Below are 57,671 nucleotides of genomic sequence, written 5' to 3'. Positions count from 1 at the left end.
GATGGAGCTGGTTCCCGGCGACTGTGCCGAGCGCTATCTGGCCTACAAGAACACCCAAGGGTCAGCCATCACGCTGGCCGATATCGCGGCCGAGCGTGCCCGGCTGGGACTGGATCAACCCTTCCTGACCCGATGGACAAGCTGGCTGGCTGGCGCGTTCCAAGGCGATTTCGGCGATAGCTGCATCCTGCGCGTCGATATTGCGCAACTCTTGGGCGACAAGTTCTGGATTTCTCTCTGGATCTGTCTGGGCGCGCTGTTCGTGGCCTATATGATCGCCATTCCGGTCGGCATCATCTCGGCCGCATCGCGCAATCCGTACCTGAACAACTCGCTGCGTGTGGTCAGCTATCTGGGGCTGGCGATGCCGAACTTCCTGCTGGCGCTGATGGTGATGCTGATCTCGACCGTCTATTTCGGCGAAACGCTGACGGGCCTGTTTTCGCCCGAATACAAGGAGGCACCCTGGTCGGTCGACCGGGTGCTGGACCTGCTGAAACATGCCTGGCTGCCGGTGTTTATCCTGGGTTGGTCGGCCACCGCCTTTGCCCTGCAAACCGTGCGCGCGCTGATGTCGGACGAGATTGGCAAGCTATACGTCACCGCCGCCGCCGCGCGCGGGCTCTATGGCCGTCGCCTGCTGTGGCGCTATCCGGCACGGCATGCGCTGGGGCCGATCGTCAATTCGTTGGGATTTGACCTCAACCGTATCTTCAACGAACTTCCCATCGTGGCGCTGATCCTGACCCTGACCGAGGCCGGATCGCTGCTGCTCGAAGCCCTGGCGCGCTCGAACGACCAGCAACTGGCGGGCGCCATCATTTTCCTTCTGACCGCCTCGATCGTGACGTTGAACTTTGCCACCGACATCCTGCTGGCGGTGATCGACCCGCGCGTGCGCAAGAGCATCCTGAGGTGATCCGATGACAGCCCCAAGCCAGACCGCCAAGGAAGCCTATTTCACCGCCTCGCAGCGGCAGTTGATCTGGGCACGGTTCAAGAAACAGCGCGCCGCCATGGTGGCGGCCACCGTGCTGGTGGTGCTGATCCTGTCGGGCCTCTTTGCCCCCTTCCTGTCGCCCTATGACCCCACGGTCGCGGGGCGGGACAAGGATTACCTGAACGGCGCGCCGCAAATTCCCAAGTTCTGCGACAAGAACGGCTGTTCCCTGCGCCCCTTCCTGCACACGGTCACCCGCGAACGCTCGCTTGCCACCAATTTCCGCTGGGTGGAAAAGGTGAACGAGGATGAACGGCGCTATGTGCAGTTCTTCGTTCAGGGCGACAGTTACAAGCTGTTTGGCTTCATCCCCGGCAACATCCACCTGTTCGGCATGGATCAGGGTTATGTCCACCTGTTCGGCACCGACAGCGCGGGCAAGGATATCTTCAGCCGCACCCTGCACGCGGTCTGGACCTCGCTTCAGGTCGGCACCTTGGGGGTTCTGATCTCGTTCGTGCTGGCGCTCGCCATCGGCGGGATCGCGGGCTATTACGGCGGCATGATCGACAGCGTGATCCAGATGGTAACGGATGCGGTGCGAACCATACCCTCGATCCCGCTCTTCATGGCCATCGCCGCTTTCATCCCGCCGGAATGGTCGGCCGAGACGCGGTTCTTTGTCATTACCCTGATCCTTGGGCTGGTGGGCTGGCCGACGCTGGCGCGGCGGGTACGCACTCATCTCTTGACCGAGCGCAATCAGGAATACGTGCTGGCAGCCCAGCTATGCGGCGCCTCGCCCAGCCATATCATCCGGCGCCATCTGCTGCCCAGTTTCACCAGCTATATCATCGTCGATCTGGTGATCTCGTTTCCTTACGTGGTGCTCAGCGAAACCGCACTCAGCTTCATCGGGCTCGGGCTAAAGGACCCGGTCAACAGCCTGGGCGTGATGTTGCAAAACGTGACCAAGGCCGACGTGCTGCTGAACTATCAGTGGTACTTCATCCCGGTCTTGTTCTTCATCGCGCTGGTCATGGCCTTTGTCTTTGTCGGCGATGGTCTGCGCGACGCGGCCGATCCCTATTCGGAGAGCCGCAAATGAGCCTGATCGACGTCGAGAACCTGACGCTGCAATTCCGCACCGACGAGGGGCTTATCACCGCGGTCGAGGATGTGTCGTTCTCGCTCGCCCCAGGCGAGGTGATGGGGCTGGTGGGCGAAAGCGGTTCAGGCAAGTCGGTGACCGCCAAGGCGCTGATGAAGCTGAACGCCGCCAATGCCGTTTACGACCCCGCTACCCGGATCACCCTGCACCTGGACGGCGGGCCGATGGATGTGATGTCGCTGAAACGCCCGCGCGACATGGAGATCGTGCGCGGCGGCGCTGTCAGCATGATTTTTCAGGAACCGATGGCCAGTTTCGCGCCCGCGATGACCATCGGCAGCCAGATGGTGGAACAGCTGCTGATCCACACCGATCTGAGCAAACGCGCCGCGCGCGACCTGTCTATCGAGATGCTCGACCGGGTCGGCATCTCTGATGCGGCCAGCCGGTTCAACCAATACGCGTTCGAACTGTCCGGCGGCATGCGCCAGCGCGCGATGATCGCCATGGCACTGTCGACGCGGCCCAAGCTCCTGATCGCCGACGAGCCGACCACGGCGCTGGATGTGACCATCCAGGCGCAGGTGATCGACCTGATGAAGGATCTGGTGGCCGAGTTCGGCATGGGCATCATCTTTATCACCCATGACCTGGGCGTGGTGGCACAGACCGCCGACAAGGTGGCGGTGATGTATCTGGGCCGCATGGTCGAGCAGGGCCCGGTGCGCGAGGTGATCCGCAACCCGCGCCACCCCTATACCCGGGGCCTGATCGACGCGCTGCCGCAACTGGACGATCTGGACAAGCCTTTGCAACCGGTACCGGGCGACATCCCCTCGCCGCTGGAACGGCCCGACGGCTGCGTGTTCCACACCCGTTGCACCCGGATCATCGGCGATATCTGCCGTACAGCGGTGCCCGGCTGGGCCGATACCGGCCCGGATCACCGCACCGCCTGCCATCTCTGCCATCAGGACACCGCCGCATGACCGAGGAACTGCTGATCGAGACCCGCGACCTGACGGTGGGCTTTCCCGTCGGCGGGCGCCTCTTCAACAAGAAGACGCTCAAGGCGGTGGACGGGATTTCCATCGGTATCCCGCGCGGATCGTTCTTCGGCGTGGTGGGCGAAAGCGGCTCGGGCAAGACCACGCTGGGCCGGGCGCTGCTCAATGCGGTGCCGATCACCGGCGGCCATGCAACCTATGACGATGGCGAGGTGCGCTATGACCTCGCCACCCTGTCGGGTGGCGAGCTGAAGGATTATCGCAAGCGCGCGCAGCTGATCTTTCAGGATCCTTATGCCGCGCTCAGCCCGCGCATGACCGTGCGCGACATCATCGCCGAACCGCTCGAGGTGATGGGGCTGACCGCCTCGCGTGAGGAAACCGATGCCCGCGTGCGCGAGATCGCGGCGAAATGCCGGTTGAACCTGGAACATCTGCGCCGCTTTCCGCATGCCTTCTCGGGCGGGCAGCGGCAGCGGATCTCGATCGCGCGCGCGCTGGTATCGGGGCCGCGTTTCGTGGTGGCCGACGAATCCGTCGCCGCGCTGGATGTGTCGATCCAGGCCGATATCCTGAACCTGCTGAAGAACCTCCAGTCCGAGCTGGGCCTGACCTATATGTTCATCAGCCACGACCTGAGCGTGGTGGCCCATAGCTGTGACCATGTGGCGGTGATGTATCTGGGCCGGATCGTGGAAAGCGCGCCGACCCGCAAGCTGTTCGCAGCACCGCGCCACCCCTATACCAAGGCGCTGTTTTCAGCGATCCCGTCGCTCGACCCCGATGACCGGGACCGTGCGCAAAGGCTTGAGGGTGAGATCCCCTCTCCCACCAACCAGCCCCCTGGGTGCAAGTTCCACACCCGCTGCCCGCATGCGACGGACCTGTGCAAAACACGCGAACCCGTGTTGCAAACAGAGGGCGGCCACGCGGTTGCCTGCCACCGCTGGCAAGAGCTTCTTTAGACTGCGGTTTTTACGAGGGTTGCGCTGCAGGATCGCCTGAACGGGTCAGGCGCCTCCTTCACCTGTCCCAGAAAGCGATTGCTTTTTTAATTTGTTAGCGCTAACAGATTCTCAACTGAGCCAACCGGGCACATCGATGGAGGAAGGCATGACACTGAAAGTGGCAATCAACGGCTTTGGCCGCATCGGTCGCGGGGTGCTGCGGGCGCTGGTCGAAAGCGGCGCCGATGATATCGAGGTGGTGGCGATCAACGATCTGGCCAGCCCCGAAACCCTGGCGCATCTGCTGAAATACGACAGCGTGCATGGCCGTCTGCGGGCGCGGGTACTGGTCGAGGGCGACCGCATGATCGTGGGCCGCAACAGCATCCGCCTGACAGCGATCCGCAACCCCGAGGATCTGCCCTGGTCCGATGTGGATATCGCTTATGAATGCACCGGGCTGTTCACTGCGCGCGAACAGGCCGCGCGGCATCTGGAGAACGGGTCGAAACGGGTGCTGATCTCGGCCCCCGGCAAGGAAGCGGACCGTACCGTGGTCTTTGGCGTCAACGACAATACGCTGACCGCTGACGATCTGATCGTGTCCAATGCCTCGTGCACCACCAATTGCCTGGCACCGGTGGCGATGGTGCTGGACCGCGCCTTTGGCATCAAGACCGGCTACATGACCACGATCCACGCCTATACCGGCGACCAGCCGACCCATGACACCGCGCATCGCGATCTCTATCGCGCGCGGGCGGCCTCGGTCTCGATGATCCCCACCTCGACCGGCGCGGCGCGCGCCATTTCCGAGGTGCTGCCGCATCTCAAGGGCCGGCTCGAAGGCTCGGCGATCCGGGTGCCTACGCCGAATGTCTCGCTGGTCGATCTGAGCTTCGTTCCCGAACGCCCGGCCACCCGCGAGGCGGTGAACGACGCCATCCGTACCGCTGCCCAAGGGCCGCTGGCCGGTATCCTCGCTTATGAAGAGGATCCGCTGGTCTCGGTCGATTTCAACCATGACAGCCATTCCTCGTGCTTTGCCGCCGCCCAGACCAGCGTCACTGCGGACGGGCTGGTGCGCGTGGTCAGCTGGTATGACAACGAATGGGGCTTTTCAAACCGGATGTTGGATACCGGGCGCCGGATCGGCACATTGCTGGTCGCCCCCCAACGGCTGGCGGGTTGAGCCATCTGGCCGGGCCCCTTTCCCTCTCCTCTGGGCCCGGCCTCTCTTGCCCCCGCGCACATGACGCGCCAGACTCGGGCCATGAGCGACACGCGCCCGCCCCCCGTCTACAAACTGCGCCTCGTTTTTGGCGAAACCGGCATGATTGGTCCGGGCAAGGCGGCGTTGCTGGACCATATCGCGCAAACCGGTTCGATCGCGGCGGCTGGGCGCGCGATGGGAATGAGTTACAAGCGGGCCTGGCAATTGGTCGAGACGATGAACGCCATGTTCCGTGACCCGGTGGTGACGCGTGCTCGAGGCGGTGCCCAAGGTGGCAGCGCCACCCTGACCCCGACCGGGCAAGAGGTTCTGGCCGCCTACCGCCGGTTCGAAACCGCCTGCCACAGCGCGGGCGCCCCACATGCGGAACATCTGCAATCCCTGCTACGAAAGGACGAGACCGGCAGTTAGCCCTTGCACCTGCCCGCGCCCATAGCGATATTTCCATCCAGACATATCGCTTGCCGGAGCCGTCGTTGACCCTTTCCCTGTTCCTTCGTGCGCTCACTTGCGCCCTGCTGCTGGCCGGACCTGCGCACGCGGAACAGATCACCGTCTTTGCCGCGGCCAGCCTGAAAACCGCGCTGGACGAGATCGCCACCGGGTTCGAGGCAGCGACAGGAAACAGCGTTGCTCTATCTTTTGCCGGATCCTCGGTTCTGGCGCGTCAGATCGGGCTGGGCGCACCAGCTCAGGTATTTGTCTCGGCCAATCCCGGCTGGATGGACTGGCTGGCTGATCAGGGCCGAATCGACCCTGCCAGCCGGCGCGACCTGGTGTCAAACCGGCTGGTTCTGATCGCCCCGGCGGGACACGCGCCTAACGGAACCCCGGCCGATCTGACCTCCAGCACCGGACGGATCGCCATGGCGCTCGTCGAAGCGGTGCCAGCGGGAATTTATGGCAAGGCAGCGCTGACTCATCTGAGCCTGTGGGACCAACTCGCACCGCGCGTCGTCCAGACCGACAATGCCCGCGCCGCGCTGGCGCTGGTGGCCACCGGCGCCGTGCCCTTTGGCATCGTCTATGCCACCGATGCGCGCGCCGACCCGCGCGTCACTCAGCTGATGACCTTTGCCACCGACAGCCATCCGCCGATCCTGTATCCAGCCGCATTGGTCGCGGGACAAGAGAATGCCGCGGCGCGTTCCTTCCTTGTGCATCTGTTTGGCACCGAGGCGCAGGCGGTCTTTGTCCGGCATGGTTTCCTGCCGGTGGAGGATTGACCCATGGCGTGGCTCGGCCCTGATGAATGGCAGGCGGTGGCCCTGTCGCTGAAGGTCTCGGCCTGGGCGACGGCGCTGTCGCTGCCGCTTGCGCTTCTCGTGGCGCATGCGCTGGCACGCGGGCGGTTTCCTGGCAAGACGCTGCTCAACGGGCTGGTGCACCTACCGCTGATCCTGCCCCCGGTGGTCACCGGCTATCTGCTGCTGCTCAGTTTCGGCCCCACCGGCACGCTGGGTCAGGCGCTGGCCTCGCTTGGTCTGACACTGGCCTTTCACTGGACCGGGGCGGCGCTGGCGGCTGCGGTGATGGGTTTTCCGCTGATGGTCCGCGCCATCCGCCTGTCTATCGAGGCGGTTGACCCGAAACTGGAACAGGCCGCCGCCACGCTGGGTGCCTCGCGCATCTGGGTATTTGCCACCGTCACCCTGCCCTTGATCCTGCCTGGCCTGATCGCCGGGGCGATCCTTGGCTTTGCCAAGGCGATGGGAGAGTTCGGGGCGACGATCACCTTTGTTTCGAACATACCCGGCCAGACGCAAACTGTGCCCTCGGCCATCTATGCCTTCTTGCAGGTGCCGGGCGGGGAGAGCGCCGCGGCGCGGCTGGTGTTGATCTCAGTCGTGCTGGCGCTGGGGGCGCTTCTGGCCTCAGAGGTACTGGCCCGGCGCGCTGCCAGACGGGTGGCGGGCATATGAAGCTTGAAGTTGAACTGCGCCATCCGATGCAGGGTTTCACACTGGACGTGGCCTTTGCAGCGCCGCCTGGTCTGACCGTACTGTTCGGGCGCTCGGGCAGCGGCAAGACCACGGTGATCAACGCGGTGGCCGGTCTCTTGCGCCCCGAACGGGGGCGTGTCGCGCTGGGGGACCAGTTTCTACAGGATAGCGCCAGTCGAATCTGGCTGCCGCCGCATCGTCGGCGCATGGGTTATGTGTTTCAGGACGCGCGCCTGTTCCCGCATCTGACCGTGCGGCAAAATCTGGGCTATGGTCGCTGGTTCTCAGGCCGGGCCGGCCCTACCTCGCCTGCACAGGTGATCGAGATGCTGGGGATAGGCTCTTTGCTAGACCGCCGCCCCGGTGCCCTGTCGGGAGGTGAGCGTCAGCGGGTCGCGATCGGCCGCGCGCTCCTGTCCAATCCGCGTACGATCCTGGCGGACGAACCGCTCGCCGCCCTGGACGAGGCGCGCAAGGCCGAGATCCTGCCCTATCTGGAAAGGCTGCGTGACGAGACCCGGATCCCGATCCTCTATGTCAGCCATTCCGCCGCCGAGGTCGCCCGGCTGGCCACGACCGTCATCGTGCTACAGGACGGTCGCGTGATCCGGCAGGGCAGCGCCGCCGAGGTGTTGGCCGACCCCGCCGTCACTCCGCTGGGCGCCCGCGCCGCGGGCGCGATCCTGACAGCGCGGGTGATTGCCCATCACACCGACGGCCTGACCGAACTTGAGGCCGGAGGCGAACGCCTGTTCCTGCCGCGCATAGCACAGCCCGAGGGCACGGCGCTGCGCCTGCGCATCCCCGCGCAAGAGGTGATCCTGTCACGCCAGCGCCCCGAGGGGCTTTCGGCGCTTAATATCCTGTCCGGTCATGTAGCGCAGATCCGCAGCGGTGACGGGCCGGGTGCCTTGGTCTCGGTATCCACCCGCGCGGGCACCGTGCTGGCCCGCATCACGCGCCGATCGGCCGCTGCTCTGGAACTGACCACGGGCGCGCCCTGCCACGCTGTCATCAAGTCGGTCGCCATCGCACCCGAGGATATCGGACGCTAACATCACGCGAACGACGAATGCCCCTTGCGCATGTTCCGCCGCTTGGCTAAACCCGCGCGGCACGGGTGATTAGCTCAGTTGGTAGAGCGCTTCGTTTACACCGAAGATGTCGGGAGTTCGAGTCTCTCATCACCCACCACCCTATCCCGTTGAAATCAAATAATAGCCTTGCACCCCGGGGCATTTTCCCATTCTGTGGTTACAGTTTTGGTTACAACAGGTGTCATCATGACAGGCAGAGTTCGTCACCTGATCAACCGCTCCGGGCGCTATCATGCTAGGCTTGTCGTGCCGAAAGATCTGCGCGAGATCATTGGCAAGACCGAGCTACGACTCCCTCTGGGGGGCGACTACCGACAGGCGCTGAAGCTGCTGCCAGGTGCAGTGACCCAACTTCAACACCAGATCGCCCAAGCTGAGCAGAAGGTCGGTTCAGGAAAGGCACAATCCAGCCCTGTAAGGTATCCGCTGGCACCTGATCAGATCGGTTACAGCCATTACATGCAACGCTTGGCCTTCGATGATCAACTGCGGAACGACCCACGCTATGCCGAAGTCGCAATTGATGATGTGCTGGTCGCGCGGCTGCGCAGCGCGGTGGCAGGCCGCGCCAATGACGCTGAACTTAACGCGTTGGTGGGAGCTCAGATCGAACGATTTCGGGCCGCAGGAAACCTGGAGGCTGAACCAGGAAGCGTGAAATGGCGCGAGATCGCCCGTGCCCTTTGCCATGCCGAGCTAGAGGCGTTGGCAAGGGCCGCTGAGCGTGATGAAGGCGATTTCAGCGGCACCCCTAGCGCCCCGATCATCAGGGACGCCCAACCTCCCGAAAATGCACCAGAGCCGGTCAGCATCAAGCGGTTGTGGGGGGACTATGTTGCCGGACGCAGGCGGGCGGGGTTCATGCGCGACGGAGGAAAGCGGCAGGGGGTTGCAATAGAAAGCCTCCGCAAGTTTGTGAAGCACGACGATGCCCGGCGGATAACGAAGAAAGACATGCTGGCCTGGCGCGATTTCTTGCTGTTGAACCTATCGGCTCGGACGGTGAGCGACATTTACCTTTCGACTGCGAGAACCCTGTTTCGGTGGGCTGTGGACAACGACAGGCTGCCTGAGAACCCTGCTGACACGGTGAAACAGCCAAAGCCGCGCAGCGTAAGGACACGAGAAGCAGGTTATACTTACGCGGAAGCCGTGAAGCTGCTCAAGGCATCTCGCGCGTATGTTCCCCATGCGGATGACCTGGGCCGGATCCGAGAAATGCCAGAACTGACCGCCGCGAAGAGGTGGGTACCGATTATCTGCGCCTTCACGGGTGCGCGTGTTTCCGAGATCACCCAGCTTCGAAAGGAAGACATTCAAGAGATCGACGGACATTGGGTGGTGCGGATCACACCTGAAGCAGGAACGGTGAAGACGGGTGCATTTCGAGATGTTCCGCTGCATCCACAGATCATCAACGAGGGTTTCGAGCCATTTGTGAGCACCTCTAAAACTGGCCCTTTGTTCCACAATGGCAATGACCCCGTGAAATATGAGGCCAAGGCCAAGCGATACTCAAACAGGCTCGCCGAGTGGCTCACTGCAAGCGGGCTGACACCGGAAGGAGTCCAACCCAACCACGCTTGGCGGCACCGGCTGAAGACGCAGTGTCGTGAGCTGGGTATCTCTGACCGCGTAGTTGATGCCATCCAAGGTCATGCTGGAAAGACCGCAGGCGACAGCTACGGCGACGTAACGCTCAAGGCCAAGATAGACGCAATCGGTCGGTTACCGCATTATGATTTGAGTTAGCCAGGTTAGATTTTTTCGGAGTCAACATCGAGATGCACTTCTGAGGGTTCTGTCGATCCCGCCACGAACCCCAACCATGCCGTCGCTATAGCAAAGACATGCAGCACATGCTGCGTCACTCTTGCGAGGATAGCGATGACCAGAAAACCGCACGCAGACACCCGGATGGCGAAATACGTCGAGCGCCGGATACTCGAACTGAAACCGAAGAAGACCCAGGCCGAAATCGCCGCCGCGACCGGCTTCCCGAACCCCAACATGATCACCATGATCAAGCAGGGGATCTCCAAGGTGGCGCTGGAATGCGACCCGGCCTTCCTGATGCGGCTGGCCCTGGAGCAGGCAATCGGGCGCACGGCGGCCGAGGCGGTGGTGGAGATCTTCGGCGATCCTGTCACCATGAACGAACGCGGCTGGATCGAGGCAATCCGCGCGGCCTCGAAAAACACCGATCCCCGGCTGACCAGCAGGTCGCAGGCAGCCATCCAGGCGATCTTCGGGAGATGAGCGTGATGGACGAGACAAGCGACCTGACCCCCAACGAGCGCGCCTGGCTGCGCTTCCTGCGCGAGGTGAGCAACGGGAGAGACCCGAGGCCCACGTTGCGCCGGGTGCAGCTCCTGCGGCGCCTTTGTGCACCCAAGAGGGCCTGACCGGAGCAGGCCACGGATGACCGGTGAGGAATGGCGCAGCCGCGGAACCTCGCCGGATCCCGCACAGTGGCTGGAGGGTTGCATCCGGGTTGACAGAGGGTTGCATCCGGGTTGACAGGCGCCTCAAGAGTACCGCTTGGATGGTTAAAGGCGACCCAAAAAGATCTATAAGCGACACGTCAATTGGCGGTAGGGTTGACAAAGGTTTACATTAAGTTGACAGAAACCGGCTCGAAAACGGTTTTTCCCCAGAGATGTAAACCCTGCGAACCCCCGCGACCCTAGAAAACAAGGGGCTTTCTGATGTGGCAGTTGACGCCTGCTGGTTAGCACCGCGCTAAGATGGCCGGATGTGTGTTCGACGACCATGAAGGCGACGGTGAAACAGTGTTGTGTCAATTGCTGAGAACAGCCTTTCCCAGAGCACCAGGGAAGCGTCAGGGCCAGGTAGAGCAAACAGGAACTTCCTTTCAAGAAGACGCCTTGCGTCATCCGGGCGGTGGCCCTGCGACGAGGTGATGTTGGGGCGGCAGGTGATGAAGGTCGCCACGCTATACCAACGGATCGTCTTGCGGAGCGCAGGAAGGTGGCGCCGGGCAGACACCCTCTCTGGCCGGGCGGCTGCTATCCTCCTGTTTCCGGCAATTCGGTTGCTTTCACCTGTCGGGCAGCCGGGGTGATGTCCCAGGGCGTGGTGTAGCTTTCGGTGGCCATCGGGTTTTTCGGTAGGGTCGGGTTGCTGAGCCAACCTAAACCGAGGGATGCCCTGGAGGATGCAGAACTTCAGGAAGGTGGTCTTGCCGCTCCCGGTCTGGCCGATGACGTAGACATGGCGGCGGCGGTCTTCGGCAGACAGGGAAAGCAGCTCATCGGTCGGGCTCGATGTGCGGTATCCCAAATGCAGTTGTCGTGTGGTGCTACTCATACGCCGAAAGCAGCGCAGGGTTCATACCGTCGACAAGTTGTCGGTGAACCGCGAAGGCAGATACCCGGTCCCGCTGCGATAGCAGATCAGGCGAGGAGGCCGATCCCGGATCGGGCCGGGTTCGTCTAGTTTCGTCCAGGATCTCTTCCTCACCAGTAGCGCCACCGAAGCGACCAAGGATCAGCGGCAGTACCTTTCGGCGCTGATCAACTAGGGCGAATCATCACTGGTGCGTGGACATGCGGCGAGATGGCGCCTTCCAGTGCGCCCCTAGCCTCATACGCAGGGGTTGCATCGTGCGATAATGCAATTTCTAAAATATAAATGCGCTATATTATCGGAGATATACCCCAATATAGCATCCTTTAGGGTAAATTAGTGCACTATTGCTTAGTTTGAAAAATGCATTTATGAAAATTAAATGCACTATGGAGGACGACATGAAGCAGATCAACCCGAGAGCGCTCAAGGCTCTCAGAACTCAGAAGGGCTGGAGCAAAGCAAAACTGGCGGAGGAGAGCGGACTCAAAGCCCGACGTCTGATCGAACTGGAGAACGAGGCGGCAGACTTACACTCCATTCGGGAGGGTAGCTTCGAAGGTCTGTGTCGAGCGCTTGGCGCCACCGAAGCGCAGCTGCTAGGTGAGGAGCCCCCAAGCGATCCGTTGACGCTCAAACGTGTTCCCCTGCACGGCAAAATCACGACCCTAGCGCAGATGAACTATGACCTGATCAGCGAGGAATACGGTGTCAGCACAGACCAGCTGCTCCAGATCGCTCCATTGATGTTTGCGATCCTAGTCGAGGAAAGCTTTGCTTGGCGTAAGGAGCAACTTGAGACTCGAAAGCAGATCCAAAAACTGAAAATACAAGTACTGGAGTCGCTCGACGATCCCGACCCTGATAGTACAGATGGGTACATCGAAGAAGATTTACGGCACGAAGAGGCGGAAATCGCTAAACGTGAAGTGTTTAGTCGGCGGTTGTACAAAGATGATATGACGCACGAAGAAGGGCCTATCTCCGACCGGTTCACGGATTTTATCGCGGCACGAGTTAATGCTTCGGAGGGGCGCATTCGCGCTGACTTGAGGGTTGGATACTTCAAGGGCCGTGACATTCGGGATCCGGACACGAAATACATAGCCGCAGCTGAGCTGCTGGATACCGTAGCCCCCGCAGATCACCCTGAGGCCGCGGCCCTTAACAGGCTTCTCCTCATGTCCGGTCTCGCTCGCCTGCATGACTGCCGCAACGGCTGGACCTCTGAACAGTTCGAAGAATGGCTGAGATCAGAGGTTCTCCCGGAACTTGCGACTGTCATGCCGACTTACGCGCCAGAAGTTTATCGGTTCGACGCTGAAACCGAAGGGCTGAGCACTGAAACCGAAGGGCTGACCCTCGATAAGATGGGATTCCCCATCCGTCTCCGCCGTCGCCGTTCATTCGCGGCAGCGCTCGCGGCTCTGTCGTAGGATGAAGGAGATGAGAATGCTTCTGCTTGAACAGACCAGCCATTCGCTCGCCCGTCTCCGTCAGCGCGGCCTGCGCGATGCCGACGTACAACTAATCCTCGAACTCGGTACCGAGTTCAGGCCTGGGGTGTTCATGTTGACCGATAATGACGCTTACGCGTTGATCGCCGAGCTATCTACATTTGCAGACCCTCGGTATCCTGCTTGGCACGGCATGACTGCGGCCGAACTAAAACGCCGGATCGACGGCCTGCGGGGCGCCACCGTGGTGGCGGAGGGCCGGACCGTCATTACCGCTTTTCACAAGACGGGCCCTCATCTGCGAACGGACCCGCGGCGGGATCCCCGCTGTAGACGGCGGCGTCAACGGCGAGAGGCAGAGCGTCGGCGCCGCTCGTTTCACCTTGGTGCCCACTGGCCTAGCCCCTAGGGGGAGGCTGGTTCGCCGTGGAATTCGCCCCACGCATGGTAACCACTCAGACATGGAGAGCCCTGTTGAAGGATATGTCCGACCCATCCCTCAGCGCCTACAGCGGCGTTGAGTGGTCCGCCCCGGATGACGCGACGATCGAGGGGGAGTTCCCGCTCGCCCCACTCTCCTTACGCTATACGAAGGCGCTACGTCGTCTGCACCTGCGCCTGACGGAAATCTCCGCGCTCGAGACCTGGGGCCAGCCGTCCCGAGGAGGCGCCGACGCGCCGGCACAGGAGCTGATCGCGCGAGGGGAACTCGCAGAGGTGCTGACCGTGTTCGAGCTAGACGGTGGACCGGTCCGTCAGTTTCGGGAAGTACAGAGGGTCACCATCACCGCCTCCCCCCTAGGGGCTCATGCGGACCCCGCATTCCAACAGCGTACTGATCCGGACCTTCCCGAAAAGGCTGGGTCTCGGGGCGTTCTCTTCGTCGATTTCGAGGCCGTCAGAGTTCACGGGGAGCACCCGGATCCGGCTCTGAGCCTCATTGTCTCGATGAGTGAGACCGAGTTTCGCCGGGTTTACGCGATGGTCAGCGCGCGCGCGGAAGAGATCAGAGACATAACCCTTGTCCTGGACGCGGACCTGTTCGGGGATGACATCGGGCCAGATGAGGCGTGGAGCGGATGGACCCCCGAATACGGGATGCTGCGGCCCGCAGATGCGCCTCTGGTCTACGCGCCGGCCCGTTTGGACCGGGTGGACGTTGTTCTTGGGCGGTCTCTGGTCCTGGGAGCCGGAGCTGTCGCGTCCGGATCGATCGTAGACGCCTCGCCCCGGAGGCTGGATCAGCCTGATGACGCTCAAGACCTCATCGCTCGGCGGCTAGGGTGGGTCATCGCGCTGCTCGCCGTAATCGCGCTCATCCTGTTGTTCGGCGTAGGGGAGACAGACCGAATTCAACGTCTTCCGCGCCAGATCGCTGAGCATACCCAGTTCTCCATGCCTGAAACAGCATGGGACGATGTAGCCGGATCGAATAGTTCAGCGTAACATGATCAGGTTAATTCAACCAAATTTCCAAAGGAGCGTAGATGCCTGACGAGACGAGTGTTTGATCCCACGGTTTGATGGTGCGATCCATTCGTTGGAATGGAAGGAAGCACTATGGGACAAGTTCGCCACGGCAGCGCCACGACTACGCACGCCATCCGAGCAGCAATACAGCGATCGCAAGCTTCGACCGCGGCGCTGAGCCGGGAACTCGGCATCAACCCGAAGACGGTCGCGAAGTGGCGCACGCGGGAAACGGTCGAGGATCGCAAGACCGGTCCGAAGGACCCGCGTTCGACCGTTCTCAGCGAGGCCGAAGAGGCGATGGTGGTTGCGTTCCTGGAACACCTCCTGGAGGTGGTTCCTTACCGGGTCCACACGATTCTCACCGATAATGGCATCCAGTTCGCCGACCAGCCCAGGAACCGGAACACTGCATATTCCCGGCAGATGCGCTTCGACATGATCTGCGAAGCCAACGGGATCGAGCACCGTCTGACCAAGCCCAACCACCCGTGGACGAATGGCCAGGTCGAGCGAATGAACCGGACAATCAAGGACGCAACCGTCAAACGCTTTCACTACGACAGTCACGAACAGCTTCGTGGCCACCTCGTCGACTTCATGGCGGCCTACAATTTCGCTCGCAGGCTCAGGACCCTCAGCGGCCTCACGCCCTACGAATACATCTGCAAGATCTGGACTTTAGAGCCAGACAGATTCATCATCAACCCGATCCACCAGATGCCGGGACTGAACACCTAGACCGCGGCTCGATTGATCCAACACAGAGCGTCCCGTTTCCAATATTGTTAGCAGCAAAATGTTGAGGTATTTTTCCTCTCACTAGGAGACCAAAATGGCTTTACCGCTAGTCGCCGTCGTTGCTGCGCTAAATGCAGGAGGACAACTGGTAGCTCATTCCGCAGGGGGCTTGATAGTTTCCAGCGCAGCTGCCGGTGGATATGTAGCCGGAACGTACATCAGTACTGCTGCATTGGCTTCTTTCCTCACCGGCAGCGCAGTCACCCTTGGGACCGTGGGCGTTGCCGCAGTAAGTAGCGCGGCAATATGGGCCTACGGAACGTTCGGGGGTGCCATGGCCTCGGTGATTGGCAGCGCAGGTCTTTTTGGGACTACAGTGGGTGCGACCGGAATCACCGGGTTCCTTATGTCCGTAGGAATTCTGGCTGCTGTCCCAATTTTCGTTCCGATTTTTGTAGGCGTAGGTTTACTGTGCCTATTTGCCCTTATTTCAATAAGCCTTCTTCGAGCGCGTTCTGTCCGTCGACTGAGACAGAAAGTCGTGGAAGCTGATGTAGGCGAAGAACTGCATTTCTCACCTAAAGAAGCAAAAATCGTTGAGCGCATTCTAGGGAGCATCTCGAGACCACACAGCTGGTTCTGGAGGATGTGGATGCAGTTCTTTGGAAGACAGCAGTCAATTCTATAATGCTTTTAGCAGTTGGGGTCTGCTTCCGGCTGGCCTTGGCCTGGGTCTTGCGGAGGCGCTTTGACCTTCACCTGACGAAAGCGACGCGGTGAAGGCCCCTCCCGGCGTCATTGATGTGCCATGGTGGTGGGTGTTGAAACACCGCTACGGATGGGGATCGTCCATGGGAGAAGTTAGCATCATCGGCCTGGATTTGGCCAAGAACGTGTTTCAGGTGCATGGCGCCAGGTCTTACGGGTCGGTTGTGTGTCGTCGCAAGCTGTCGCGGGCACAGCTGCTGAAGTTCCTGGCAGCGCAACCGCCCTGCGTGGTGGCGACAGATTCCTGCGCCAGGACCATCCAATTTTTTGGACGGTTCCGATCGTCGCCAAGGAATGGCTCTGCATGCCAGCAGGGATACACCGACCACCCGACAAAGTTGAGAAGTCTTAGAAAAATCCGTGGAAAGTGATGGGGATGTAGTCTGGAGCCGGCAACGTCCGGGGTCGAAACCTCCCATATCAGGTTGTTTCTCACTGCGGTGTCGAAGTGGCGTAGCGGATTTACAACAATTGGCTCGGTGGGCGGTATGGCGATTGTGAACCAACCGCCTGACGCTAGAGTCCGACGGACCAGAAAGGGAGATCAACATGTCCCTGCGCAGTGATGCAGCGATGGTGCTGTTCTATGACATCGACGGCGATACGGCCGATCACGATGACTGGCACAGTTACGAGCATTTCCACGAGCGGCTGTCGGTGCCAGGGTTCCTGCGAGCTACAAGATGGATCGCGACGGACGGCGCGCCGCGTTACATGGTAATCTACGAGGTCAGTGGCATTGATGTCGCCACCTCACAATCCTATCTCGACCGGCTCAACGACCCGACCGAGTGGACCCGTGCGATGATGCCGAGGTTCCGCGGCATGACGCGCGGCTTCTGCACGGTCGTGGCCAGTTCCGGCTTCGGTCTTGGCGCCGCGGCAATGGCTTTGCGGTTCCGACTGGAGGATGGAACCGAGCCAGCCCTGACCAACTGGTTCGCCACAGAGGTGTTGCCGCCGATGGTGAACCTGCGCGGTATCGCCGGGGCGCACCTGCTGCAGCCGGCCGCACCATCGCCGATGACGCGCGAACAGGCCCTGCGCGGTGTTGACCGGCCTATGCCGTGGCTGGTGATCGTTACCGGCTATGATGCCGCCGCTCTGGACCGGACCATAGCGGACTACCTCGCTCCCGATGCATTGGACAGGCAGGGCGCCACAGACCTCACCTACAGCCGCTATTCCATGCACCACACCGCTGACCGCGACGAGGTGAAACGCACGGCGAAGCCGCCAGTGCTGAGGCCGCAAGGACGCAGGTTGAGCATGTAGGTCTGTTCCGGCCGCAGATAATGACCCGAGCGCCGTTAACCAAACACCGGGTGCCTTCAGTGCCGGTTTTTCGTGCATCCAGCTGGCGGCACATGAATGTGTCCGGAAAGCGCTGGGAGCGCCCAGGGCGCGCGCTTCAACTTCAATGATGTCGCAACACACTAGACGCTGCCAGCGCGCGAGCCAGCCATGCGGCTATGGTCCTGAACACGATGGCTGACACCAAGGCAATGAAAAATTGTATTTACCACTTGCATTGGTAACGCGTTACCGTTACACATAGCTTCAGATGGTAGAGGAGAATCTACAATGGCAATGACGCCTGCTGAAAAGCAAAAAGCGTATCGAGAGCGTAAGAAAGCTGAAGAGCAATCGCTAGGCGACGCAACCTATTCCGTATTGAAGGAACCGTTCTTTAGTTGGCTGGAACGGACCGAGGCATATGGCGATTGGAGTGCAGCGGAAGCCGAATTGAACTTGGCAGCTCTGGAAATGCCGCCATTCGAAGACGACGGCGGACCGCGCCCCTCGGATGATGCCTTCGGCGACGACATTGCCGAATATTATCGTGGTTACAGCGGGTCGATAGGGCGCGCTGAAGCCATGGTTGACCAACTGATCGGTGCGGCGAGTTGCATTGCGGCAGCCATCAACAACTACAAACGCGAAGAAATCGAGGCTCGACTTTCCGAGGTAGAAGCCTCGACCAAGATGGACAAGGCCGAAGCCATGCATGAAGCCGTGCGACTTACCAAGATGCTGGATCAGCTGAAGAAGCAGGCACGAAGGAACTTCCCACAGTGGAAGGTAGCGGGCGTCTGAGCGCCCATAACCGCGGCGTGGTCCCGGCCTAGGAAACTGAAACCACGCCGCATTATGTAACGTCTCAAACATTGGAGAGACATCATGGAAAACAATATCACCACCAACCTGGCAGAAGCAACTCTGACGCAGAAGGAACTGTTTTGGCGGTTTCTTGATGCGCCTTTCTACGAGCGCAGTGAAAGATCGACGCTGATCAACACCCGCACTGTGAGCGAGGTGACCGTCGCAGAAGGGTTCAGCGGTTTCAATTCAGGCATCTGGAACGAGTTGGGTTACGGTTGGAACGATTTGCATCAGTCCCTGCTGGAAGAGCGTCGCGACAGCGAAAGTCCTGTATTTGATCTAGACGAGATAGTGTCGGATCTTGTCAGCCAGCTGCGCGATTTAGTGAACTTGCAGCGTGGTTTCGATGAGCTTTGTTCGGCCTCACGCACTGAAGAGCCGGATGACAATGCATCTGATGAAGAAATCCGTGAATGGGAAGACAGCCCCCGCTATGTTCTGACCGAACGCAAGGTCCCCGGTTAACTCCTTGAAGAAGGGGAACCGCGCCTAAGCGTGATCGCCGGGCGTGACCCCGACCAGATCTTCAGGTTCAGAAAAACTGAACAGGCGTGATGCCAGTTGCCCGGGTTGGGAGACTTGGCAATGTCACGCGGCGTCTGGACGGGTGGGCGCATGGATTGAGGACGTGGAAGAAATACGCTCCGTCTGACACCCGTCATCACTGAGATTTTCAACAAAAGCCCGGCTTTCGGGAATGGAGAAGACATGTCTCTCGACAAGAATGAGCTTGAAGTCCGCCTGCGCCAGTTGGTGCGCATGACCAAACTTATCCCTCGGCCTTTGCTGGCGCTCGAGGCGGAGCTGATGGCCGCGAAATGGCCTGCATACCGTTTCCTCTCGCCGATGAGCGCTACCAGACTGTTCCACTCTGAATACGTGGCGGCCTACAAGGCCTACTGCTCGACCAACATCGACCGCGAGACAGGAGAAAACATCAAGGTGGGGACAAAGCTGCGGTTCCTGACCCCGAATGCGCACCTGACCCAGCTTTGGAAAGCGCGCCAGCTCGCCGACAGCCTCGGTCTGCCCTATCCGGATTACCTCGAATTCGCCTTCAGTTTTGCGGCTGAACGCCGTCGTGCGCACGCCCCGCAGCCCAATCAGCTCGGCCCTAACGACAAGACCCGGGAAGCTTGGTGCAAAAAGCTCGAGGCGTTTTGGACCCCCGAGCGGGCTCGTCTGGCACTGAACCGGATGGAACCGATGGTGCAGTATGCATGCGAGTATGATCGTGGCCTCCCTGCACAGCGCAGGTTCCGTGAGGAGCTTGTCGAGAGCGAAGCCGCATCCGGTTGTGCCCTGGATGGCTTCATTGGGCGCAACGTTGTTTCCCTTCGTTACTTGCGGTCCGAAGATTGCGCGCCGTTGGGCGCGGACGCCGCTGCAGCAGCCCTGGAGCGGGTGAGCCGGGAGCCGGAAGCCCGCTTTTATCCGGCGCATAGTTACGACCAGCCCGGACCGGAGAGCTTTCTGCCGAGTTGCTTCGGACTGCCTGGTATCAAGACTAACGATCCGGTGTACTGCGCCTGTCCTCTCAAGCAGCAGTGCATGATCGCCCGGGACTTTGTCACGGAGCGGGTGAAGGCCGAGACCGGTTCCGATGATCCGGTGGCTGAGAACAGCAAGCGAAAGAACCGGCAGCGAGTCGCGCAGTATCGTGCCCGGAAGAAGGAGGAGGCGAAGATGCACACTTAGCAGTGACCGAAGCATCCGACCGGATGCGGTCATGTAACGGTCCCCTAGTGATAAACGTGTAGTCTGAGAGCAGAAGTAACAGAAATATAGGGTGGCATTACGTTATCCTGAAAGTGTGCCCCTATATTTCCCTGCGTTGACAGGCGCTTTTTTTCTGAACTCACACGAAGAACTAGGAGCCCGTTACAGGCAACCCCTCCGGAGGCCGACAGCGCTACGCGCTGCCTTACCTCCTGCGGAACCCAGTCGCAGGACGCAACAAACCCCAAACAACCACCTCCGGGCGTTCGCTCGGCAGGTTTATTAAGCCTCGAAACCGCCGGCTACGCCGGCGGACCAAATCTTGCACCCCAAAAGGAAACAAATTCCATGGATAGAACTACTCTCACCTTCTCCCCGCAGCAGGAAGCAGCGCTCGACAACGTTGCACGCTGGCTGAAAAGCGACACCAAGACCAAACCGGTCTTCCGGCTCTTCGGATACCCGAAGAAATCCTCCTTCTGGCCTTCGCGAAGAATGCGGCCGAAGAAATGTCGGAACGGGTTGAAGCGCGATCCGGCGTGCCCATCGTGGCGCGGACCTTCCACGCGATTGCCTATGACATCATCGGGATCGTCGAAGGATCGAAGCCTGCGCTGGCCGACCATGCCACCGACGACACGGCGTTCAGCAACCTAATCAAGCAGATCCTGAAGGACCTAGTATATCGCCTGTCGGAGGTGTCGAAGGCGATCATCCAGTTCTTCGCGCATTTTCTGGTCGAGCCCAAGACGGAATGGGACTTCAAGACCAAGCATGACTTCTACACCCACATGGAAGCCCAAGACCTGCGGACGCTGCAGGGCGAGAAGGTCAAGAGTTACGAAGAGCTGCAGATCGCCAACTGGCTTTACGAAAACGGCGTCGACTACGAATACGAACCCCTCTACGAGCACAAGGTTTCCGAGATCGGCAGGCGCGATTACCAGCCCGATTTCCGCCTGACCGAAAGCGGCATCTACATCGAGCATTTCGGGGTGCGTCGTGAGAAGGCGCGGGACGGTACTGAGCGGCTGGTCACGGCGCCCTTCGTGGACCGCGACGAATACCTGGCGGGAATGGACTGGAAGCGGAAGGTCCACGCCGAGCATCAGACCACCCTGATCGAGACCTACAGCTATGAACGGCAGGAGGGGTGCTTGCTGACCGGCCTCGCCGAAAAGCTGGCGCCGCATGTCACCCTGAACCCCCGGCCGGTCGACACCATCTATGACCGGATCGTCGAGCTGAAGCAGGTCGATGATTTCTCCAAGCTCATCGGAACCTTCCTGCGCAAGTTCAAGAGTGGCGGCTACAGCCTCGAGGATTGCGAGACCAAGTCAGATCGGATGAAGCTGGGCAAACGCGCCCGGGCGTTCCTCGATGTCTTCGCGCCAGTCTTCGAGGAATATCAGAAGCGCCTCGAGGGCCGGATCGACTTTGAGGACATGATCCTGCGTGCCGCGCGCTATGCAGAGGACGGTCGCTATGTCAGCCCGTTCCGCCACATCCTGGTCGATGAATTCCAGGACATCTCGCAAAGCCGGGCCCGTCTGGTGAAGGCGCTGAAGGCCCAGCATCCGGATGTGCGAGTCTTTGCCGTGGGTGACGATTGGCAATCGATCTTCCGCTTCGCCGGGTCCGACATCGACCTGATGCGCCATTTCGGGCGGGTGTTCGGGGGCAGCTTCGATGGCGAAGCGGGCGTGCACAGGACCGTCGATCTCGGCCGCACCTTCCGTTCGGTCGACCAGATCGCCTTTGCCGCCCGGACCTTTGTTCTGCGGAACCCCGCCCAGATCGACAAGAAGATCGTCCCGGCTGGGACCGCGACCGACCCGGCAATCAGGGTCGTCTCAGTTTCCAAAGGCGAGGAAGAAGGGAAACTTAACGAGGTCCTTGCGGCCCTGTCTGCCGCCGCGGCGCTGGAGGCCAAGCCCGCGACGGTGCTGCTCCTTGGGCGTTATCGCTTCAACGAGCCAAACATGCAGGGTCTGCGCCGCCGGTTTTCGCGGCTGAAGATCAGCTTCAAGACCATCCATGCCTCCAAGGGGCTGGAAGCCGACCACATCATCCTGCTGAACGCCGACAGCGGGCGCATGGGTTTTCCGTCCGAGATCGTCGACGACCCCCTCCTGTCGCTGGTCTCGCCAGAGGAAGAGGCCTTCCAGAACGCCGAGGAGCGGCGTGTCATGTATGTGGCGATGACGCGGGCCCGTCACACCCTGACGATCCTTGCCTCGAATGCCCGTCCTTCGTCCTTCGTGACCGAGCTTCGCAAAGACCCCGCCTACGGGATTTCGACAGTTCCCGGAGCTGAACCAGAGGCCCACGTCTGCGGCGAATGCGGCGGGCGATTGCTGGGCGTGACCGGGCAGGATGGCCGCATCTGGTACCGGTGCGAACATGTGCAGCATTGCGGAAACCTGCTGCCCGCCTGCCCATCCTGCGGCACCGCCCTGCCACGCCAGGCTGACGGGACGAACGAGGTGCGATGCGAGTGCGGAGCCACCTATCCGACCTGCCCGGACTGCGAAGATGGCTGGCTGGTCGAACGCAGTGGCAGTTTCGGAAAGTTCCTCGGCTGCGTTCGCTATCCGACCTGTACCGGAAAAGCGAAGATCGCGACCGGCAATCAGCAAGCCATCCCCAAGCCACAGCGCCGGAGAAGGATCTGATACCAGGAAATAATTGTCCCGGCTTTCACCGGCACGCGCGTGCCTGATCCGCATCACGGCGTAATCGGCCGGCAACTCGGTAACTGCCGAGCCTTCCGGAAGCATGGCCAGCTCTTCGGTTGCGCGTGCTTGGAACTCGCGCGTGTACTCCACTACGGGTGGGCAGACGGTCGCGGTTATGGGCTCAGAACTGACCGTTGCGCAGCCGGTCAACAAGCTCGTCGCGATCGCGAGGACGGCGAGCCACCGCCTCCAGCATCCTTCGCTGAACTTCATTGGCTTTCTCCTTGGTGTCTAGGCGTTCCGCCAGGCGACCAGCGCGCTCGCCGGAGCGCTTGAGCGCGAGCAGGAACAGGAGCACCGCGAGAGCGATGGCGCCGTAGCGCAGAGCGGCCCGCATCCACGGGGCGGCGGCGATCCCGGTGAACAGAGCAGCGATCATCGTTGCCACCGTTTCCAATCATCCAACCGCGCGTAGATCGTGACCGCGATACCGCCGAGCGCTGTGGCAATGAACACCCAGCGCAGCGTGTCGAGATAGGGAACCAGCGGCAGGATGGCGGACTGGGTTTCCGCCAACACTTGCTGTGCCACCTCGACACCGGCCGCCCCGAGCGTCGCAACGCCAGCCGCGCCACCGCCCTTCATGGTCCGGCAGCATCAGTTGCATCCAAATCAGGTCAGCACATGGAAGCGGCTGCGCCTCTCGCGTTTTGCGGTTCTGTTCCTCTCCAATGCGATAGACACACGGGGCGAAGTTTTGGCGGGCTTGAAACTCAGCGCATTGGAATAAAGAGGAAAAATCAGACCGAACGGAATTTGGTGAGGTTCGCCCGAATAGAGACGGAGCGCCGTTTGGAGCCCGGAACGAGTGCGGCGCACAGTCTCAGAGTGTTCTTGCACCGGTTTCGTTCCGGTGATTTGTTCATTTTAGGCGGCGATCTTTTTGAAGGCTACGGGTGATTTTCCATCCAGCGCTTAATGGCGCCTGCGGGAGTTATAGAAGCCGTTGATGTAGCCCGCCTTTGCGAGGCAGATCGTGAACGGTGCGACAAAATCTTGTCCATTTCATAGGTGGTTACATGGTTACAAAAAACCATTTAAGCTATTGAAAATACTTATATCGTGCAGAATTCGAGTCTCTCATCACCCACCATCCCCGCATGAGACACACGCGTTCGCCGGCCTCGGAACGCCACATAGAATCAAAAAAAGCCCGATGCCTTGCGGCACCGGGCGTATGTCTTGAAAGAGCCTTTTGGCTGCCACCACTCACTCTAATCGCAGCCCTATTAGGCGATCTACTCTAAAGAAATCCAGATTTGTGTCAATATGATACCCCTCGAAAACTTGGCAGCTAGCCTGTTGTGCTATAAAACTGTGCAAAAAGCCGCTCAGAAAAATCAGGACCACTTCCCCGAATGCAGACCCTCTCGAAGCTGGCGGAACTGCGCCGATTGTTGCACAGCATGGAACGTACACTTGGCCTGCAAGACCTGAGTCCGGTCGAGCGAGACATCTACTACGCGGCCAGCGAGTTGTCAGAAGATGACAGCCGGGTCCGTACCGTCGGGTTGATAGAACACGCACTTCTTGAAACGGTATCGCGGCCGACTTTCTTTCGGGCGCTGAAATCTCTGGTCAACAAGGGATACCTTACGCAATGCAGCACCATGAACCGGGGCTGCTATGTCGTCCGCTCTCCAGATAGCTGAGCCCGCACATGGGCACTAAAGAGGGCAGTTTAGGCCAGCTGGGCGTCGAAACAGCCGTGGTTTCGGGCGCATATTTTGCCACGATCCTGATAACTTTCGAACTGGTACTCCCCCTCCAGAGCCTGATCTTTCCCGAGTATTCGAGCCGGGCCAGCCTGCTGTTCCTGCCGCATGGGGTCCGTGTCCTTTCCGCGTGGCTGCTGGGATGGCGCGCGATCCCGGCCCTGCTGCCCGGGGTAATTGCCACATTTCTCTATGTTGGCGGCATGGATATACTGCTGCCCAGCCGTCTGTTCGCCATAGCGATAGCAGTTGGCACGGTTCCGGCCTGTTTTCACCTGCTTCGGACCCTCGGATTTGACCTGTTCCCGAACCGCTTGCGCCCGCCCTGCTGGCTGTGCGTGATGGGTGTGGGCATCGTGACCTCTCTGATTATCGCCAGCTTGACCAATCTCGCCTTTGGCAGCGATCCGGTCGAGGCGGTCGCGTATCTGATCGGCGATGTGTCGGGCTTGTTCTTCGGCATGCTGGCACTACTCTATGCGCTTCGCGCCTTTGGTCGGCGTCTCTGATCCTGCGCTGCATGCGCGAAATCATCACGTAATTTTCGGTCCATTTCCTCGCATTCCTCGCATTTTTGTTGCGCTGCATGTGCAAAATGATATGACCGGACGGACCAAGAGAGGATGTGATTCATGGCCCATGACGGACAGGACCCGATGACGATGACCACGCAAACCGTTCTTTTGCCCGACCTTCTCAGCCTGACCGGCGCGGCGCTTGCCCCGGTGGATGCACTGTTCGAGCGCGCCCGCGAAACCGTGCGCGAGATGGTGAGCGAAGGCGGTCGCGTGTCGGGGGCCCTGCTCGACGCCAACCAGACCGCCGCACATGGCCTGTCCTGGCTCGCCACCTACCAACAGTCTCTGCACCAGATGCAGCGCTGGGCCGAAGCATTGCAGGCCGATGGCAAATTCGGCGAGATCGAACAGCTGATTCACCAGATCGCCTTTGGTGAGTACCTGCACCAGCTGGCCGGCGGTATCCCGATGAACCAGGGCGAGGTCGTGCGGCTTCAGGATCTGGGTCTGGGCTGGGACGCCCTGTCGGGCTTCCAGGCCACCGAAGTACAGACCCTGATGGCGAAGGCAAACACCCAGACCGCGCGCACTCGTCTGGTCGAGCTGATGCAGGAGCAGGCCGGCGCCACCATGTTCGGCGCCTCGGGTCTGGACGAAGAGCTGGAGATGATCCGCGACCAGTTCCGCCGCTATGCGGTGGAAAAGGTTGAACCCTTTGCCCATGACTGGCACCTCAAGGACGAGCTGATCCCGATGGAGGTGATCGAGGAACTGGCCGAGATGGGCGTGTTCGGCCTGACCATCCCCGAGGAATTCGGCGGCTTTGGCCTCAGCAAGGCGTCGATGGTTGTCGTTTCCGAGGAACTCAGCCGTGGTTATATCGGCGTCGGCTCGCTGGGCACCCGGTCCGAGATTGCCGCCGAACTGATCATCGCGGGCGGCACCGACGAACAAAAGGCCAGCTGGCTGCCCCGCATCGCCAGCGCCGAGATCCTGCCCACTGCTGTCTTTACCGAGCCGAACACCGGTTCCGACCTTGGCAGCCTGCGCACCCGCGCGGTCAAGGACGAGAACGGCGACTACAAGGTCACCGGCAACAAGACCTGGATCACCCACGCCGCGCGCACCCATGTGATGACTCTGCTTGCGCGCACCGATCCCAACACCACCGATTACCGTGGGCTCAGCATGTTCCTGGCCGAAAAGACGCCGGGCACCGATGCCGAGCCCTTTCCCACCCCCGGCATGACCGGCGGCGAGATCGAGGTTCTGGGCTATCGCGGCATGAAGGAATACGAGCTGGGCTTTGACGGGTTCCACGTCAAAGGCGAGAACCTGCTTGGCGGAGAAGAGGGCAAGGGCTTCAAACAGCTGATGGAGACCTTTGAAAGCGCCCGCATCCAGACCGCCGCCCGCGCCATTGGCGTGGCGCAATCGGCGCTGGATATCGCCATGCAATATGCGCAGGACCGCAAGCAGTTCGGCCGCGCTCTCATTACCTTCCCGCGTGTCGCCAATAAACTGGCGATGATGGCGGTCGAGATCATGATCGCCCGCCAGCTGACCTATTTCAGCGCCTGGGAAAAGGATCACGGCCACCGCTGCGACCTTGAGGCCGGGATGGCCAAGCTGCTGGGCGCCCGCGTGGCCTGGGCCGCGGCCGACAACGGCTTGCAGATCCATGGCGGTAACGGCTTTGCGCTGGAATACAAGATCAGCCGCGTGCTCTGCGATGCGCGCATCCTGAACATCTTTGAAGGGGCCGCCGAAATTCAGGCCCAGGTGATCGCCCGCCGCCTGCTGGGCTGATCCATCTTCAACGGTTTGAAAAGCCCGGCCTTGTGCCGGGCTTCTTCGTTGCCTCAGGTCACCCGCAGGAACCCGGTCAACCCGGTTTTCTGATGCTCGATCACATGGCAATGGAACGCCCAGTCGCCCGGATTGTCGGCCACCAGCGCGATGTCGATCACCTCGTCCTTCAACAGCAGCATCGTATCGGTCCAGAGCGGCGGCAGGCTGCGCCGGTTCGACGCGATCGGCACAAAGGCCAGCCCGTGCAGGTGGATCGGATGAATGTTGGGCGATTCGTTGCGCAGACGCAGCACATAGCTCGTGCCGCGTTCGAGTACCGCCAGCGGCGCCGTGCCCGTCGCCGCATCACCAGCCCAGGCTGTGCGATTGATCGACCAGAACGAATAGCCCATCGTGCCGCAGAACCCGTCATTGGGCGCATCCCCTTCGGGTGTCCAGCCAAAGACAAACTCGTGCAGCTCGGCCCGCTCCAGATCAGGCTGGGCCACCGGGTTGCGCGGCAGCGGCTTCAGCTCGGCCAGATCGCGCCTGGGACCAGAGCCGACCGCCCGCAGCCCGGCCATCAGACGGGGCGGCTGGCCGGGCAGATCGGCCATCAGGGCGATCTGCCGCCCCTCCTCCACCGGCATCGCCAGCGCCAGATCGACCCTTTGACCGGGCGCCAGCAGCAGCGGCGCGCCCGCGCGCGGCACCGGCAGTTCGACGCTGACCGGGTGCCCATCCCAGGCAATGATCCGCGCCGCGCCGCCATCGAGGTAGAGTTTGTAGATCCGCGTCGTGTCGCTATTGACCACCCGCAGCCGCACCAGTGACCCGGCGCTGTGATCATAGACAGGCCCCTGCCGCCAATTGGCGGTCTGCACATTGCCCATGGTACCGCCCCGCGCCGCGCGCCGCGCGGTAAAGGCCGGCAGGAAGGCATCCGCCGCATCCAGCCGGAAATCGCGCAGATTGATCACCTCTTCGCTGTCAAACCCCGGGTCCTCGGCCTCGGCGATGACCATCACCCCGGTCAGACCATGGGCCATCTGTCCCATTGTCATGCAATGAGGGTGATACCAATAGGTGCCCGCATCGGGCGGGGTAAAAGCATAGGCAAACCCCTCGCCCGGACCAATCGGCATCTGGGTCAGATAGGGCACCCCGTCCATCGCATTGGCGATCCTCAGCCCGTGCCAATGCATCGCGGTGTACTCATCCAGATTGTTGCGGACAGTGAACCGCATCTCTTGCCCCTGCCGCCCGTACAGAACCGGCGGCGGCGCGTCGGGCGACAGGCTGACCATGCCCGCCGTCCGCTGTTGGCGCAGCTGGTAGGTCGCTTGCTGAACCACCAACTCCTGCACCCCGTGTGGGGCCATGGCGGATCCCAGATGCGCCAAGCCGGCGGCCCCCAACAGGGCGGCACCTCCAAACAACAGATCGCGACGAAACATGCGACACCTCATTTCTGCAATTGGGAAAGAGGCCGGGCTGTCAGTTGGCTGGACCTGAGACACAGGCTGACATGGGACGGCACCGCCCGCAATGCGCCCTCTGGTCGCTAAAGGGCATTTGCCCTCTGGCGAGCGCGCGCAAAACCCTGTAGAGGGTGCGACTTGCAACCAGGACCCGCCCCATGACCACACGCGCCGGATTTGTCGCCCTGATCGGAGAGCCCAACGCGGGCAAATCGACCCTGTTGAACCGCATGGTCGGGGCCAAGGTGTCGATCGTCACCCACAAGGTTCAGACCACGCGCACGCGCATTCGCGGCGTTGCGATGGAGGGTGAGGCGCAGATCGTCTTTGTCGACACGCCGGGCCTGTTCCAGCCGCGCCGGCGGCTCGACCGCGCCATGGTCGCCGCCGCCTGGGGTGGCGCTGCGGATGCCGATATCGTGGTGCTGATGGTCGAGGCCCATCGCGGCATCACCGAAGGGGTCGAACGTATCCTTGAAGGGCTGGCAGAGATCGCCAAGGGCCGCACCGTGGCGCTGGCCATCAACAAGATCGACCGGGTGCCTGCGGAAAAACTGCTGGGTCTGTCCGAAGCTTTGAACGCGCGTTTCGAATTTGCCCGCACCTTTATGATCTCGGCCGAACGTGGCCACGGGGTCGACGACCTGCGCAAATGGCTGGCGGCGGAACTGCCCGAAAGCCCCTGGCTCTATCCCGAGGATCAGATCGCGGACCTGCCGATGCGGATGATCGCGGCCGAGATCACCCGCGAGAAACTGACCCTGCGCCTGCATCAGGAGCTGCCCTATCAACTGACCGTCGAGACCGAGAACTGGGAAGAGCGCAAGGACGGCTCGGCCCGGATCGACCAGGTGATCTATGTCATGCGCGACGGGCACAAGGGTATCGTGCTGGGCAAGCGCGGTGAAACCGTCAAGGCTGTGGGACAGGCGGCGCGGGCCGAGCTGGAAGAGTTCCTGGACCGCAAGATCCACCTCTTCCTTCAGGTCAAGGTGCGCCCCAACTGGCTGGAAGAGGCCGAGCGCTATTCCGAGATGGGCCTTGATTTCAAGGACGGCAACTGAGGCGCGCAGGCCAAGATTTTTCGACGAAAAATCTCTCGCGCCGCCGAAAGGAAAGTGCATGGCGAGACTCACCGCGGATTTCTGGGTACATGCCTATCTGGCACGCCTGCGCCTGATGAATATCCCCGCCTATGTCATGTCGCATGGCGACGACACAGCCGGCGCAGTTCTGGTGAAGCTCAACACGCTTGACGGGCAGGCGGTGGCCTATCACCGCGAATACGATCTGATGAGCGGCGCGCAATCCTGGGCAGTTCTGACCAGCGGGCCGGAATTCGAGGTGGATGCAGCGATCACCCGTCAGCGTGGCTTCGACCCCGATCTTTGGGTGATCGAGGTCGAAGACCGCGAGGGGCGCCATCTGCTGGATCAGGACGGGCTCTGACCCGTTTTCAAGGCGCCGAACGGGGTGGCCGTGTCACCGAACCGGGGTCAGCCAGGGCGGGATATCCTGATAACAGACGGGCCGCAGCCAGCGCCGGATCGACAGCGTTCCGACAGATGTGTGTCCGAAATTTGTCGAGGCCGGGAAAGGTCCGCCGTGAACCATCGCATCGGCGACCTCGACACCAGTCGGAAATCCGTTCCAGATCAGTCGCCCGGCCTTGCGCTCCAGGATGCTAAACAGCGCATGCGCCTCGGCCTGGTCTTCCGGATCGCCATGAACCGTTGCCGTCAGCTGGCCCGAGAGGGACCGGGCCAGAGCCACCGCTTCCTCCGGATCGGCAACGGTGATTGCAAGCCCACCCGGCCCAAACGCCTCTTCGGCCATCTCCGCATCGGCCAAAAAGGCATCGGCCGTCGTTCGCAGCAATACCGGCCCCATGTCCCGCCCTTCTTTGGCAACCGTGTTATGGCCTGTGACAACGCCCGATTTCTCTTCCAGCCGGGCAATGCTGACGCGGAAGCCCTGCGCGATCGTATCGCTCAGCATGCACTGCGACGGTGTCTCAGCAAGCGCCTCGACGGCGACTTGCAGGAACCGTTCGGCAATCTCGCCTGCCGGCAAGATCACGAGACCAGGCTTGGTGCAGAACTGGCCTGCACCTTGCGTTAGGGAGGCGGCCCAAGCGCGCGCGATCTCGGCACCACGTCGCAGCCCCGCCCCGCGCAGCACGAACAGCGGGTTGACCGATCCCAATTCACCGTAGAACGGGATGGGCTCCGGGCGCGCCGCACAAAGATCGAACAACGCTCGTCCCCCAGCGGTCGAACCGGTAAAGCCCACGGCCCGCACCAAAGGATGCGTGACGAGCGCCGTGCCGGTCATACGCGTCGCGCTTTGCAACAGGGCAAAGGTACCCGGCGGCAGTCGCTCGGCCTTGCGGGCGGTGTCGACCGCGTCGGCGACAATTTCCGATGTCGCCGGATGGGCCTGGTGGGCCTTGACGATCACCGGGCACCCGACGGCCAGAGCACTGGCCGTATCCCCGCCCGCGACCGAAAAGGCCAGCGGAAAATTCGACGCCGCGAATACCGCGACCGGGCCCACCGGGCGCTGGATCAAGCGCAGGTCGGGTCGGGGCGGGGTGCGCGTGGGCAAGCCCGGATCGTGGCGCTCATCGAGCCAGCCACGGGTCAGAACATGCTGCGCAAACAGGCGCAGTTGGCCGATGGTGCGTACGAACTCGGCCTTGATCCGGGCCTCAGGCAGGCCCGTTTCCGCGCATGCGATCGCGGTGATCCGCTCTTCTCGCGCCCTCATCTCGGCGGCGATCCGGTCAAGAAACCGCGCGCGGTGCTGCGCGGTCGTGGCGGCGAACGCGGCAAATGCGTCTTCTGCCGCCCGCGCCGCACCGTCCACCTCTGCGGTGGTCGCAGAAGTGAATCGACGCGCTGCGCCGCTGGCCGGTTCAGACAGGAACTTCTCGCCCTGTCCGGCAAGCCAGCCGCTGCCGATCAGCTGGCCACCGATCTGGTCATCGCGCAGGGCCACGGTTTAGACCGGGAACCAGTTGCGTTTGGGCAGGCTCGAAACCACCGGACCCGGGACCTGCATGTCCAGCCGCCCGGCGATCTGTTTGTCGACGACCTTGGCTGGCTTGTCATGTACCATCAGCAGGAAATCCGAACTGTTCAGCAGCTTCTTGATCGCCGCCTTCTCGGCCCGCTTGCTCCCGGCATGGTTGCCTGTCACCTGCGGTTCGTGATCCTGCGTCTGGCGGTAGGGTTCGACGATCTGGGTGTTGATGTCATAGATCACGTCACCGCAGATCGTGGCACGACCTTCGGCGGTCTGCACATGCACATTCATCGACCCTTCGGTATGGGCATTCGCAGCCTCAAGCGTCACGCCAGGGATCAGTTCGATCTCGCCGGTGAGTTCCAGGTCCTCGAAACGCAACGCACCGGGGGTGTGAATACGTTCCACGAGGTGCTGAATGTCCGGCATCGGGTATTGCGGGTGCATCAACCCCGAGACCGAACATTCCATCTCGCGCCGGTTCACCACGACCGTCGTGTTCATCGGGAACTTGTCGTCCTTGCCTGCGTGATCGATATGCAGATGGGTGTGGCAGATATAGCGAATATCGCCGGGTTTCAGACCATGCTTGGCCAGCTGGTTCTCGATCATGTTCTCGTGAAACTGCAAGCCGCGCATGCCCAGCGACTCCATGATCGCATTGTCGCGATAGCCGGTATCAACCAGCACCGGGTGGCTGCCGCCCAGGATCAGGAAGCCGTAGACCGGTACCCGCTTGACCCGGCCACACTCGTGACCAAGCACCAGGAAGCTCGATTCAAGCTCGATATCGCCATAGTCCAGAACCTTGATTTCCAACGCCATTGGTAGTCCTCCTTGATGGATCGTTCGTATGTCAGTTGATCGGTTTGTCGTGTTGAACCGATAGATGGGCGGCCAGGCCATGCAGTCCGGCGGGAATGTATCCATCGCCGAACCAGACCCGGATCCGGTCCGTCCAGTCGGGCGCCCCGTCCGCCCGAAGCTCCCAGCGCAGAACCGCGCCGTCGGTCGCTGTCACTCCGAAGACCGTCAAAGCCTGCCACATCAGCGACAGCGGGACCGGGGCAGTCCGGGTCAGTATTTCCAGGCGACGATCACGCTCCGCGAAAGCGATCAGTTCTTCTTTCATGCTCAGCCCGTCACGCGTCGCGACATGGCGGACGGCACCCACGCGGGCGCGCGGCGCTTCCACTGCGCGGCTGGACTGGACAGCGGGATGCCAAAGCGCCAGATCGCCCAGAGAACACAACGTTTGCCAGACCTGATCGGCCGGAGCCGGATAGGCAGCGGAACGGATCACCCGGATCATGTTGTCAGCCCCCGCTCCAATGCGGTCAGACCCGGCCGGAACACTTCGTCAACCATGAACCGGCTTGTCTTGTCCTGGCTGGTCGTTGGACAGTTAAACTCTGCCGACCAGCCGACGAAGCTTCCGCCACCCTCGGTCACGGGGATCACCCTCATCTCGGCAAGGTGATCCGTCAGCGCGAAAGGCGCTTCGAGGATCGTGTAGGCCAGCGTAAGATCGTAATCCGACAACGCGACAAGCTGTTCACGAAACGCGCCACCATCGCGGACGATCAGTTGCCGGACCGCACCGACCTGATCGCCCCGGCAGCCATCCTCGACCGCGCATTGGACGACGCCGGGCAGCCACCGATGCAATCCGCCAAAGTCGCGCAAGACCTGCCAGATACGGTCCGATGGCGCCTTGAGGATCGCCGAATAAAAGACCCGTGGCATGATTATTCCTTGCCCTTCCGGACATCACCCACGTCTTTGTTCGTCTTCGCGTCCCGACGTTCGTCCTGCACGATGCGGTTCAGGTCCGAGGCCTCGCGCAGAAGCCCGCCCTGACGTGCGATATTGGCGCCGTCGATGCCGATGTCGGCCAGCAGGCTGTCGACCAGCGGCGCCTGCACCCGATAGCGCAGAGCCGAATTGATCACTTCATCGGTCGGGCTGCCGCTCTTGCCGGTGCCGGCGCCGTTCGCCCCGATGCCATCCAGCTGCATAATCCTGATATCATTGATCTTTTCCATGGGCTTGACCGAGGCAGCGACGATACCCTCGACATGTTCAAGCAGCTTGCGACGGAACAGGGACATCCGCGCCGGATCGGTCAGGACATTCTCGGCCTCGTTCATCAGGCGTTGAGCTTCGGCCTCGACTGCGCTGCGGATCTTGGCCGCTTCGGCTGCCAGCCTAGCCTCCTGAGCGGCCTTTTCCGCCATGAGAACGTCGATGCTGCTCTTACGGCGGGCGGCTTCGGTTTCCCGGGCGGTCAGGACCTGTTCGGATGCCTCGACGGCACGGGCCTTGGCCAGTTCTGCCTCGGCGCGGGCGGCGGATTCCTCAAGCGATTTCTGGAACAGGATGATGGCCTTTTCCATATTGGCCGCTTCGACGGCCTTCTCGCGACCGATTTCCAGTTGCCGGCGTTCGGTCTCGTGACCAATGCGTGCCTCGTCCAGCCCGCGTTCCGACGCGATGCGCGCGCGCTCGATCTCTTCGTGGCTTGCAATCTCGGCTTCGCGCAACGATTGATGACGAGCGATCTCCAGCTGCTCCAGCGCCCGCCGCCGTTCCAGCCGTGCGGCCTCCAATGTCTTTTCGCGTTCAACCTCAGCCGATTCCACGACAGAGCGGGCCGAGACCTCGGCACGGCGCCATTTTGCATCGGCTTCGGCCTTGGCGCTGCGCTTGGCCGACAGTTCCACCTCGCGGGCAATCTCGGCGGTCTCGACCTCTTCGCGGCTGCGGATGTTGGTGATCTCGCGCTCCTGTTGGCTGGCGATGCGTTCCTGCTCCAGTGCCAGCTCGGTGGTGATGCGCTTGCGCTCAACCGCCTCGCGCTGCGCGATGACCGCGGCGTCCAGAGCCTCGTCGCGGGCGATTTCGCGGGTGCGGGTCGCCTCTTCGGTGGCAATGCGGCGGGCGGCCAGTTCGGCGGCTTGCGCGATGCGCGCCGCCTCGACTGCCTCCTCGGCGGCAACGCGGGCCTCGTCGATCGCCCGGTTACGCTCGATTTCCATCTGGTCGGTTTCAGCCGTTGCCGAGATCCGTTCGGCCTTCACGGCCTTTTCGACCGCGATCCGTTCGGCCTCGACAGCCTTGCGCATCATCAACGCGGCCTGTTCATTGGCCTGCTCACGCTCGATCTCGCGGGTGCGCAACTCTTCTTCGACCGCAATCCGCTTGGCTTCGACCGCCTTGCGTTGTGCGATACGGGCCGCGTCCAGCGCCTCGTCGGCGGCAATGCGCGCCTCATCCACCGCGCGGTTGCGCGCGATCTCGTTGCTGCGGGTTTCGCTTTCGGCTTCGATCCGGGCCGCATCTATCGCCTTGCGCTGCGCGATGCGTTCCGCCTCGACGGCCTGATTTGCAGCGATCTCGGCCTCCTCGACCAGGCGCTTGCGCTCGATTTCCAGCGCGCGCACGCGCTGGTCCTCGCTGATGCGCATTTCGCTGATCTTGGCCTGCTGGGCGATGCGTTGCCTTTCGGTCGCTTCCTGCGCGGCGATTTCAGCGACTTCAAGCGCCTCGCTGCGCGCGATTTCCAGTGCCTTGATCTCCTGCTCGTGGGCGATCCGCGACGCTGTCAGGCTACGGTCCTGTGCAAGTCGCGCCTGTTCGGTCGCTTCGCGCGCCTCGATTTCGGCCGCGTCGATCTGCCGGTTCCTGTCGATCTCTTGGCTGCGGATGGCGCGTTCGGTCGCGATCCGGGCCGTCTCGGTCGCCTCTCGCGCGGCAATCCGGGCATTCTCCGCCTCGGTTTCGCGCTCTGCGCGCTCACGGGCAATCTCGGCTTGTTGCTGGGCGCGGCGCAACTCTATCTCGCGCTCCTGTTCCAGCCGCGCGTGCTCGCTTTCGCGGTCGATATTCAAGGCCTCGCGTTCAGCCGCCAGGTTGCGGTTGCGGATCTGGATCATCGCGCTTTGCTCGATATCGTTGCGCAACCGGCGCTTTTCCTCGATATCGCGGATCAGCGCGGTCATCCCCTCGGCATCGAACCGGTTGGAGGGATTAAAGAACTCGAGCCCTGCTTGGTCGATGTCCAGGATAGCCACCGTTTCCAGCTCAAGCCCGTTGAACCGCAAGTCCTCTTGCACGGTTTCCTTGATCCGTTTGACGACGGTGTGGCGCTGTTCCTGCAAAGTCACCAGATCAAGCTCGGCCACGACAGACCGCAGCGCACTTTCGAACTTGCCCTCCAGAAGCCCCTGAACCTCTTCGCGGTTCAGCGTTCTGCGGCCCAGCCGGCTTGCCGCGATGGATACCGACTCGCGATCCGGCGCAACACGGACAAAGAAGTCCGCCTCGACATCGACCCGGACATGATCATGCGAGATCACCGCCGCTTCCCGGGTGCGGCTGATGCGCAGCGCCAGCGTGTTCATATTGACGGGCGTGATGTCGTGGATGATCGGCCAGACGAAGGCACCACCATCCACGACCACCTTTTCACCCAGGAAACCCGTGCGCACAAAGGCGGTTTCCTTGGTCGAGTGGCGATAGAGCCAGTGCATGACCCAATAGATGATGGCGATCACGATGACCGCAACGATCAGCCACAGGATTAGCTGAGCGATGATTTGTCCGGCTTCCATTTCATATCCTCCCTAGAGGTGCGGGCGGAGTTGCCGCCCCGGCTTTGTCTTGTTTTGTGGTGATGATCGGGCTCATGGCGCGCTTGCCCCATAGACGGAGGCGACCGCGGACCGGCGGCCCGGCGCGCCACCCTTCAGGCTCTCGTCAAGGGCGCGGGCCAGATACTGCATGGTCTCGCCGCTCGACGCGGCGCCGGGTGAACGCACAAGCTTGCGCTGCCCGCTTTCCTCGAAAACCGAGACAAACGCGTCGCCTGTCCAGAATGCGGGGCTGCCTTGCGGGGCTGTCGGTACAATCACCGTAATCCTGCCGTTGCCCGTGTTCAGAGCACCGGCATAGCTCCGTCCGACGGCTTCGGCTTCGGCCCGGACCGTCTTGCGGATAGATATGCCCGGCCCATCCGGCCGATGCGCATAGATCAGGTCGCCGCCGCCGAGGACCGAAATATAGGGGCAACCTGCGGTGCAGTGTTCCTTGATCCGGTCAGGAACCGTGTCGATCACGCCGCCGAGCATCTGCGCTGCGATATCGGACTGATCCAGATCGATAACGGCTTTTACAACCCCGGACGCGATGGCCAGTTTGAGTTCGTCCACCCCCGCCCGTGTCGGCGCGTAGGTGACACAGCGATGATTATGCCCCAGCATCGCCGTAACGGACGCGGCCCGCGATCCGCCCGCCAAGCCCGAAATCAGCGCGACGTGACCAGCCACGCGCGCCCCGGTGTCCCCTGCGGTGACGGGGGCGAGCAGTCCCGCCATGGCCTGGGCTCCGGCGCGAACCGCGCGTGTGAGACCCGCGTCGCCATCGGCCGGAAACACCAGCAACCGACCGCCGGTTACTATGGTCAAAAGATCGCTCGACGCCGCCGGTGCGACCACCAGAACCGGCACCTGTCCAAGCGTCGCGATGATCCGGGGCACGATGATCGCCGCCTCGCCAAGGTCGAGAATGGCAAGAACACCTTCGACGCCGGGCCGGGCTGTCAGGAAACGCTCCAGCGCCTCGGCGACGCCAAGTCGTGGGTCGGGTGTCACCCCGTCATGGATGCCGGCGGCACCCCTTGGATGCCAGGCCGCAAGCTGATGGGCGGGGACATCCGCCAATGACGCCGGGTCGGCCGCTGTAGAGATGTCGACCGTGGTGACCTTGTGTCCCGCCTCCCGCAACAGCGCGCGGGTCGTTCGTATTTCGGTGGCGGTCCGGCTCATCGCCCCCAGCACGAGAATGCCCGGCTGGTCGGCTTCGGTGCTACGGACGATGGGCTTGTTGCCCGCACCCGCGATCGAGGACCACCGTGTGATCTGCGGGATCGGATGGCTTGCTGCCTGGTACTGCTGGATCAGCGAGCCGGCCTGCATATCGCTTTGGGTCGGTTCGGCATCCGCATCCTCGTCATGGGCATGTTGGCCGACGCCCAGAAGTCGTTGCTGCAGGTCGCGATCGGCCGCCAGATCGCGCGAAGGGACGATCCGGCTGACCCGCCCATTGACCATGACTGCCACGGTCTCGGCCACGCTGGTGGCTACGCCGATGTTCTGCTCGATTACCAGAACGTCGATATCACCCTCGTCGGCGAGCTTCAGCAGCATGTCCTCGACATGCGAGACAATGACCGGCGCCAGCCCCTCGGTCGGCTCGTCCATGACCAGAAGCCTTGGGTTGAGCAACAACGCCCGCCCGATTGCCAGCATCTGCTGTTCCCCGCCCGAAAGCTGTGCGCCGCCATTCGACTTGCGCTCGGCGAGGCGCGGGAAACTGTCGTAGATCCGTTCGATGGTCCAGGCGCCACCGCTTCGCGCCACGAGGCGCAAATGCTCGTCCACCGTCAGTGACCGCCACAGCCTACGCCCTTGCGGCACATAACCGACCCCCATGCGCGCGATTTCCGCCGGTGACTTGCCATTGAGGACCTGCCCGCCGAAACTGATCGTACCCGAACTGGCGGGTTCCAGACCCATGATCGCCTTGCAAAGGGTCGTCTTGCCCATGCCGTTTCGCCCGACAACGGACAGCACTCCGCCATTCAGGCCCAAGTCCACGCCCTGCAAGGCGTGGCTGGCGCCATAATATACGTTGAGTCCCTTGATCTCGAGAGCGGGCGCCGATGCTTTGCGTCCGTCACTCATGGCCACCTCCAAGATAGAGCGCCTGTACCTCGGGATCGTTCTCGATCTCTTCGGGCAACCCTTCCTTGAAGATGCGCCCGTTGTGCATCATCGTGACCCGCTCGGCGACGCGCAGCGCCACGTCCATGTCATGCTCGATGATGACATAGCCGATATGCCTCGGCAGACCGGTCAGGATCTCGACCAGTTCGCGCCGTTCGGTCGGGGACAGGCCGGCCGCCGGCTCATCGAACAGGATCAGCCGCGGCGCACCTGCAAGGGCCAGCGCGATCTCCAGTTGACGCTGCTGGCCATAGGCCAGGACAGCGACCGGCGTGTCGATCAGATCGCTCAAATGCACCGCGGCAATCAGGTCCTCGGTGGCTTGCATCAGGCTGTCATCGGCCCTTGGCCGCAAAAACGAATACCGCCCCCGCGATATCCCCCGGCACGCAAGATAAACATTGTCCCTAACGGTCAACCCGTTGAAGAGAAGCGATATCTGATAGGTTCTCCGCAATCCCCGGCGGATACGCTCCTGCGCCGGAAACTGGGTGACATCCTCGCCGAACATGCGGATCCGGCCACTGCTCGGCGGGAAATCTCCGGTGATGCAGTTGAACAGCGTGGTCTTGCCCGCCCCGTTCGACCCCAGAACGGCCCGGCGTTCCCCGGGCTTTATCGCCAGGTCGATCTCACTAAGAGCGGCCAGCGCACCGAAGAGTTTGGACACTCCACTCAACTCAAGCGCATGAGACGAAGCTGAGTTGCTGACCGCGACCGCAGCTTGTTCCAATCCGGTTTCACTCATTGTTCCGCCCCCCCTGGCCGCGTATCATGTCGTCGCGGGCCATCCGCGCTCTCCACCGCTCCCAAAGGCCCAGAATTCCATCCGGCGAGGCAAACACCACGATCAGGAAGATCGCGCCGATCAGCATCTTGTAGCGTTCGCCCGAGGCGCCGATGGCGCGCAGCAGATCGGGCGCAAAAGTCGCCAGAAGCACGAACAGAAACGCCCCCAGGAATGGACCGCTGGGCCGGCTGAGCCCGCCGATCACGGCGATGATCAGGATGTCGAAGGTTGCATGGATCCCTGCCGTGCCCGGCGCGATCTGGGCATTCTGCCAGACCAGCAGAATGCCTCCGATCGAGGCCAGAACTGACGCGAACGCATAGGCCGCCACCCGATGCGCGGTGACATTGAAGCCCAGCGCCGCCATGCGACGGGGGTTGTCACGGACCCCTTGGAGGGCCAGCCCGAGCGGTGCGCGGGAGACATATGCCACCAGCAGGTAGCAGAGCCCGGCGATGCCAAGGGTAAGATAGTAGAAGGGGACAGGTTGACGCCAATCTACCCCGAACAGCGCTGGCGGCAGAACCAGGTTGAAACCGGTATACCCGTTGAAGATCGTATAGTTCTGGCGGGTGAAATAGTAGAAGGCCGAGGCCATCGCGAGCGTGATCATGATGGTGTAGATGCCCTCGGTCCGAACCGCCAGCAGCCCCACCAGCGCGCCGAACAGCGTCGCGATTGCGATCGCCACCGGCAGCACGAACCACCATGGCAGGCCGAGGCTGATTGCGGTGCCGCTTTCGCCGAACAACGCCACCATGTAGCCCGCAAGCCCGGCCACCGACATCTGGATCAGGCTGACCATGCCGCCATAGCCCGCAAGGAACATCAGCGAAAGCGCCACGATGCCCAGGATGAAACTCCAGCCAAATATCTGGAACAGGAAGAAATCATTGGCGACCAGTGGCATCACCAGCAGGATCAGCAGCACCGCCCAGGACCGGCCAGGAACGGCCGCGACGCGGTCGACAATCCACAGCCACCAACGCGGCGCTTGCGGATTGGCCAGGGTATCCGGACGAAGGTTCGATGACATCGCTCAGCCCCTCCGCCCCATCAGGCCCTGCGGGCGGAAAGCCAGTACAGCCGCCATGATCAGGAAGGTCAGCACCACCGCATAGGTCGGCATGTAGACCGAGCCCAATTGTTCGGCCAAGCCGATCAGCAACGCGCCGATGGCCGCCCCCTGCACCGACCCCATGCCGCCCACGATCACCACGACCAGCGAGGCCATGAGAAAGCGCGTGTCCTCCCCGGGCGCGATGGATTGAAAGGTACCACCGACGATCCCCGCCATCCCGGCAAGCCCGGCGCCAAACGCGAAGACCCCCAGAAAGACCGGCCCGATCGGCACGCCCATCGCGCCCAGGATGTCGCGATCATCAACGCCCGCGCGGATCACCATGCCCACACGGGTGCGGTTCAGGGCCAGCCAGATGCCGACGCCGATAGCAATCGCAGCCACCAGGATCGCCAGTCGAACCTTGGGGTATTTAAGATAGACCAGCGCGCCCTCGCGGTTGTATCCGGTGACGAGCGGCAGTTGCATCGGCCCACTCAACCAGTCCGGCGACAGCACCTGATAGGATTGCCCGCCCCAGATCCACAGCATGATATCAGCCGCAACAACCGAAATTCCGATGGTCACCAGCGTCTGGCGCAGGTCCTGCCCTTCGAGCCGGCGGAATACCAGATACTGCATGGCAATGCCGACGCAGCCGACGACAACAAACACCACGACGAAGGACAACAACCACAGCCCCGTCCATTCCGCGAACTCGTAGCCGACGTAGCCCCCGAGCAGGTACAGCGAGCCATGCGCGAGATTGACGTTGCGCATCAATCCGAATATCAGCGTGAACCCCGATGCGACCAGGAAGTACAAGGCGCCCAGCGTGATGCCGCTGAACAAGGCGTTCAGGAATACTTTCTTTCGGCCAAATATGTCCTCGAACCCTTCGGGCCAGGGCGCAAAGATTGCCCATACCGCAAAAAGCACGACCAGAACGGCCAGGCCCGTCCAGACCGGTTGTTTCCGAGCAAACTCGCTCATGACATCCTCCCCGATACACGGGTTCAGATGTGCCCGCGCGTGTTGTCAGGAAGGATAGGAAACGTACCTGCTTGTGGGCATACCCGGCAGTCTCACGACTGCGCACGGGGTCGCAAAAAGCACCTCAGGCGATCTCGCAGACCACAGCGCGACGGTACTCGCTGGGCGGCAGGACCCCGTTGGACGTGAAAAAGCGGGTAAAACTGGCCTGGCTGGAGAAGCCCAAGTCATGTCCGATCTCGGCCACGGTGTCAGAGGACAGCAGCAACCGGTCGATGGCTTTCTCCATCCGCAGCGCGTTCAGGTAGACATTTGGTGTAACGCCGATCTGATCGCGGAACATGCGATAGAAATGCGCACGCGACAGCCCGACTGTCCGGGCAACATCGTCCAGAGAGGTTTCCTCGAACGGCACCTCGGCAAGCAGCCGGATCGATTTCCGGATTCGGAAATCGATCATCCTGGACTGTTCCCCCGGAGCCCCGTCAGCCTCTGGCGTCCATTGCCAGCTCTGCTCGTAGCTGCCGAAAGCGAGCTGCCGGAAGATATCCTCCAGCACGGCGGCTTCGGTATTGGGGTCCATCATCCCTCGAACCATGCTGTGTTTTGCGGTGCGCAGGAAATCGTCCACCTCGATCTCGGAACGACCATAACGCAGCGATGGTGACAAGGGACCGCTGGCCTGAAGAAACCATTTCTGATCGATATACAGAACAAGGACCATGGTTTCCTCGCCCGGAATGCAGGGGCGAAAGAAATGTGGCTGCCACGGATTGACGGCAACCCCGTTGCCGCATTTCAGGTCATAGGCGCGATCCTCTACGATCATCTCGGCAGGTGCGCCGTCGATGTGAAAAAGAAGATGCCCCTCGCGATGGGCATGCACGACGAGTTCCCGGTCGAGCTGAAACAGAAACACCCGACCATAGTCGCCCCTAAAAGCAGCCAAAGCCTTGCTCATCCCTTCTCCTCCCTGCTAGGCGACGCCCCCTCGTCAGTCCGGCAACCGCGAAACCATACCAGAAATACGTGGTTCTGATAAAAAACTTCTCATTCGCTCCCGCACAGAATGGCCTTGTAGTCAGCCTTGCGCACGCGCCTTGGATTGGTGGTGTTGGCCACATCGCCGGAAACGGCACTGGCGATCCGTGCCCGGGCGGCACGATCCAGACCCAACTCGTCCAGCGCGACCGGCAGCCCCAGCTTTGCGGCCAGTTCCGACACCGTTGCGACGATCCCAGCTGCACCGCCTGAACACTCCATCGCGTCCTCGATATCCGGCATGATCCTGTCCATCGCCGGCGCGTTGAAGGCCATTACCGGTTTAAAAACCGCTGCATGGAAATATCCATGCGGGTGTGGCGCGCTCTGATCCTCTTCGATGGCCAGCGCCAGCGCATGGATGGCGCCCAGGCCGCCATCCTCGGCCAAGGCGCCATTCACCGCTGCCGAAAACACCGCCTCTCCCGAGGAGGAGGGGTTAGCCCCCGCAGCCCGCCGCTTCAGAAGTCGCCAGGCCCGTCGCAAACCGTCGATCGCCATGCTTTTGGCCGGAGGGCTCAACCGGGATCTGGCCAGCGTTTCAATGCAATGCACGACCACGTCGAATTCCGCGCAGATCGCATCGGTGACGTCAAGATCGCTGTAGGACCTGGAATCGCAGATCAGCGCCGAAGGGACAAAGGCTTCGTCTCGGCAGCTTTGGAAATGCCCGTTGAAATCACCGATCCGCACCGCGGGTCGCAAACCGGCGCCGTCCGCTGGTGTGGTGGGAACGACGATCAGCGGAATCGACGGACCATCTTCGAGCCGGCGACGCAGCTCTGGGCGCACGCGCGCAAAGTCCCGCGCGGCGTATTTGCAGCTGTCGATCGCGTCACGTCCGCCAAATGCGACAATTCCATCGCGTCCTTCGGTAAACAACCGGCGGGCGATGGCGCGCGTATCGCCCATGTTGGCCCGCGTCTCGATGCGGTGAACGGCCAGCCTTGCCTTTTCGGGATCAGCGCTCGCCGCGCTTGCGCCCTCAAGGCATTCCTCGAAAAGACGCGGGTCGCTGGCTGTCACATCCGTGACGATCAACGGTCGAAAGACACGCAAGAACTCCAGCTCGGCCTGAAGTACCTCATCGAGACCTGAGTCAAGAAAGTGTATTCTCGGTCGGATCGGCGGCATCTGCATCCCGGACAAGCCTTGCAAAAGGGTCGACACGGGCGGTCTGCGCCGCCCGTGTATGATTTCACGATGGCTTAGTTCCCGCGCAGCGCGTCGCAATCGGGCGTGTCGCGGGACGGCAGTCCCACCTTCGTCATGAATTCCTCGGTCGAGAGGCCAAAGGTGGCGTTCACGTTGTCGGTGCGCGAGACCATCCGCGATGTCAGGCCAGTGCCGTCCTCGTTTTCAACGACCTCAGAGATATAGACCGAGCCGATCGCCTGCCGGTTCTCATCCAGCTTGATATGGCCCAGCGGAGAGTCGAGCTCGACCGCCGCCAGAGCCTCGCGGAAAGCCTGCTGGCCGCCACCCAGATCCCCCTCGACCTGGTCGAGTGCGGTCAACGTGGCCACCGTCGCGTTGTAATAGAGCGAGGCGAAGAGCGACGGAGACGGGAAGCGCTCGTTCTCCGGCCAGGCTCCCTGATAAGCGGCAACGAACGCCTGCCACTCGGGAAGATCGGAATCAGCGGCCTGCCATCCGGCCGCCGGTGTGCCGATCAGCGCCTCCTTGGCACTGCCCTTGGCGGTCAGCACGCTCTGGTCGGCAATGATCGACGATCCGATCAGGTTGGTTTCTGCGCCGGCCTGTTCGTACTGGTTCAGGAAGTTGATCGCATCGGTCCCACCGACGCCCAGATAGATCGCGTCGATATCGTCAGGCATGGCCGCAATGACCGACCCGAAATCCGAACTGCCCAGCGGTACCCAGAACCGTTCGGCGATTTCACCACCAGCCCGGCAGAAATCAGCCGCGAAGCCAAGGAAGTTGGTATAGCCAAAGGAATAGTCCGCCGCCACGGTGGCAACCCGTGTCCAGCCCTTTTCATTGACCACGTAGCTTCCCAGGCCGTACCCCGCCTGCGCGCCCTGGATGTTAAAGCGGAAGAAGTTCGGGGCGGGATCGACAAAGGTCGTCTCCATAGCCGAGGAAACGCCGTTGATGATGGTGATGTCCGGCACGGTCTTGGCATAGTCGCGCATCGCGATCCCCTCCGAGCCCGAAAGCGGCCCGATGATCAGATCGACACCATCGCTTTCGACCAGTTTTCGGGCAGCGCGCAGTGCGGTGTCTGGCTTGCCATCGGTCGGCCCAAGCACCCATTCGATCGCCCGCCCGCCGGCCATGGAATCCGCCTGACGCAGGGCCAGTTCGAATCCGCGAATGCCATCGGAGCCAGCTTTGGCAAAGGTCCCTTCCTGTGTGACCAGCAACCCGATCCTGATCGGGTCCTGATCGGCCACAACCACCTGCCCATACAAGGCACCGGCAGCGAGGATCGCGGAGGCCACCGCGGATGTCTTCGTTGTCATGTCGTCCTCCCAGTTGTCTGTCGACCGGCCCTGCCGGCATCGCCAAAGCCTGCGAAAGACACTCCGCCGAGACCATACCGGGAGATCACGCGCCGTACCCCACAGTCTCAAATTATCCGGGATTGCCCGCCGAAAGGCGGCAACCCCGCGCCTCGGATATCGAGAGTTGATGCTGAAACGAGAAGAGATGGCACCCTGAACAGGTCAGAAAGCCGGCGGCGGCCCAACGGGTCCGGACCGCAACTGGTAACGTCGTCAGACCCGGCATCATCAGAGAAAACGCGACTGCGTTGCGTCAGCGGCTCCTGACTTTGACAGCATCCCCGCATTCAGGTGTTGCGCCTGACCGTCACAGGCGGTGCGCGGTGCTGGTCGGCCAGGTCCAGCTTCTTGAACTGCGCTCAGGTTCCGCGTCGCAGACGCAAGCTGTCCTCGATGATCGACGCGATTGCCGCCGCACAGACGAGAACGCCCGAGATCGGCACGATTGCGACGGCATATTTCTTGGGCATGTAATTGGGTTTGAAGACGATGCCGCCATCCTGCCAGGCGAAGTACCACATTTCCCAATATTTTCCGCCCATTGTCTGTACCGCCTCGATGCCCCAGATGATCATGACAAGCCCAAGGCAGAAGATGATCGCGGTCCAGAATTGCCGGATCGCAAATGCGACCTTGCCGGGCAACCAGTCGTAGATCAGGTCAAGCGCGATGTGATCCTTGTCACGCACGGTCAGCGCAAGCGCAAAGAAGACCAGCCAGATATTGCTGAGAACCGTCAGCAGGTCTCCCCAGATCGGTGGATCCTTGAAGACATAGCGCATGACGACCGAGTAGACGGTAAAGGCCACCATGGCCAAAAGCAAAACGGCGCAAAAGGCTGTCAGAACCTTTCTGACGGCGCTGTCGACGAAACGGATGGCGGCGATCATCGGCTCTTCCTTTCTCAACCCGCAAAGCCCAGGGCGCGCGGCAAATACATGGTAAAGCCCGGCACCACGATCAGCACGAACAGCAGCGCGAACAGCGCTGCCAGATAGGGCAGCATTGCGATGGCAACCTTTTCCAGCCGGACCTCTGCGATGGCCCCGGCCGTAAAGAAGGCAACACCCACCGGCGGGGTGACGGACCCGATCAGGAACCCGACCACCACGACAAGCGCGGCCTGCACATCGGGATACCCAGCCTGGACCATGACATCGACCAGAACAGGCCCCACGACGATGATGTTGGCGGCCGAATCCATCACCATGCCCAGAAGGCAGATGAACAGGACCAGCACCAGCGCAAAGACCAGCGGATAATAGGTATAGCCCAGCAACCACTGTTCCAGCTGGCCGATGGCGCCCAGTGACGTGAGCAGCCAGCTGAACGGGCCAGAGGCGGCGATGATGATGAACACCATGGCCGAATTGCGAAAGGCACGCACAAAGGCGCTCTTGCAGTTGCTCCAGGTGATGGTGCGGTAGATGAAAAGCCCCACGAACAGCGCTATGGTGGCCGTCAACGCACCCGCTTCTACAACACCGGCGATGCCGAACACGACCGAACCGACCAGCACCAGCGGGATCAACAGTGCAAACGAGGATTTGTAGCCGGCGATGGCGATACCCTTCAGGCTGAACGGCTCGTCACTGCGTTCGAAGTTCTTTTGTCGCGCGATGAAATAGTTGATCACCATCAGCAGCCCGCCGATCATCAGCCCCGGAACGATCCCGCCCGCGAACAGCGCGCCCACCGAGATACCACCGGCATTGGCCAGCACGATCATCATGATCGAGGGCGGGATGATACCGCCGATGGTCGAACTGACGGCGGTGATGGCGGCGGCGAATTCGGGCGAGTATCCCGCCTTCTTCATCCCCGGCACCAGAAGCGAACCGACCGTCGCCGTGTCGGCCACGACCGAACCGTTCTTTCCGGCAAAGAACATGCTGACCAGCACATTGGCCTGGGCCATGCTGCCGCGCATTCGCCCGATGATCCGCTGGCTCAAATCCACGAGCCGGTCGGTGATGGTGGCCGAGGTCATCAACTCGCCCGTCAGCATGAAGAAGGGGATCGCTGTCAGGGGAACCGAGTCGATGGCGCTGAACATCTGGCTGGGGATCAGGATCATCGGCGCGGCATCGGTGATCAGGATATAGACCACGGGGATCAGGATCATGGTAAAGCCGACCGGCGCCCCCAGCATGATCAGCACAACCAAAATGATCAGAAGCAATACGCTTTGCATCCGGTTTTCCTACCCACCCCTAGACATTGATGGCGCGAAGGGTCTCCGCGCCATCTTTGCCTGTTTGTCCTGCCGGTTCGCCTAGAGTGCGCCGGCTTCCTCGAGTTGCGCGATAAAGCCGGTCATGCCCTGCTCTTCCAGAACGCGGCGGGCGGTGGCGGGATCATATGTACCCTTGGCGTTCAGCCAGGCGTCGATGGCCCCGGCGCGCCACTGGGTCAGTTCCTCTTCCGTCGGGACATACCATTCCTTGGCGGTTTTCTTGATTTCGGTCTCGCCCGCCTCGACCCAGGCACGGTCGAGTTCCTGCACCTTCTGGCCAAAGGCTTTCGCTGCGGTATGCAGCCACGCCTTCTCTTCGTCAGTCAGCGCGTCATACTGGCGCTTGTCGATGGAGAGCTGATTGCCCGACCATGACCCACCGATCTCGGTGAAATAGGGCGCGACCTCGTGCAGCTTGGCGACGTGCTGCCAGGGTGTAGCGACATACTGACCCGAGACGACGCCGGTTTGCAGCCCCTGGTACAGCTGCGCCCAATCATAGGGCACCGGGACCGCCCCCCAGTTCTTGACCAGCGTGTATTCGATCGGACTCTTGGTGACGCGCCATTTGATGCCTTCCATGTCACCGGGCACATGAACCGGGCCATGGGCATTCCCGAGCTGCCGGAAACCGCCAGAGGAATAGACGGTCAAGCAGACATGCCCCGCCTCGTCGGCCGCAATCTGGCATTGCTGTTCGGCCAGCCATTCCGACGAGATACGGTCGGCATCCTCGATGCTCTTGAAGATATACGGCAGGTCGAAGATGGCCAGGGCGGTGCCAAAGTTGCCGAAATTCGCTGTCGAACTGGTCCACAGCGCCAACAGGCCCTGATTGGCCTGCTCGCCACAGCTCTGCTCGCTGCAAAGCGACTTGCGGTAATGCGGTTCGATCTTCAGCTTGCCACCCGAAACCTCTGCCAGTGTCGGGATCAGTGCTTGATCGATGGCGTCACCGATTGGCATGCCGATAAAGCCGACGGTTCCCAGTTTCAGAACCTTCTCGGCACTGGCCCCACCGGCCGACAGCGCCATGGCACTGGCCAGGCAGAATACCTTTCCTAGGGTCTTCAGTCTCATCATTGTCGCTCCCGTCGAAAGTTTTTGTTGTTGGGCTCATCTTTCACGGCGGTTCGACCCAAAGAAAGTGACAGATCGTCTGAAAGAAAGGGACAGATCGGATAGAACCTGACAGGCTGTCCCGGCAGGCTCTATGGTTCGAACCGATCAAGGAGACAGGACGAAAGGACAGCGATTGGCATCAGCGACACCAAAATTCCTGAAGCTGCCCGAAAAATCACCCCTGAGCCTGCGGGACCAGATTTGCGAGATGATCAGCGCCGCGATCACGTCTGAATCCCTTGCCCATGACCGCCCTCTGCCCTCTTGCCGGGACCTGGCCGAACAACTTGGCGTTTCACGCAACACGGTGTTCGCCGCCTATAACCGGCTGGTCGACCTCGAACTCCTGGTGTCGCGCGACCGCTCCGGGTATTTCGTGGCTCCACAGACGGCGGCCCTGCAAAAGGCTCAGTCCAGGGAATACCAGAACGACTGTCAGCCGGTGTCTTGTCCGGTGACGTTCCAACCCGGCAACCTGATGCCCGTGGTCAATCCGCTGGACTGGCACAAATATCCCTACCCCTTCATCTACAACCAGATCGACCCGGACCTGTTCCCGGTCGATGGCTGGCGGGAATGCACGCGTCAGGCGCTTGGCCGCAAGCAGATGCCGATCTGGGCCAGCGATTCCGTCGAAAGCGACAGCCCAAGGCTGATCCAGCAGTTGCGCCAGCGGTTGCTGAACACACGCGGCATCTATGCGGATGACGACGAGATCCTGATCACCTTGGGGTCGCAAAACGCGCTCTACATCCTGGGCACCATCTTTGCCCGGTCCGGCAAGCCGATAGCCCTGGAAGACCCCGGGTTCTTCGGTGCCCGCAATGCCTTTCGGCTAGCGGGAAGCGAATTGATCGGTGTGGAGGTCGATGATGACGGCATCGTCCCAGATGCCATCCCCGCAGGCTGCCAGTTGGTCTTTACCACGCCAAGCCACCAGTTTCCCACCATGGTCACAATGAGCCAGAAACGACGCGAGGCGCTATTGGAAGCAGCGGTAGCCAAGGACTTTCTGATCATCGAGGACGATTACGAGGCGGAAATGAACTATGTCGCCGCGTCCTCACCGTCCATGCGGGCCATGGATCGGACCGGGCGCGTGATCTATGTGGGTAGTCTGTCCAAGACCGTTTCGCCGGGCATTCGTCTTGGCTTCATCGTGGCTCATCGGGACATCATCCGTGAAGCCCGCATCGCGCGCGGCGTTATGATGCGCCATCCGCCGACCATCGTGCAGGAGATCGTCGCGCTGTTCTTTCAGCTTGGCCATTACGATTCCCATCTGCGCAATATCGAGCGGCGCTATAACAAGCGCTGGCACGCCATGAACCGGGCGATCACCCGGCATCTGGACATGTTGCGCCGCACCGATTCCAAGGGTGGAACCTCGTTCTGGTTGACGGGGCCACAAGGGTTCGACGCCTCCGAGCTTGCCCTGCGATTACGCTCCAGGGGCGTGCTGGTCGACCGCGGACAGGACTACTATCTCAGCATGAATGACCGCCGCAGTTTCCGGCTCGGCTTTGCCTATGTTCCGGTGTCGAAACTGGACGCCGGTGTCGAGATCATCGCGACCGAAGTGAAAGAGCTGTTGTAGGCCGACCGCGATCTGTCCCTTCGAATTTCGTCACCTGTCTCTCGCCGTAGCGCGACCAAGTCAGTTAACTGGCGAGGGATTGGCTCATGGCCAGGAAGATCGGGGACCCCGTTTTGAAAGATCGTTCGGACACTGAGAAGTCGGTTTGCAGCTTTGAATGCCATGTTCCTGATGAGGTGCTTGCGCAGATACGATCTCGCGTCGCGCAATACCCTTGGCACGAAATGCCCGATGACGGCGGTTGGGATTACGGCACCAACCTCGACTACATGAAAGAGCTTTGCGACTATTGGATCGAGGAGTTCGACTGGCGCGCGCAGGAGGCCCGGCTGAACGCCTTTCCGCAGTTCAAGACCAAGGTCGACGGGATCGACCTGCATTTCATTCATGAGGTCGGAAGCGGCCAAAACCCGATGCCCCTGATGATCAGCCATGGCTGGCCTGGCTCGGTCGCCGAGTTCCTGAACCTGATCGAACCGCTGGCGCATCCGGAACGCTTTGGTGGCAGTGTGGACGACGCGTTTACCGTGGTTGCCCCGTCGCTGCCGGGCTTCGGCTTTTCCGGCCGCCCGCCGCGCCCCTTCGGTCCACGCAGGATGGCCGGCGTTCTCAACCGACTGATGACCGAAAGGCTTGGCTTTGACAGCTATCTTGCTCAGGGAGGAGACTGGGGCGGCGCAATCTGTTCCTGGCTTGGATATGAACATGCCCCCGCCTGCCGGGCGATCCACATCAATGTTCTGACCATGCGCCACCCCGATGGCCCCCGGACACCCGAGGAAATCGCCTGGGCCCGACAATTCGATGCCGATCAGATCATGCAGAACGGCTACCGTACGCAACAGGCAACGCGCCCCCAGACGCTCAGCTATGCGATGATGGACAGCCCAGTGGGCATCGCGGCCTGGTTGATCGAGAAATTTCACGACTGGTCCGACGTGCCCGTGGGCCGCATCGAGGACGCCCACAGCAAGGACGAACTGCTCACCAACATCATGATCTATATCGTGACACGGTCGTTCAACACCGCCTCGTGGATCTATTACGGACGGCGCGAGGAAGGCGGGCGGATCCTGTCGCCCGAGGGCAAGCGGGTCGAGGTGCCGACCGCCTGCGCCGTTTTTCCGGCCGAGATGTTGCGCTGGCCGCCCCGGTCCTATGCCGAGCGCATCTACAACATCACCCAATGGACCGAGATGCCGCGCGGCGGCCATTTCGCCGCAATGGAAGAGCCCGAGATGCTGCTGAACGACATTCGCACTTTTGCGCGCAGCCTGCGTACCTAATCCGAAGGAGACCCAGATGACGCTTTCGCATGCCGAATTTCAGGCAATCGCCAGCAAACTGACACCAAACGGGCGGGCCTTCATCGATGGCACCTTCTGTGACGCGGCAGATGGTGGAAAATTCGAAACCACCAATCCGGCGACCGGTCAGGTTCTGGCGGAGGTGGCGCATTGCAAGGCCGCCGATGTCGACCGCGCGGTGGTGGCGGCGCGGCGTGTTTTCGACGCGGGCACATGGTCGCGCGCGGAGCCCGAAGAACGCAAACAGGTTCTGCTGAAGGTCGCGCAACTGGTTCGCGAACACGTCCACGAACTGGCGGTTCTGGAAAGCCTTGATACGGGCAAGACCATCAACGACTGTATGGAGGAAATCGGTGGCGAGGTGCCGAAGTTCTTCCAGTGGTACGCCGAACTGGCCGACAAGACATTTGGCAAGATTGCTCCGACCGGACCGGGAGCCATGGCTCTGATCACTCGTGAACCCGCTGGTGTCGCGGGGGCGGTGCTGCCGTGGAACTTCCCGCTTGTGATGGCAGCCTGGAAGATCGCGCCCGCGCTGGCGGTCGGCTGCTCGGCCGTGATCAAGCCCGCCGAACAAACGCCACTGACGGCAATCCGCCTTGCGGAACTGATGCAGCAGGCGGGGGTGCCGGAAGGCGTCATCAACATCGTGCCGGGTTTTGGCGAAACCGCAGGGGCAGCAATCGGCCTGCACAACGACATCGACACGGTTTCCTTTACCGGCTCGACCGAGGTGGGACGCATGTTCATGCGGTATTCCGGCGACAGCAACCTCAAGGGCGTGGGGCTCGAGATGGGCGGCAAAAGCCCCTTCATCGTGCTCGCAGATGCAGCAATCGACGACGAGTTGATCGAACACGCGGCAATGTCGGCCTTCTGGAACGGCGGCCAGAACTGTTCGGCAAACATGCGCCAGTTGATCGCGGCCCCGCTGGTAGAAGAGTTCACGACCCGCATGGTGGAGCGCGTTCGGTCCTTCACCCTTGGGGATCCGCTGGACCCTGCGACGGATATCGGCTCGATGATCACGAAGGATCACAAGGAAACGGTACTGTCCTATATCCAGAGCGGTGTGGACGAGGGCGCGGACAAAATCATGGGCGGCAACAGTGAGCTGCCCGGCTATTTCATCGAACCGACGGTGTTCCGGAACGTGTCACCCGGCATGAAGATCGCACGCGACGAGATCTTCGGTCCGGTTCTGGGCATCATGCCTGTCGCAACGCCGGAAGAGGCGTTGGCGATTGCACGGGATACCGACTACGGATTGCATGCCACCGTTTTTACCAAGGACATCGACCGCGCGATAAATTTCGCCCGGTCGCTTCCATGCGGTACGGTATCGGTCAATGGTTTCTCCGAAGGAGACATCAAGACGCCGTTCGGCGGATATAAGCAGTCAGGGTCGATGGCGCGGGACAACGGCACCGAGGCACTTGAACAATACCTTCAGACAAAGACGATATGGATTCAGACAAAGCCCGGATCAGGCTAAGCCGGGGTCATCGCGCTGAAAGGCCACTGACCGGATGGAGGGGACAATCAGGCGACACGGTTCATGCCGGGTCTGTTGGCGCGCAATGCCCGGCGCCGGACCGCAAATTGCCCCGGCCCCGACATGTTGTCGCGGACATTGCGACAAAGATCAGGCGAAGATGCCTGGATCGAGCCTGTCGACCGGTGTGATAACATCTGCTGGAATGCTCAACCTTTCCGCCGCTTTGCGTAGGCTCTCCTCGTCCGGAGCCTCGTAAAGACAATAAGTTTTCCGCTTATCTGCGCTCAGAAACGAAAAGATCCACTCGACGCCTTCCTCGTCGTTGATCGACTTGATGTGCTTCTTTGCTTCGTCGTCGACCTCCAGCTTTTCGGCAAAGTTCCTCTCAATAATAAATCTTGGCATCAAATCCTCCCAAAACGGGCATTTCGGTCTTAGATCGCCGAGGTTTCAAGCTTGCCCCTTAGGGAAACCATACCCATTTTTTGTGCTGTTGCCAACGCTTCCGCCTCTAGTTGCAAGGCCCGCTTCATGTCCTCTTTTCGTCCGCGACGCCGCAGTGCCGCCGAATAGGCGGCCTTGCTGTGCGCAATCCACGGGGGGGCCTTCATCCGGGTATCGATATCTATGGCGGTTTCGAACATGTGGTCGGAAGCATTCCAGTCGCCCATCAACGCGGCAAGATTGCCCAGCCGTCGCGCGGCGGCCCCGGCGCAAACTGTCGCCGCACCCGCCGTTATCGTCAGGTGCTCATAGGGCAAAAGCTTGTCATAGACGGTCTGGGCATGCTCCTCCTGCCCGACGGCCACGCAAATATCCGCAAGATACGCAAGAGTTGTCGAATACATCGCATCGTGCGGCAGTTCGAACCCGGTTTGGGCGAGGTCATTCAGAATGCGCTCTGCCGCATCCTTGAAGCCCAGTTCAGCAGCGATGACCCCAAAGCCGGGTTGCCATGTCGTGTCTTCCGGTCTTTCCGACATCAGGCGCTTCATGACTGGCGCCACTTCGTGAAGCCTGCTTTGTTCGCGGCGAATGGTGAACATCTGCACGCCAAAGACGCCTTCGACATGCTCGCCGTGGGTATGGCGACCGATCTTCACCGCCTCGTTCGCATATCGCTCCGCCAACCCGAAATCACCATCCAGGATCGCGACCATCGCGCGGGCATGCACCTGCACCCAATAGAGTTGGAGGTGATTTTCCTTCTCCGATATCGCGGTCAACAATTCCAGAGAATGATCCAGCAACTGTCGGTCCACCATCTCGGCGCCGACAAACAAACTCAGTGTTCGGTCGCGCCCTTGATCAATGTTCCCCAGCTTTTCAGCGACGCGGCGCATGGCATTGAGGTTGTCGCGCCAATGATTCTTTTCGATCTTGCTGCGAGTGACAAAAGGTGAACCGTAGCGCGTCATCATCACCGAAAACTGAGCCTTGTGGTCACCAAGTTGGGCGGCAAGTTCCATGGCTTCGCGTCCGAATGAGCCGCTTTTCTCGAAATCTCCGGTGAACATATAGGCACGGGCAAGTTGGCTCATGAGCCCGACACGGCGTCTTTCGTCCTGTTCCGGCAGGTCCTTAAGCGCCTGATTGCAGAAAAGGATCGCCTTGTCATGCTTGTCGCTGGCCATCATCGCCGTATCGGCAAAATGGTTTGCGGCGTCGGCGGCAAGCTCGGGATGCCGGATCGCCCGCGACGTGTTCCAGGCCTCTTCGAGAATCGCGATGCAATCGGGCAGGTGACCGGCGCTGTCATAGCTGCGCCCGATCAGGATCTTTGCCCGGATGACTTCTTCGGTATCGTCACCGCCGAGGTGCCGCGCCGCTTTCAGGGTTTCTTTGGCGTTCGACATCGCCTCGCGACTTGCTGAACGGGCCAATGCCAGTTCGGTCGCGGATAGCCACCGTTCAAAGGCAGACGACCAGTCTTCCGCTTCGGTGAAATGGCGGGCGACCAATTCCGGCTGGCGCTCGATCTCTGCATATCGCAATCGCGACAATGCCTTGGCCACCCGCGCATGCTGTTGCCGGCGGGTCGCGGCAAGCATCGACTGATAGGCGGTATCGCGGATCAGGGCATGTCGGAACACGTAATTCCCGCGACTGTGGCCGCTCTCGAAGATCAACCCGGATCTGCGCAATTCCTGAAGACAGGCAGGTATGTCGATCTGCGCGTCGTCCATCGATGCGATCAGCAGCGCAGGTTCGAATTCGCGACCGATCACCGACCCGGCTAAGGCGACCTGTTTTGCGTCCTGTGAAACCGCATCCAGCCGCGCCATCAGCGCCCCCTTCAGCGACGACGGGACAGACAGCTTGCCTGTGCTGCCAGAGGCCCCGATCGCGCGGGTCAGTTCCTCGACAAAAAGCGGTACGCCATCGGTCTTTTCGATGATCATTTCGATCAGTTCCCGGTCGGGTTCCCGCCCCGAGACGTTCCGAACCAGTTCCGCGACCTGATCCGCTTCGAACCGGCGCAACTGGAGCGTCTGGACATGCGCGTCGCCCTCGGTCCGATCAAGGGACCATTCCGGCCGATGCGTGATCAGGATCATCAGGGGCAGGTCAAAGCAAATCTCCTTGAAACGATCAAGAAGCGCGTTGGTCGAGGCATCGATCCAATGTGCATCCTCGACAAACAGGATGACCGGTCGCACATTGGACCGGACCTTCACCGTGTTGATCAGCGTTTGAATGGTGAGGTCCCGTTGCTCTTGCGGCGACATCGCCAGCACATCCCGCGCCACCTTGCTGCGTGGTGCCACCAACGCCGCGAACACCGGCAGCACCTTTTGCCAGTCCAGTCCAGGTCTTGCCTCCAGCATCGCACTTACATGTTCCAGTATCCGGTCATCGTCGAAGTCGGGGGCGATACCCGCGTCCCGTGAAATGCGTTCGGTAACTGGATGGAACGGACTGCCGGTCAGGTAAGGAGAACAGTTCAGCCGGATGATATCGGCCTGTTCGCGAATAGCGCTGTCCGACAGGAAATCTTCGGTGATCCGCGACTTGCCGATCCCGGCTTCGCCCGAGAGCAGGACGACTTCGCCCTTGCCACCCTTTGCGTGCTGCCATGCTTGTTTGAGTATCCCGGTTTCAAGCGTGCGCCCCACGAGAATGCTGGACAGATCTTCGCCATGGGCTGCGCGAAACCGGCTCTCTGCATTGCGCTCGGCCTTGACCTGCAAGAGGGCACGCGGTGAAGAAAAACCTTTCAGATGCTTTTCTCCAAGCCGCTCGAACTCGAAAATATGATGAAGCGACGCCTCCGTGCCCTCTTCGGGCAAGACGATGGTATTGGGCGGGGCGTGTTCCTGTATGCGCGCGGCAAGGTTCAGGGTCGGCCCTGTCATCGCGCCTTCCTCATAGGTGTTCTCGCCTATGGTATCGCCGACCACGACTTCGCCGCTGGCAACGCCAATACGAATGGACAAGAGCTGCCCGTCCGGGGTGTGCTGTTCGCTCACCCGCTGAACCGCATCCAGACCGGCCTTGATCGCGCGTACAGTATGGTCTTCGTAGGCACGCGGCCATCCGAAGAAGATCAGCAACCCGTCGCCCAGATACTTGGCAACATATCCGCCATATCGACTGGCTGCTCCCGCGACCGCGTCCTGGTATCGTTGAAGCAGGGTCCGCATGTCTTCGGGGTCGAGGCGATTGGTCAGCTCGGTCGAGCCGACCAGATCCGTAAAGAGTACCGTCAGGTGCCTACGCTCGGCGGCCGCCACGCTGGTCGGCTTGTCGGTGGCGCCGGCGCCGCTGTCTGAGACCCCGGTGTCGCTTGCGCCTGTATCACCTCCCGCCTCCGCGGAAGGGGTTTTGGGTGTCGCGGAAGCGCTCGACAATCCCTGGATCGCGGCTAGGATCAGCTTTCGGTGCCCCAGGCTGACGCCCAGCTCCTTCAGATCATCGTTGGTCAGAAGCGGCACGATCCTACTGTCGACATCGTTCTCGCGAAACGTATCAATATACTGGCTCAAGCCCAGACCGGTCAGCCATTTGTCGATCTCAAGATCCATGCCAGATACCATGCTGCTTTAATGATCCCTGATCAAGACGACAGGTTTCCTGCGCAACTGCACCCGACACGACGCCCGGACAAAGAGTTCGGCCCGCCGGAGAGAGGCCCCGGCAGATCGCCCCGTCTTCGGCATCCGGGGTGAACCGTAGCGGCGCCGACCCATGGGTCGACGCCAAATCCCGAAAGGCCGGAACCATCGGTTTCCGGAGTTTGCGAGCCTGAAAGAGGTCAGGCTATTCCGCTGCAGCAACGTTTTCCGAAGGACGAATATTGTGATTGCAGCGAAAGAAATTATCGGGGTCGTATTTCGCCTTGACCTCGGACAAGCGTTTCATGTTGGCGCCATAGACGTTGTCGACACGGTCGACCTCGTCCTCTGGCATGAAGTTCACATAGGCGCTGCCCGTCGAATAAGGTCGCATGTCTTCGAACAGCTTGCGCGCCCAGCCGATGCAGAAATCGTCCTTGTCCGCCGTACTCCAACGGGTATGCACGTTCATGATGAAATGCGCCGAGCGTTCCGGATAGGCCGTCTCACTTGGTGCAACACGTGCCATCGCTCCGCCGACATGCGCGATGAACACTTCGGATTGCGGGTCCGGCAGATCGCCAATGGCAGCGACCAGTACCTCGATCGCCTCGGGTGACAGACCCGCGAAATCGTGGCTTTTCCAATAGTTCCGCTCGCCCGGGGTCAACAATGGATCAAAGGCGGCCTGCCAGCCGACAAAGGGATGCGGACCGATGACATCGACGATCGGATTGCCCAGAGAACGCAGGCCCGCCATCGCCTTTTCTCCTTCGGCCATATCGCCCGCATAACAGGCGGCGAAAATCAGAACCTCCTTGCCATGCCACTCTTCGGGGAGGAAGGGCAGCGGGGGCGCCTTGCGCATCACCGTCCATATGGTCAGCCCATCATCTGCGGTATCCGTGATCGAGGGCAGTTCATTCAGGAGCGAGACCGCGTCTTCGATCGGGTGTACGATCAACCCCGACATCACTTCGGGTCCGAGCGCGTGCAGTCTGAAATGAAAGGCGGTCACGACGCCGAAATTGCCGCCGCCCCCCCGCAACGCCCAAAAGAGATCCGCGTTATGGCTGTTGCTACAGGTGATGATGTCGCCATCTGCCGTGACAACTTCGGCCGACAACAGGTTGTCGATGGTCATGCCGAACTTGCGCGTCGTCCACCCAAAGCCGCCGCCCAAGGTCAAACCGGCAATTCCCGTTGTCGAGTTGATCCCCACCGGAAGGATCAGGCCATAGGCCTGACTCTCCTTGTCGACGTCGCTCAGCAGGGCACCGGGTTCGACGCGCGCAGTCTTGGCAAGGGGATCGACACCGACCGATGTCATCCCGGAAAGATCAAGCAGCAAGGCACCATCGACAACCGCATGACCAGCGATCTGGTGACCGCCGGACCTTATGGACATCACGAGGTTGTTCTT

The 57,671-nt window shown here is 61.3% G+C and carries 47 protein-coding genes, 1 tRNA gene and 3 pseudogenes (1 of these 51 running past the window's edge); 29 read left to right on the top strand and 22 right to left on the bottom strand.

Features of this window, described 5'->3' with window-relative positions; all coding sequences use genetic code 11:
* The 12 genes from AC2FNA_RS19580 to AC2FNA_RS19525 form a co-directional block, all read left to right on the top strand.
* Nucleotides 1–919 carry the 3' portion of an ABC transporter permease gene (locus AC2FNA_RS19580; RefSeq protein WP_234140758.1) on the top strand. It extends 86 nt beyond the left edge of the window, so the window shows 919 of its 1,005 coding nt (coding positions 87–1,005); its start codon lies beyond the left edge, outside the window; its stop codon occupies nucleotides 917–919.
* A 4-nt stretch (nucleotides 920–923) separates the two neighbouring features.
* Complete coding sequence (locus AC2FNA_RS19575; protein ID WP_496829419.1) at nucleotides 924–2,048, top strand: ABC transporter permease; 1,125 nt, start codon at nucleotides 924–926, stop codon at nucleotides 2,046–2,048.
* Nucleotides 2,045–3,040: an ABC transporter ATP-binding protein gene (locus AC2FNA_RS19570; RefSeq protein ID WP_496829417.1), complete on the top strand. Its 996-nt coding sequence runs from the start codon at nucleotides 2,045–2,047 to the stop codon at nucleotides 3,038–3,040. The genes AC2FNA_RS19575 and AC2FNA_RS19570 overlap by 4 nt, the downstream gene beginning before the upstream one ends.
* The gene (locus AC2FNA_RS19565; RefSeq protein WP_496829415.1) at nucleotides 3,037–4,023 is read left to right on the top strand and encodes an ABC transporter ATP-binding protein; all 987 of its coding nucleotides are present in this window, start codon (nucleotides 3,037–3,039) and stop codon (nucleotides 4,021–4,023) included. Before AC2FNA_RS19570 ends, AC2FNA_RS19565 begins: the two co-directional genes overlap by 4 nt.
* Before the next feature lie 148 nt (nucleotides 4,024–4,171).
* Entirely contained in the window at nucleotides 4,172–5,197 is a 1,026-nt protein-coding gene (gene gap / locus AC2FNA_RS19560; RefSeq protein WP_496829413.1) for a type I glyceraldehyde-3-phosphate dehydrogenase, read from the top strand.
* Nucleotides 5,198–5,278: 81 nt separating this feature from the next.
* The gene (locus AC2FNA_RS19555) at nucleotides 5,279–5,650 is read left to right on the top strand and encodes a winged helix-turn-helix domain-containing protein (RefSeq protein WP_496829411.1); all 372 of its coding nucleotides are present in this window, start codon (nucleotides 5,279–5,281) and stop codon (nucleotides 5,648–5,650) included.
* A gap of 65 nt (nucleotides 5,651–5,715) precedes the next feature.
* Nucleotides 5,716–6,465: a molybdate ABC transporter substrate-binding protein gene (gene modA, locus AC2FNA_RS19550; protein ID WP_496829409.1), complete on the top strand. Its 750-nt coding sequence runs from the start codon at nucleotides 5,716–5,718 to the stop codon at nucleotides 6,463–6,465.
* A gap of 3 nt (nucleotides 6,466–6,468) precedes the next feature.
* Nucleotides 6,469–7,161 carry a molybdate ABC transporter permease subunit gene (modB, locus tag AC2FNA_RS19545; RefSeq protein WP_496829407.1) on the top strand — a complete coding sequence of 231 codons (693 nt, stop codon included), beginning with the start codon at nucleotides 6,469–6,471 and terminating at the stop codon, nucleotides 7,159–7,161.
* Entirely contained in the window at nucleotides 7,158–8,237 is a 1,080-nt protein-coding gene (gene modC / locus AC2FNA_RS19540; RefSeq protein ID WP_496829405.1) for a molybdenum ABC transporter ATP-binding protein, read from the top strand. The genes modB and modC overlap by 4 nt, the downstream gene beginning before the upstream one ends.
* A 63-nt stretch (nucleotides 8,238–8,300) precedes the next feature.
* A tRNA-Val gene (locus tag AC2FNA_RS19535) sits at nucleotides 8,301–8,376 on the top strand.
* 89 nt (nucleotides 8,377–8,465) lie between these two features.
* A complete protein-coding gene (locus tag AC2FNA_RS19530) occupies nucleotides 8,466–10,031 on the top strand; it encodes a DUF6538 domain-containing protein (RefSeq protein WP_496829403.1) in 1,566 nt (521 codons plus the stop codon).
* A 135-nt stretch (nucleotides 10,032–10,166) separates the two neighbouring features.
* A complete protein-coding gene (locus tag AC2FNA_RS19525; RefSeq protein ID WP_496829401.1) occupies nucleotides 10,167–10,538 on the top strand; it encodes an XRE family transcriptional regulator in 372 nt (123 codons plus the stop codon).
* Between the two features lie 483 nt (nucleotides 10,539–11,021).
* Here AC2FNA_RS19525 and AC2FNA_RS19520 read toward each other — a convergent pair whose 3' ends face one another.
* Entirely contained in the window at nucleotides 11,022–11,609 is a 588-nt protein-coding gene (locus tag AC2FNA_RS19520; RefSeq protein ID WP_496829399.1) for a hypothetical protein, read from the bottom strand.
* Between the two features lie 440 nt (nucleotides 11,610–12,049).
* Between AC2FNA_RS19520 and AC2FNA_RS19515 the strand changes: the two genes are divergently transcribed.
* The 9 genes and pseudogenes from AC2FNA_RS19515 to AC2FNA_RS19475 all read left to right on the top strand — a co-directional run.
* On the top strand, nucleotides 12,050–13,084 hold the full coding sequence (locus tag AC2FNA_RS19515; RefSeq protein ID WP_496829397.1) for a helix-turn-helix domain-containing protein: 1,035 nt from the start codon (nucleotides 12,050–12,052) through the stop codon (nucleotides 13,082–13,084).
* 495 nt (nucleotides 13,085–13,579) lie between these two features.
* Complete coding sequence (locus AC2FNA_RS19510) at nucleotides 13,580–14,551, top strand: hypothetical protein (RefSeq protein ID WP_496829395.1); 972 nt, start codon at nucleotides 13,580–13,582, stop codon at nucleotides 14,549–14,551.
* 114 nt (nucleotides 14,552–14,665) lie between these two features.
* Nucleotides 14,666–15,316, top strand: coding sequence for an integrase core domain-containing protein (locus AC2FNA_RS19505; RefSeq protein WP_496829393.1), 651 nt, complete (start codon nucleotides 14,666–14,668; stop codon nucleotides 15,314–15,316).
* Between the two features lie 851 nt (nucleotides 15,317–16,167).
* Nucleotides 16,168–16,335, top strand: a pseudogene (locus AC2FNA_RS19500) (IS110 family transposase); the annotation flags it as partial.
* Nucleotides 16,336–16,633: 298 nt separating this feature from the next.
* Nucleotides 16,634–17,359, top strand: a complete 726-nt coding sequence (locus tag AC2FNA_RS19495) for a hypothetical protein (RefSeq protein ID WP_496829391.1) — start codon at nucleotides 16,634–16,636, stop codon at nucleotides 17,357–17,359.
* 309 nt (nucleotides 17,360–17,668) lie between these two features.
* Nucleotides 17,669–18,181: a hypothetical protein gene (locus AC2FNA_RS19490; RefSeq protein WP_496829389.1), complete on the top strand. Its 513-nt coding sequence runs from the start codon at nucleotides 17,669–17,671 to the stop codon at nucleotides 18,179–18,181.
* Between the two features lie 84 nt (nucleotides 18,182–18,265).
* Nucleotides 18,266–18,712, top strand: a complete 447-nt coding sequence (locus AC2FNA_RS19485) for a hypothetical protein (RefSeq protein WP_496829387.1) — start codon at nucleotides 18,266–18,268, stop codon at nucleotides 18,710–18,712.
* A gap of 243 nt (nucleotides 18,713–18,955) precedes the next feature.
* Entirely contained in the window at nucleotides 18,956–19,945 is a 990-nt protein-coding gene (locus AC2FNA_RS19480) for a hypothetical protein (protein WP_496829385.1), read from the top strand.
* Between the two features lie 473 nt (nucleotides 19,946–20,418).
* Nucleotides 20,419–22,641 (top strand): annotated as a pseudogene (locus tag AC2FNA_RS19475) (UvrD-helicase domain-containing protein); the annotation flags it as partial.
* 184 nt (nucleotides 22,642–22,825) lie between these two features.
* On the opposite strand, the gene AC2FNA_RS19470 reads toward AC2FNA_RS19475, so the two are convergent.
* Together AC2FNA_RS19470 and AC2FNA_RS19465 are read right to left on the bottom strand one after the other, a co-directional pair.
* Nucleotides 22,826–23,083: a hypothetical protein gene (locus AC2FNA_RS19470; RefSeq protein ID WP_496829383.1), complete on the bottom strand. Its 258-nt coding sequence runs from the start codon at nucleotides 23,081–23,083 to the stop codon at nucleotides 22,826–22,828.
* Nucleotides 23,080–23,295, bottom strand: a pseudogene (locus AC2FNA_RS19465) (YcbK family protein); the annotation flags it as partial. The pseudogene AC2FNA_RS19465 and the gene AC2FNA_RS19470, both read right to left, overlap by 4 nt.
* Nucleotides 23,296–24,062: 767 nt before the next feature.
* Between AC2FNA_RS19465 and AC2FNA_RS19460 the strand changes: the two are divergent.
* The 3 genes from AC2FNA_RS19460 (at nucleotide 24,063) to AC2FNA_RS19450 (ending at nucleotide 26,746) form a co-directional block, all read left to right on the top strand.
* On the top strand, nucleotides 24,063–24,356 hold the full coding sequence (locus AC2FNA_RS19460; protein WP_234221916.1) for a helix-turn-helix domain-containing protein: 294 nt from the start codon (nucleotides 24,063–24,065) through the stop codon (nucleotides 24,354–24,356).
* Between the two features lie 8 nt (nucleotides 24,357–24,364).
* Nucleotides 24,365–24,928 carry a hypothetical protein gene (locus tag AC2FNA_RS19455; protein ID WP_496829381.1) on the top strand — a complete coding sequence of 188 codons (564 nt, stop codon included), beginning with the start codon at nucleotides 24,365–24,367 and terminating at the stop codon, nucleotides 24,926–24,928.
* Nucleotides 24,929–25,051: 123 nt separating this feature from the next.
* The gene (locus AC2FNA_RS19450; RefSeq protein WP_496829379.1) at nucleotides 25,052–26,746 is read left to right on the top strand and encodes an acyl-CoA dehydrogenase family protein; all 1,695 of its coding nucleotides are present in this window, start codon (nucleotides 25,052–25,054) and stop codon (nucleotides 26,744–26,746) included.
* Nucleotides 26,747–26,799: 53 nt separating this feature from the next.
* Here the strand turns inward: AC2FNA_RS19450 and AC2FNA_RS19445 are convergent, their stop codons facing one another.
* Nucleotides 26,800–28,185, bottom strand: a complete 1,386-nt coding sequence (locus tag AC2FNA_RS19445; RefSeq protein ID WP_496829377.1) for a multicopper oxidase family protein — start codon at nucleotides 28,183–28,185, stop codon at nucleotides 26,800–26,802.
* A gap of 182 nt (nucleotides 28,186–28,367) precedes the next feature.
* On the opposite strand from AC2FNA_RS19445, the gene era reads away from it, so the two are divergent.
* Together era and AC2FNA_RS19435 are read left to right on the top strand one after the other, a co-directional pair.
* A complete protein-coding gene (gene era / locus AC2FNA_RS19440) occupies nucleotides 28,368–29,273 on the top strand; it encodes a GTPase Era (protein WP_496829375.1) in 906 nt (301 codons plus the stop codon).
* Between the two features lie 58 nt (nucleotides 29,274–29,331).
* On the top strand, nucleotides 29,332–29,658 hold the full coding sequence (locus AC2FNA_RS19435; RefSeq protein WP_496829373.1) for a DUF1491 family protein: 327 nt from the start codon (nucleotides 29,332–29,334) through the stop codon (nucleotides 29,656–29,658).
* A gap of 33 nt (nucleotides 29,659–29,691) precedes the next feature.
* Here the strand turns inward: AC2FNA_RS19435 and AC2FNA_RS19430 are convergent, their stop codons facing one another.
* From AC2FNA_RS19430 to AC2FNA_RS19360, 15 genes are all read right to left on the bottom strand, one after another.
* Nucleotides 29,692–31,209 carry an aldehyde dehydrogenase (NADP(+)) gene (locus tag AC2FNA_RS19430; RefSeq protein ID WP_496829371.1) on the bottom strand — a complete coding sequence of 506 codons (1,518 nt, stop codon included), beginning with the start codon at nucleotides 31,207–31,209 and terminating at the stop codon, nucleotides 29,692–29,694.
* 3 nt (nucleotides 31,210–31,212) lie between these two features.
* Nucleotides 31,213–32,061, bottom strand: coding sequence for an N-acyl homoserine lactonase family protein (locus AC2FNA_RS19425; protein ID WP_234182801.1), 849 nt, complete (start codon nucleotides 32,059–32,061; stop codon nucleotides 31,213–31,215).
* A 31-nt stretch (nucleotides 32,062–32,092) separates the two neighbouring features.
* Nucleotides 32,093–32,548 (bottom strand): SRPBCC family protein, encoded by a 456-nt coding sequence (locus tag AC2FNA_RS19420; protein ID WP_496829369.1) that lies wholly within the window; start codon nucleotides 32,546–32,548, stop codon nucleotides 32,093–32,095.
* Nucleotides 32,545–32,982: an SRPBCC family protein gene (locus AC2FNA_RS19415; RefSeq protein WP_496829367.1), complete on the bottom strand. Its 438-nt coding sequence runs from the start codon at nucleotides 32,980–32,982 to the stop codon at nucleotides 32,545–32,547. The genes AC2FNA_RS19420 and AC2FNA_RS19415 overlap by 4 nt, the downstream gene beginning before the upstream one ends.
* Before the next feature lie 2 nt (nucleotides 32,983–32,984).
* Nucleotides 32,985–35,849, bottom strand: a complete 2,865-nt coding sequence (locus AC2FNA_RS19410; protein ID WP_496829365.1) for a flotillin family protein — start codon at nucleotides 35,847–35,849, stop codon at nucleotides 32,985–32,987.
* 72 nt (nucleotides 35,850–35,921) lie between these two features.
* The gene (locus tag AC2FNA_RS19405; protein ID WP_496829363.1) at nucleotides 35,922–37,979 is read right to left on the bottom strand and encodes an ATP-binding cassette domain-containing protein; all 2,058 of its coding nucleotides are present in this window, start codon (nucleotides 37,977–37,979) and stop codon (nucleotides 35,922–35,924) included.
* Nucleotides 37,972–38,769 carry an ABC transporter ATP-binding protein gene (locus AC2FNA_RS19400; protein ID WP_496829361.1) on the bottom strand — a complete coding sequence of 266 codons (798 nt, stop codon included), beginning with the start codon at nucleotides 38,767–38,769 and terminating at the stop codon, nucleotides 37,972–37,974. Before AC2FNA_RS19400 ends, AC2FNA_RS19405 begins: the two co-directional genes overlap by 8 nt.
* Nucleotides 38,762–39,847: a branched-chain amino acid ABC transporter permease gene (locus tag AC2FNA_RS19395; protein WP_496829359.1), complete on the bottom strand. Its 1,086-nt coding sequence runs from the start codon at nucleotides 39,845–39,847 to the stop codon at nucleotides 38,762–38,764. The genes AC2FNA_RS19400 and AC2FNA_RS19395 overlap by 8 nt, the downstream gene beginning before the upstream one ends.
* A 3-nt stretch (nucleotides 39,848–39,850) precedes the next feature.
* A complete protein-coding gene (locus tag AC2FNA_RS19390) occupies nucleotides 39,851–40,864 on the bottom strand; it encodes a branched-chain amino acid ABC transporter permease (protein ID WP_496829357.1) in 1,014 nt (337 codons plus the stop codon).
* Nucleotides 40,865–40,988: 124 nt separating this feature from the next.
* Nucleotides 40,989–41,825, bottom strand: a complete 837-nt coding sequence (locus AC2FNA_RS19385; RefSeq protein WP_496829355.1) for a helix-turn-helix transcriptional regulator — start codon at nucleotides 41,823–41,825, stop codon at nucleotides 40,989–40,991.
* 89 nt (nucleotides 41,826–41,914) lie between these two features.
* On the bottom strand, nucleotides 41,915–43,045 hold the full coding sequence (locus AC2FNA_RS19380; protein ID WP_496829353.1) for an iron-containing alcohol dehydrogenase: 1,131 nt from the start codon (nucleotides 43,043–43,045) through the stop codon (nucleotides 41,915–41,917).
* 68 nt (nucleotides 43,046–43,113) lie between these two features.
* On the bottom strand, nucleotides 43,114–44,391 hold the full coding sequence (locus AC2FNA_RS19375; RefSeq protein WP_234145658.1) for an ABC transporter substrate-binding protein: 1,278 nt from the start codon (nucleotides 44,389–44,391) through the stop codon (nucleotides 43,114–43,116).
* A gap of 401 nt (nucleotides 44,392–44,792) precedes the next feature.
* Entirely contained in the window at nucleotides 44,793–45,323 is a 531-nt protein-coding gene (locus AC2FNA_RS19370; RefSeq protein WP_496829350.1) for a TRAP transporter small permease, read from the bottom strand.
* Between the two features lie 14 nt (nucleotides 45,324–45,337).
* Nucleotides 45,338–46,627, bottom strand: coding sequence for a TRAP transporter large permease (locus AC2FNA_RS19365; RefSeq protein WP_496829348.1), 1,290 nt, complete (start codon nucleotides 46,625–46,627; stop codon nucleotides 45,338–45,340).
* A gap of 81 nt (nucleotides 46,628–46,708) precedes the next feature.
* The gene (locus AC2FNA_RS19360) at nucleotides 46,709–47,749 is read right to left on the bottom strand and encodes a TRAP transporter substrate-binding protein (RefSeq protein ID WP_234145661.1); all 1,041 of its coding nucleotides are present in this window, start codon (nucleotides 47,747–47,749) and stop codon (nucleotides 46,709–46,711) included.
* Between the two features lie 175 nt (nucleotides 47,750–47,924).
* On the opposite strand from AC2FNA_RS19360, the gene pdxR reads away from it, so the two are divergent.
* From pdxR to AC2FNA_RS19345, 3 genes are all read left to right on the top strand, one after another.
* A complete protein-coding gene (gene pdxR, locus AC2FNA_RS19355; protein ID WP_496829346.1) occupies nucleotides 47,925–49,388 on the top strand; it encodes a MocR-like pyridoxine biosynthesis transcription factor PdxR in 1,464 nt (487 codons plus the stop codon).
* A 113-nt stretch (nucleotides 49,389–49,501) separates the two neighbouring features.
* Nucleotides 49,502–50,674 carry an epoxide hydrolase family protein gene (locus tag AC2FNA_RS19350; RefSeq protein WP_496829458.1) on the top strand — a complete coding sequence of 391 codons (1,173 nt, stop codon included), beginning with the start codon at nucleotides 49,502–49,504 and terminating at the stop codon, nucleotides 50,672–50,674.
* 16 nt (nucleotides 50,675–50,690) lie between these two features.
* Nucleotides 50,691–52,190, top strand: coding sequence for an aldehyde dehydrogenase (locus AC2FNA_RS19345; RefSeq protein ID WP_496829345.1), 1,500 nt, complete (start codon nucleotides 50,691–50,693; stop codon nucleotides 52,188–52,190).
* 150 nt (nucleotides 52,191–52,340) lie between these two features.
* Here the strand turns inward: AC2FNA_RS19345 and AC2FNA_RS19340 are convergent, their stop codons facing one another.
* The 3 genes from AC2FNA_RS19340 to AC2FNA_RS19330 all read right to left on the bottom strand — a co-directional run.
* Nucleotides 52,341–52,598, bottom strand: a complete 258-nt coding sequence (locus tag AC2FNA_RS19340; RefSeq protein ID WP_234145665.1) for a DUF4242 domain-containing protein — start codon at nucleotides 52,596–52,598, stop codon at nucleotides 52,341–52,343.
* 29 nt (nucleotides 52,599–52,627) lie between these two features.
* Nucleotides 52,628–56,218 (bottom strand): adenylate/guanylate cyclase domain-containing protein, encoded by a 3,591-nt coding sequence (locus AC2FNA_RS19335; protein ID WP_496829343.1) that lies wholly within the window; start codon nucleotides 56,216–56,218, stop codon nucleotides 52,628–52,630.
* Between the two features lie 235 nt (nucleotides 56,219–56,453).
* The coding region (locus AC2FNA_RS19330) for an FAD-binding oxidoreductase (protein ID WP_496829341.1) at nucleotides 56,454–57,671 on the bottom strand (1,218 nt) is incomplete at its 5' end.

This window comes from Ruegeria sp. YKSD163, from assembly GCF_059612905.1.
Note: the sequence above shows the minus strand (reverse complement) of the source record. Positions and strands in the feature narration are given on the sequence as shown.

Coding starts and splice junctions, on each gene's coding strand:
- AC2FNA_RS19575 (WP_496829419.1), top strand. CDS start 924: ATGACAGCCCCAAGCCAGACCGCCAAGGAAGCCTATTTCACCGCCTCG.
- AC2FNA_RS19570 (WP_496829417.1), top strand. CDS start 2,045: ATGAGCCTGATCGACGTCGAGAACCTGACGCTGCAATTCCGCACCGAC.
- AC2FNA_RS19565 (WP_496829415.1), top strand. CDS start 3,037: ATGACCGAGGAACTGCTGATCGAGACCCGCGACCTGACGGTGGGCTTT.
- gap (WP_496829413.1), top strand. CDS start 4,172: ATGACACTGAAAGTGGCAATCAACGGCTTTGGCCGCATCGGTCGCGGG.
- AC2FNA_RS19555 (WP_496829411.1), top strand. CDS start 5,279: ATGAGCGACACGCGCCCGCCCCCCGTCTACAAACTGCGCCTCGTTTTT.
- modB (WP_496829407.1), top strand. CDS start 6,469: ATGGCGTGGCTCGGCCCTGATGAATGGCAGGCGGTGGCCCTGTCGCTG.
- modC (WP_496829405.1), top strand. CDS start 7,158: ATGAAGCTTGAAGTTGAACTGCGCCATCCGATGCAGGGTTTCACACTG.
- AC2FNA_RS19530 (WP_496829403.1), top strand. CDS start 8,466: ATGACAGGCAGAGTTCGTCACCTGATCAACCGCTCCGGGCGCTATCAT.
- AC2FNA_RS19525 (WP_496829401.1), top strand. CDS start 10,167: ATGACCAGAAAACCGCACGCAGACACCCGGATGGCGAAATACGTCGAG.
- AC2FNA_RS19520 (WP_496829399.1), bottom strand. CDS start 11,609: ATGAGTAGCACCACACGACAACTGCATTTGGGATACCGCACATCGAGC.
- AC2FNA_RS19515 (WP_496829397.1), top strand. CDS start 12,050: ATGAAGCAGATCAACCCGAGAGCGCTCAAGGCTCTCAGAACTCAGAAG.
- AC2FNA_RS19505 (WP_496829393.1), top strand. CDS start 14,666: ATGGGACAAGTTCGCCACGGCAGCGCCACGACTACGCACGCCATCCGA.
- AC2FNA_RS19495 (WP_496829391.1), top strand. CDS start 16,634: ATGTCCCTGCGCAGTGATGCAGCGATGGTGCTGTTCTATGACATCGAC.
- AC2FNA_RS19490 (WP_496829389.1), top strand. CDS start 17,669: ATGGCAATGACGCCTGCTGAAAAGCAAAAAGCGTATCGAGAGCGTAAG.
- AC2FNA_RS19485 (WP_496829387.1), top strand. CDS start 18,266: ATGGAAAACAATATCACCACCAACCTGGCAGAAGCAACTCTGACGCAG.
- AC2FNA_RS19480 (WP_496829385.1), top strand. CDS start 18,956: ATGTCTCTCGACAAGAATGAGCTTGAAGTCCGCCTGCGCCAGTTGGTG.
- AC2FNA_RS19470 (WP_496829383.1), bottom strand. CDS start 23,083: ATGATCGCTGCTCTGTTCACCGGGATCGCCGCCGCCCCGTGGATGCGG.
- AC2FNA_RS19460 (WP_234221916.1), top strand. CDS start 24,063: ATGCAGACCCTCTCGAAGCTGGCGGAACTGCGCCGATTGTTGCACAGC.
- AC2FNA_RS19455 (WP_496829381.1), top strand. CDS start 24,365: ATGGGCACTAAAGAGGGCAGTTTAGGCCAGCTGGGCGTCGAAACAGCC.
- AC2FNA_RS19450 (WP_496829379.1), top strand. CDS start 25,052: ATGGCCCATGACGGACAGGACCCGATGACGATGACCACGCAAACCGTT.
- AC2FNA_RS19445 (WP_496829377.1), bottom strand. CDS start 28,185: ATGTTTCGTCGCGATCTGTTGTTTGGAGGTGCCGCCCTGTTGGGGGCC.
- era (WP_496829375.1), top strand. CDS start 28,368: ATGACCACACGCGCCGGATTTGTCGCCCTGATCGGAGAGCCCAACGCG.
- AC2FNA_RS19435 (WP_496829373.1), top strand. CDS start 29,332: ATGGCGAGACTCACCGCGGATTTCTGGGTACATGCCTATCTGGCACGC.
- AC2FNA_RS19425 (WP_234182801.1), bottom strand. CDS start 32,061: ATGGCGTTGGAAATCAAGGTTCTGGACTATGGCGATATCGAGCTTGAA.
- AC2FNA_RS19420 (WP_496829369.1), bottom strand. CDS start 32,548: ATGATCCGGGTGATCCGTTCCGCTGCCTATCCGGCTCCGGCCGATCAG.
- AC2FNA_RS19415 (WP_496829367.1), bottom strand. CDS start 32,982: ATGCCACGGGTCTTTTATTCGGCGATCCTCAAGGCGCCATCGGACCGT.
- AC2FNA_RS19410 (WP_496829365.1), bottom strand. CDS start 35,849: ATGGAAGCCGGACAAATCATCGCTCAGCTAATCCTGTGGCTGATCGTT.
- AC2FNA_RS19405 (WP_496829363.1), bottom strand. CDS start 37,979: ATGAGTGACGGACGCAAAGCATCGGCGCCCGCTCTCGAGATCAAGGGA.
- AC2FNA_RS19400 (WP_496829361.1), bottom strand. CDS start 38,769: ATGAGTGAAACCGGATTGGAACAAGCTGCGGTCGCGGTCAGCAACTCA.
- AC2FNA_RS19395 (WP_496829359.1), bottom strand. CDS start 39,847: ATGTCATCGAACCTTCGTCCGGATACCCTGGCCAATCCGCAAGCGCCG.
- AC2FNA_RS19390 (WP_496829357.1), bottom strand. CDS start 40,864: ATGAGCGAGTTTGCTCGGAAACAACCGGTCTGGACGGGCCTGGCCGTT.
- AC2FNA_RS19385 (WP_496829355.1), bottom strand. CDS start 41,825: ATGAGCAAGGCTTTGGCTGCTTTTAGGGGCGACTATGGTCGGGTGTTT.
- AC2FNA_RS19380 (WP_496829353.1), bottom strand. CDS start 43,045: ATGCAGATGCCGCCGATCCGACCGAGAATACACTTTCTTGACTCAGGT.
- AC2FNA_RS19375 (WP_234145658.1), bottom strand. CDS start 44,391: ATGACAACGAAGACATCCGCGGTGGCCTCCGCGATCCTCGCTGCCGGT.
- AC2FNA_RS19370 (WP_496829350.1), bottom strand. CDS start 45,323: ATGATCGCCGCCATCCGTTTCGTCGACAGCGCCGTCAGAAAGGTTCTG.
- AC2FNA_RS19365 (WP_496829348.1), bottom strand. CDS start 46,627: ATGCAAAGCGTATTGCTTCTGATCATTTTGGTTGTGCTGATCATGCTG.
- AC2FNA_RS19360 (WP_234145661.1), bottom strand. CDS start 47,749: ATGAGACTGAAGACCCTAGGAAAGGTATTCTGCCTGGCCAGTGCCATG.
- AC2FNA_RS19345 (WP_496829345.1), top strand. CDS start 50,691: ATGACGCTTTCGCATGCCGAATTTCAGGCAATCGCCAGCAAACTGACA.
- AC2FNA_RS19340 (WP_234145665.1), bottom strand. CDS start 52,598: ATGCCAAGATTTATTATTGAGAGGAACTTTGCCGAAAAGCTGGAGGTC.
- AC2FNA_RS19335 (WP_496829343.1), bottom strand. CDS start 56,218: ATGGATCTTGAGATCGACAAATGGCTGACCGGTCTGGGCTTGAGCCAG.